We start from the raw sequence: 56516 nt of genomic DNA, 5'->3' as shown, positions 1-56516 counted from the left end.
ATCCACGCGGCGGTCGACGAGATCCGGAGCCGCCACGGCGGCTGGGCGATCGACGCCCTGGCGCTGTCGCTCTCGGCTTCGTTCCTCGCGCGGGCGAGCCTGGAACGGCCCGACGCCTATCGCAGCCTCGCGCTGATCAGCCCGACCGGATTCGACGCGCGGCTCTCCGGGGAAGGGCCGCCGGACGGCCATCGCGGCCGCGAGTGGCTGCGCCGCGTCCTCGACCGCCCTCCCCTGGGGCGACCGCTCTTCGACGCCCTGGTGACGCGGCCGAGCATGCGATTCTTCCTGGGGAAAACCTTCGGCTCGTCCGACATCGACGAGGGGCTGCTCGCATACGATTACGCCTCGGCCCATCAGCCCGGCGCCGAGCACGCCCCATTCTGCTTCATCGCGGGCCACCTGTTCCCCACCGACGCGACGCGCCTCTACGAGCGCCTGCGCCTGCCGGTCTGGATGGTGCACGGCGTGCGCGGCGACTTCGTCGACTACAGGCTCGTGCCGCGGGTCGCCGATCGGCCCAACTGGCGCGTCGAGACACTCCCGACCGGCGCGTTCCCGCATTTCGAGCAGCCGGAGGCGGTCGCGTCCGGCTACGACGCTTTCCTGGCGAGCATCATTCGTCTGCCGGCGGCGCGACCGGCGTGACTCGGTAACGCGGCCACCCGGGGTCGTCGGACAGGCTGATGGGCGTCGGTGGACCCGTCGCGCCCCTGTCCGTAAGAATAGGGTCGCCGCCCGGAGCGGCGTCCGTGTTGGAATCCGATGATCGACCTGACCCTCGAGGCCGCCCGCACCGTCGTCGACACCGCCCTGCGGGAGGCTCGGACCCGCACGCTCAAGCCCCTCGCCGTCGTCGTCTACGATGCCCGCGGCGCGCTCAAGGCGGTCGCGGTCGAGGACGGCACGTCCCTGCGCCGCGCCGAGATCGCGAGCGGTAAGGCCAACGGCGCCCTGGCGCTGGGCCTCGGCTCCCGGGCGATCCACGCGCGGGCGGAGCAGCAGCCCTACTTCGTCGCCGCCGTCACCCACCTTGCCGGCCCCGCCGCCCTCGTGCCGGTGCCGGGCGGCGTGCTGATCCGCTCCGGCGACGGACGTCTCCTCGGCGCGGTCGGCATCTCCGGCGACACCTCCGACAACGACGAGATCTGCGCGGTCGCCGGAATCGAGGCGGCCGGCCTGAAGCCGGACACCGGCGCCTGACCGTGCGCCCGCGCCGGCGCGACTGGTTGGCCGGCGCGATCGCCCTCGCGGCCGTGCGGCCCGCCCGCGCGGCCGACGCACTCTACCGCCGCGGCAACGACGCCGATCCCGAGACCCTGGACCCGCACCGCTCGTCCACGGTCGCGGAGGCGCACATCTTGCGCGACCTCTGCGACGGGCTTCTCACCTACGACAACCGCGGCACGATCATCCCGGGCGCGGCGCGCGCCTGGTCGGTCTCCGAGGACGGAATGAGCCTGCATTTCGACCTGCGCGCCGACGGCCGCTGGTCGAACGGCGAGCCGGTCACCGCGGAGGATTTCGTCTACGCGTTCCGCCGGATGCTCGACCCGGCCACGGCCGCGAAATACGCCGAGATCCTGTTCCCGATCCGCGACGCCGCCGCGGTGAACCGCGGCGAGAAGCCGGCCGACGCCCTCGGCGTCGCCGCGGAGTCGCCGCTCCGACTCGCGATCAGCCTCGAGCAGCCGACGCCCTACATCCTGGAACTCCTGACCCATCAGACCGCCCTGCCGGTCCACCGGGCCTCGGTCGAGCGCTACGGCGACAGCTTCACCCGGCCCGGCAACCTCGTGACCAACGGGCCGTACCGGCTCGCCGACCGCGTGCCGGGCGGCGCCATCACGCTGGAGGCCAACCCGCACCATCCCGATGCGGCGAGCCTCGCGATCCGGCGCGTCGCCTTCCTGCCGACGCCCGACATCGCCGCGTCGGTGCGCCGCTACGCCGCCGGCGAGATCGACTCGCTCTCCGACCTGCCGGTCGACCAGATCGCCGACCTGCGTCGCCGCTTCGGGCCGCAGGTGGTGCTCGGCCCGTCGCTGGGGCTCGCGGCGCTGGTGGTGAACACCCGCAAGGCGCCGTTCTCGGACCGGCGGGTCCGCCGGGCGCTGTCGCTCGTCATCGACCGCGAATACCTCGCCGACGGGCTCAACGGCGGGACCATGAGCCCGGCCTACTCCCTGTGCCCGCAGGGCCTCGACAATTACCGCACGCCCCCCGAGACCGAGGGCCGCCTCGGCCTGCCGATCGACCACGAGGCGGAGGCGCGCCGGCTGCTCGCGGAGGCGGGATTCGGACCGGACCGGCCGCTCACCGTGGAATACCGGTTCAACATCAGCGACAACAACCGCACCATCGCGGTGGCGATCGGCGAGATGTGGCGCGACCTCGGGATCGTGACCCGCTTCGTCTACACGGACGCGAAGACGCATTTCGCCTACCTGCGCGACGGCGGCCACTTCGACGTCGCCCGCTACAGCTGGATCGCCGACTACTCCGATCCGCAGAACTTCCTGTTTCTGCTCCAGAGCGGGAATGACGGCATGAATGCCGGCCATTGGTCGGATGCCGCCTACGACGCCTTGATGACGCGAGCCGCCACCGAGCGCGACCTCACCCGCCGGGCCGGCCTGCTCTACGACGCGGAGGCGATCGCCCTGCGCGAGCTGCCCTGGATCCCGCTGATGCACTACCGCTCGAAGGCGCTGATCGCGCCGCGGCTGCACGGCTACCATCCGAACCTGCGTAACGCCGCGCCGACCCGCTTCATGAGGCTCGACGCGTGATCCGCTTCATCCTGCGCCGCCTCCTCCAGGCGGTGCCGACGCTGCTCGCCGTGGTGACGGTGAGCTTCTTCCTGATGCGGCTCGCCCCGGGCGGACCGTTCGACCTGGAGCGGCCGCTGGCGCCCGCCGCCATGGAGAACCTGCGCCGGGTCTACGGCCTCGACCGGCCGCTGCTCGCGCAGTTCGGGAGCTACCTCGCGGCGCTGGCGCGGGGCGATCTGGGGCCGTCCTTCTCCTTCCGCGACCAGAACGTCCTCGACCTGATCGCTCGGGGCCTGCCGGTCTCCGCGACGCTGGGCGCGCTCGCGCTCGGGCTGGCCACGGTGCTCGGGGTCGGGCTCGGGATCGCGGCGGCGCTCCGTCGCGGCGGATTCGTGGACCGGCTGCTGGGCTTCGGCGCCGCCCTGACCCTCTCGCTGCCGAGCTTCGTGGTCGCGCCCCTGCTCCAGATCGCCTTCGGGCTGACCCTGCGCTGGCTGCCGCTCGGCGGCTGGGGCGACGGCGCCCCGAGCCACCTGATCCTGCCCGTCGTCACGCTGGCCCTGCCGCAGGTCGGCGCGCTCGCCCGGCTCACCCGCGCCTCGCTGGCCGAGGCCCTGCGGACGCAGCCGGTCCGCACCATGCGCAGCCTCGGCCTGCCGCCGGCCCGCGTCACCCGGCACGCTCTGCGCGGGGCGCTGCTGCCGGTTGTGGCCTATCTCGGGCCGCTCGCGGCGGCTTTGCTCACCGGCTCGGTGGTGGTGGAGACCATCTTCGGATTGCCGGGGATCGGCCGCTACTTCGTCGAGGGCGCGCTCAATCGCGACTACACGCTGGTGATGGGCACGGTCCTGCTCGTGGCCGGGCTGGTGATCCTGCTCAACCTCGCCGCCGACCTCGCCTGCGCGTGGCTCGACCCGCGCCTCAGGATGGCGGCGTGACGGCGACCCGATCGGTGCCGGGGCCGGCCCGGCGCGCCGTCCTCCGGTTCGCCCGGGAACGAACCGCCGTGGTGGCGCTCGCCGTGCTGATCCTGATCGCCCTCGCCTGCCTGGTCGGCCCGGGCCTCACCGGCCACGATCCCGAGCGCGCCTATCCGGACCTGCGCCAGCTCCCGGCCGGCCTCACCGCGCAGCCCGACGCCGAGCGTCTCCGGCCGGCGCTCGAGCGTCTGGCCTTCCGGATGCGCGCGCGGCTCGACGCCGTCGAGCGCGACGGCGACACAATGCGGCTCACCCTGGCGTCCGACGCGGGTGTCGATCGGCGCAGCCTCGTCTACCTGCCGCGCTCGGCCCTGTTCGGAACGCCCGTCGTCGTGGACGAGCGGGACGGCGGCCTCGTCGTCGCGGTACCGATCCGGCGCCTCCACTTCCCCCTCGGCACCGACATCCAGGGCCGGGACCTGCTGACCCGCTGCCTCGTCGCCGGCCGGATCTCGCTGGCGATCGGGCTCGCGGCCAGTCTCGTCGCCCTGCTTATCGGCGTCGCCTACGGCGCCACGGCGGGCTTCGTCGGGGGCGCCGTCGATGCCGCGATGATGCGCGGCGTCGACGTGCTGTACGCCCTGCCCTTCGTGTTCTTCGTGATCCTGCTGCTGGTGTTCTTCCGCCCGAGCCTGCTGCTCATGCTGGTGGCGATCGCCGCAGTGGAGTGGCTTGACATGGCCCGGGTCGTGCGCGCCGTGACCCTGTCGCTGCGCGAGCGCGACTTCGTCCGCGCCGCGCGGGCGCTCGGCCTCGGGACGCCGCGCATCCTCCTCCACCACATCGTGCCCAACACCCTCGGCCCGGTGACGGTGACGGCCACGCTGCTGGTGCCACAGGTGATCCTGCTGGAGAGCTTCCTGTCGTTCCTCGGGCTCGGCGTTCAGGAGCCGCAGACCAGCTGGGGCGTCCTGATCGCCGAGGGCGCCCGCTCCATCGAGGCGGCGCCCCACCTGCTCGCGGCCCCGGCCGCCTTCCTGATCGCGACGCTGGTGGCGCTCAACCTGATCGGCGACGGGCTCGCCGACGCGCTGGATCCCCGCGGGGACTGAGCCTGCGGTCGGGCCCGCGCGACGTCAGCCCAGGCGCCGGATCGGGGCGCCGGCGAGCCAGGTCTCGATGTCCTCGACCGCCTGGGTGAAGAAGGTCCGGTAGTTGTTGCGCGAGACGTAGCCGAGATGCGGCAGCGCCAGCACGTTCGGCAGGCGGCGGAACGGGCTGTCGGCCGGCAGCGGCTCGGTCTCGAAGACGTCGAGGCCCGCGCCGGCGATCCATCCCTCTTCCAGCGCCCGCACCAGCGCGGTCTGATCGACGATCGGTGCGCGGGAGGTGTTCACCAGGAAGGCGTCGCGGCGCATGCGGCGCAGCTCGGCCGAACCGAGGAGGCCGCGCGTCCGGTCGCCCAGCACGAGGTGGATCGTGACGACATCGCTCGCCTCCAGCAGCGCCTCCTTCGAGGCCGCCCGCTCGACACCGGCGGCGGAGGCGCGGGCCTCGTCGAGATTCGGGCTCCAGGCCATCACCCGCATGCCGAAGGCGCGCCCGATCTCGGCCACCCGCGTCCCGATCTTGCCGAGGCCGAAAATTCCGAGGGTCGCGCCCGCGAGGTCGGTGCCGATCGTGCTCTGCCAGGGACCGCCCGCGCGCAGGGTCCCGCTCTCCGACGCCACGTGGCGGGCGAGGCCGAGGATCAGCGCCCAGGTCAGCTCCGTCGGCGGCGTCGGGCTCGAATCGGTGCCGCAGACGATAACGTTGCGCGCCTTGGCCGCCGCCAGGTCGATGGCGAGGTTGCGCATGCCGCTGGTGACGAGCAGTTCCAGCCGCGGCAGCCGCTCCAGCAGCGCCGCCGGGAACGGTGTCCGCTCGCGCATGATCACGAGGATCTCGGCCTGCGCGATCCGCGCCACGAGGTCGTCACGGTCCGGGATGTGCTGGCCGATCGCGGAGACGGCGACGCGGTCGGAGAGGCGCGCCCAGTCTGCCAGGGCGAGGGCCGCCTGCTGGTAATCGTCGAGGATCAGGCAGGTGCGCATGGGTGTGGGTAGGCCTCGGTGAGCGGAGCGTCAACGGAGGCCGCGCGACGACGCGCGGCGCCCGGTTCCTAGGCCCCGGCCAGAGCCGCGAACGCCGCCGCGACGCCGGCGGCGCCGGGATCCTGGACGCCGGCGAGGTCCCCGGCCGCCAGGTAACTGGAGCGGCCCGCACCGGCGCGATCCATGCGCGCCGTGGCCTCGGCACCGGCCCGGGCGGCCGCCGCGGCGGCCGCGAGGTCGCCGCTCCTCAGAGCCGCGACGGCGGGGATCAGGGCGTCGAGGAGGGTGCGGTCGCCGGCCTGGGCGCCTCCGTAGCCCTGCACGCGCGCCACGCCCTGCCCGAGCGCCTCGGGCCAGGGGGCGCCGTCCGCGAGGGCCGAGGCCGTCGCGGCGAAGAAGATCGAGCCGAGCACGCCGCTCGATCCACCCACGGCGCGGCCGATCCGCTCGGCCAGCGCCCGGCACAGCGCGGCCGGGTCGGCCTGCGGCAACCGGTCGAGATCGGCCTGGACGGCGCGGGCCGCCCCGGCGAAGGTCGTGCCGGCGTCGCCGTCGCCGACCTTGGCATCGAGGCCGTTGAGGGCATCCTCGGACACGATCAGGGCCTGTGCGACGGTCCGGATCCGCGCGGCTGTGACGGAATCGTGCGACGGCGTGAAGGTCTCGCCCGCGAGCCCCTCGGGCAGCTCTCGCAGGATCGGCGGCTGAATCCGGACGGCCATGGGCCAGGCCGGGACCGGAACAGGCTCCGACAGGGCGCGCTCCAGCGCGTCGTCGAGCGGCAGGACCGACAGCGAGGCGCCGTGCATGTCCAGCGCCGTCATCAGCGGGGCGGGCCCGAGCAGCAGGCGGACGCGCCGACCCAGATCGGTCGCAAGCACCGCCCGGGTGAGGGTCTGCATCTCCAGGGCGGAGGCGGAGCCGAGATTGTTCACGAGCAGCGCCAGCCGGTCGGCACCCGTGACGGCCTGCGCGAGACGCTCGGCCATCATTCGGGCGAGATCGCTGGCCTTCGGCAGGGTGATGCGTTCCGCGCCGGGCTCGCCGTGGATGCCGAGGCCGAGCTCGGCCTGCCCCTCCACCAGCCGCTCGCTGCGCGGCGAGCCGGGGATCGTACAGGTGGAGACGGCGATGCCGAGCGACTTCGCCGCCCCGGCCGCCCGGCGGGCGAGCGCCGCCACGGTCTCGAGCGGTTCTCCGGCCGCCGCGGCGTGACCGGCCACCTTGTGCACGAACAGCGTTCCGGCGACGCCGCGGGGCTGCTTGGCGTCCGGAAGGGCGATGTCGTCGGAGACGATCACGGTCTCGATCCTGTGGCCCAGCGCCCGGGCGCGCTCGGCGGCGAGGCCGAAATTCAGCCGGTCGCCCGCGTAGTTCTTGATGACGAGCAGGCACCCGGCCGGTCCGGTCACCGCCAGGATTCCGGCCAGCACCGCGTCGACGCTCGGCGAGGCGAAGACGTCGCCGCAGACGGCTGCGCTCAGCAGACCCGGCCCGACGAAGCCGGCATGGGCCGGCTCGTGACCGGATCCGCCGCCGGAGACCACTGCGACCGTCCCGGGTTCCGGGACGGCGCGGAGGACGACGCGTATGCCCGGGTCGCCGTCGAGCCGCGCCAGGCGTCCGCCGCTCGCGGCGACGAGGCCGTCGAGGGCATCGTTGACCAGGGTGGAACGGGCGTCGATGAAATGGGCCATGGCGTGACCTTCGATGGGCCGGTCCGCGATTCTCAGCTGGCGGATCCGCGCGCATTGTCCGCGCAATCCGGCCGCACAGGCAACGGCCGTGTTCCGGCGCCCGCGCGCGAACTGGCCGCCGTTACTCCTTCACGGCGCCAGTGAGCGCGGACACGTAGTACTCGACGAAGAACGAGTAGAGGATCACCAGCGGTAGCGAGCCGAGAAGCGCGCCGGCCATCAGCGAGCCCCACTTGTAGACGTCACCGTCCACGAACTCGCTCACCACCGCGATCGGCACCGTCTTGTTCTGCGTCGAGGACAGGAAGGTCAGCGCGTAGATGAATTCGTTCCAGCACAGCGTCAGCGAGAAGATCCCGGCCGAGATCAGCCCCGGGAAGGCGAGCGGCAGGATGATCTTGGTGAGGATCTGCCACCGGCTGGCGCCGTCCATCAGCGCGCATTCCTCCAGCTCGTAGGGAATGGTCTTGAAGTAGCCCATCAGGAGCCAGGTCGAGAACGGGATCAGGATCGTCGGGTAGGCCAGGATCAGGGCGATCGGCGAGTCGAACAGGCCGTAGGCCTGGATGATCGTTGCGAGCGGGATGAACAGGATCGAGGGCGGCACGAGGTAGGCGAGAAAGATCGCCGCTCCGACCCAGCCGGCGCCCCGGTAGCGCACGCGGACGCAGGCATAGGCGGCGAGCACGCTCGCGAACAGCGACAGCACGGTCGCCGCCACCGACACGTACATCGTGTTCCAGAGCCAGCGCGGATACTGCGTCTCGAAGAGGAGCTTGTTGATGTGCTTGAGCGTCGGATCCACGACCCAGAACGGGTTGAACCGCTCCATGTCGATCAGCTGCTCGTCTGGTTTGATGGCGGTGAGCGCCATCCAGTAGAACGGGAACAGCAGCACGGCGAGGATGAGGAGGAGCGGCAGATACGTCGTCACGAGCCGCCGGGGCAGGCGCTCGAGATAGGCCATCCCCTCCGAATTGTCCGTGAGCCCCGCCGGCCGCGCCTCCAACACGGAGTTGAGATGCGGATCGGCGTGGGCGGGCGGTGCGGGCGCGCTCATCGGTCGTTCCCCCCGGACTGCCAAGCCCTGCGCTGCAGGCCGAACCACGAGATGCCGATGGCCGCGAGCAGGAACGGCACCATGGCGGTGGCGATGGCCGCGCCCTCGCCGAGCGTCCCCGAGAGGATGCCGCGCTGATACGAGAGGGTCGCCATCAGGTGCGTGGCGTTCACCGGTCCGCCGCGCGTCATCGCCCAGATCAGCTGGAAGTCGGTGAAGGTGAACAGCACCGAGAAGGTCATCACCACGGCGATGATCGGGGTCAGGAGCGGCAGGGTGATCCGCGAGAAGATCTGCCAGTTGGAGGCGCCGTCGAGCGTCGCGGCCTCGTAGAGCGAGGGCGAGACCGTCTGCAGGCCGGCGAGCAGCGTGATGGCGATGAACGGCACGCCCCGCCAGATGTTGGCGAAGATCACGCAGGCCCGCGCCATGGCGGGCTCGCCGAGGAAGTCGATGTTGCCGTCGATCACCCCGAGATGGCGCAGCGACCAGGAGATGATCGAGAACTGGCTGTCGAAGATCCACCAGAAGGCGATGGCCGACAGCACGGTCGGCACCACGAACGGGATCAGAACGATCGACCGGATGATCGACTTGAACGGCATGTTCTTGTTGAGCAGCAGCGCGAGGTAGAGGCCGACCCCGAACTTCACCACGGACGCCACCGCCGTGTAGAGGCAGGTGTTGAACACCGAGAGCCAGAAGACGTCGTCGTCCCAGAGCCACTCGTAGTTCTCGAGACCGACGAAGACGCCGTCGCGGCCGATCCGCGCGTTGGTGAAGGACAGCCAGATGCCCTTCAGCAGCGGGTAGGCCAGGAACAACCCGAGGATCAACGCCGTCGGCAGCATGAACCAGAACCCCGCCCAGCCGCGGCTCGCGCGCATGCGCTGCCAAGCCGAGCGGGTCGGGATTGCGGCCGGGGCGGGCTGCGTCAGGGCCGTGTGCGCCATGGTCTCGCCTCCGGCGGGTGCGGTCAGGTGTTCCGGAAGATCCGGGTGGCGGCGCGCTCGGCGTTCTTGATGGCGCCCTTCACGTCTTCGCGGCCGGTGCAGTGGGACGCGAACATGTCGACGATCACGAAGTCGGCCAGCACCGCGGCGATGCGCTCGCTCACCGGCGCGAGACCACCGGCAGCCAGGGAGCGGCGACCCGCCTCGGCGAAGACCGCATTCTTCGGGTCGTTCGTCCAGATCGGGTTCTTGGGATAGTTCGACAGCGGCTCGCAGAGGTAGCCCTGCGCCGCCTCCAGCCAGGGATTGTAGTTCGCCGCCTCCATCATGAAGGCGATGAACGCCTTACAGGCGTTGGGCACCTTGGAGTATTTGAAGGCCAGGATCGGGAAGGCGAGCTGGAACTCGGTGGGCTTGCCGGCCGGCCCGATCGGCCACACCGCGTGGTCCATGTCCTCGGCGAGCTTCGGGTTGTCCTTCTTGGCGGCGGCGTAGATCGAGATGCCGTTGTTGGTGAGGTACAGGTCGCCCGCCAGGAATGCCTTGTTGTTCGAAGAGTCGTTCCACGACACTGTGCCGGGCACGAAGGTCTCGTACAGGGATTTCACGTATTCGAGCGCCTTCGCGGTCTCGGGCGAGTTGATCACGATCTTCTCGTTGGCGTCTACGAGGTTGCCGCCGTGGGACCAGAGCGCCCAGTGACACCACGTGTTGCCGTCGCCGGTGGCGTGGCCGAGGGCGAAGCCGGCCGGCGTGTTGTTCTTCTTCAGGCCGCGGCACAGCTCGAGGAAGCCTGCCGTGTCGGTCGGGAACTTGTCGAAACCGGCCTTCTTCATCGCGGAGATGCGGTAGTTCGGATAGCCGCCGTTGAACGCTACGGGGATCGCGATCCACTTGCCCTTGACCTTGCCGTAAGCCTCGGCGGACGGGAACCAGGGGCCGTACTTCTTGGCGAGGGACTCGGCCACATCTTCCAGCGGCAGGCACTTGTCGGGGAACAGGGCGGGGAACGAGAACAGGCCCCAGACCATGTCGGGCCCCTGCCCGGTATTGGCGGCCACCGACGCCTTGGGCTGGATGTCGTCAAAGGATTCGTTGGTCACCGTGACCTTGACGCCGGTCGCCTTGGTGAAGGCGTCGACCATCTTCATGAAAGCTTCGTCCTCGCTCGGCACGAAGCGCTTCCAGCGCAGCAGCGAGAGACTGGCGCCTGGCTCGGGTTTCCACTCGGTGCTCTGCGCCCAGGCCCGGGCGAAGCCCAGGAGGTCGCCGCCGGCGGCGAGGCCGGTCGCGGCGGCGCCTGCGAGGAGGGAACGGCGATCGAGTACGGACATCGTAGGCTACTCCCTCGGTGATCACGGTGTCGGCGGGCGCTCCGCCTCCTGCAGCCGCTCGGGCGCGGGTCAGTTGGCCAAGCGACGGCCGCTCTCGGCGTCGAAGAAATGCACGCGGTTCGGCCGCAGGGAGACGGTCTCACCCGGGCGTTCGCTGACGCGCTCGCGCAGAACGCAGGTGAGATCCTGGCCAACGGCACGCACCGCCAGCATGGTCTCCGAGCCGGTCGGCTCTACGACCACCACCTCGGCGGCGATGCCGTCGGACGCGAGATCGAAATGCTCGGGCCGGATTCCCAGGATAAGGGGCCTGTCCTCGACGCCGGCCGGCGCGCCGGCCAGCGGGATTGTCAGGCCCGTCTCGGTGGCGAAGACGAGGCGCCCGTTCGCCCGGACCTTGCCGGGCACGAAGTTCATGGCGGGTGAGCCGATGAAGCCCGCGACGAACAGGTTGTCGGGCCGGTCGTAGAGTTCGAGGGGCGGCCCGATCTGTTCGACGATCCCGTCATGCATCACAACGATCCGGTCGGCCATGGTCATGGCCTCGATCTGATCGTGTGTGACGTAGATGGTCGTCGTCTTCAGTCGCTGATGGAGTTCCTTGATCTCGGTCCGCATGGCAACGCGCAGCTTGGCGTCGAGGTTCGAGAGCGGCTCGTCGAACAGGAACACCTGCGGGTCGCGGACGATCGCCCGGCCCATGGCGACGCGCTGGCGCTGGCCACCCGAGAGCTGGCGCGGGTAGCGGTCGAGCAGGTGGGTGAGGCCAAGGATCTGCGCGGCCTTGTTGACCCGCAGGTCGATCTCGGATGCGGGAGCCTTCCGGATCCGCATCGAGAAGGCCATGTTCTCGCGGACCGTGAGATGCGGGTAGAGCGCGTAGTTCTGGAACACCATGGCGATGTCCCGCTCCTTGGGCGGAACATCGTTCACCACCCGCTCGCCGATGCGGATCTCGCCGCCGGAAATATTTTCCAGCCCGGCGATCATCCGCAGCAGAGTCGACTTTCCGCAGCCCGATGGGCCGACCAGGATCACGAATTCACCGTCACGGATGTCAACGGAGACACCGTGCAGGACGTTCGTCGATCCGAAAGCCTTGCGAACCTCGCGGATTCCCACCGAGGCCATGCTTCCTCCCGATCAAGGCCACTCTGTCGGTGGCTCTAGAACATCAGTACAAAGGAGGGTGTGCAGGAAAGCAAGCGGGCGCCACGGCGAAGCTGCAGATAATCTTCAATTTGTCAGGCAAACCGTTTCGGAGGGGTGACGGGGCCGGCGCGCTGAAACACGCCGCGGGATTATGCGCAGCCCGGGATGCTATGGGACCGCGATCCCGCGCCGATGCTGGGACGACGAATCGATTGCGCCGCGCGGGGCCGCCTCTGGGGGGACTGCGGGGTCAGAGCAGGGCGCGCCGCGGGCGTAGATTCAGGGGAAGTGAGCGCATGTCGTCATCGGGCCTGACCGCGCGGGAGATCCTGCCCGCCGATGGATGTCGCGGAGCCCTCGTGGGCCGCGTGTGGCGGCCGGACGTGTCCGGCCCGAGCGTCGTGGCGATCCGCGCGAATGCGGCGGGCGCGGCTCAGGTCATCGACGTCACTGCGACGTTTCCCACGGTCAGCGACCTGTGCGAAGCCCGTGATCCCGGACAAGCCCTGCGGAGTGCCGAAGGCGCGGATCTCGGCAGCCTCGATGCGATTCTGGCGAACACGCCGCCCGACGGGCGCGATACCGCAGGGCCATGGCTCCTCGCCCCAGTTGACCTGCAGGCCCTGAAGGCGGCGGGCGTCACCTTCGCCACGTCGATGCTGGAGCGCGTGATCGAGGAGCGTGCCCGCGGCGATCTTGCCGCTGCTGCGGCGATCCGGGCCGAAGTCGAGCGCCTCGTCGGCCGGGACCTGCGCCGGTTGAAGCCCGGTTCGGCCGAGGCCATGGCGCTCAAGGAGGTGCTGGTCGCGCAGGGAGCCTGGAGCCAGTACCTGGAAGTCGGCATCGGCCCGGATGCGGAGATCTTCACCAAGGCTCAGCCGCTCTCGGCGGTTGGCTGCGGGGCGGATGCGGGCCTTCATCCCGACTCGCACTGGAACAATCCGGAGCCCGAGGTGGCGCTCGCCGTCGCCTCGGACCAGCGCATCGTCGGCGCCACGCTCGCCAACGACGTGAATCTCCGCGACTTCGAGGGCCGGTCGGCGCTCCTCCTCGGCAAGGCCAAGGACAACAACGCCTCGTGCGCCCTCGGACCGTTCCTGCGGCTGTTCGACGACACCTTCGGCCTCGACGACGTCCGGCATACCACCGTCACTCTGGAGGTCACCGGCACGGACGGGTTCCGACTGGAGGGCACTTCGCCGCTCGCCGAGATCAGCCGCGACCCGGAGGAATTGGCGGAGGCCCTCATGGGGCGGACCCACAATTACCCGGACGGCGCCCTCCTCCTCCTCGGAACGATGTTCGCGCCGATCCAGGATCGGCACGGGCCCGGCCTCGGCTTCACCCATGCGGATGGCGACAGGGTGGTGGTGGCGAGCCCGGAACTCGGCAGCCTCGTCAACCGCATGCGCCCCTGCGACGCCTGCGAGCCCTGGACGTTCGGTGCCCGGGCGTTGATGCGTAACCTCGCGGCGCGCGGAATTCTGTGACAGAGCGTCGGGCGGAGCGCCGCCCGACGTGGCACCCCGGACACTTTTGAGATGATGCCGATGACCGACGCCGCCTTCCTCGACCGCCTCGCCGCGATCGTCGGACCGTCGGGCCTCGTCACCGGCGACGAGCTGCGCGGGCGCTCGGCCAATTGGACGCGGCCGACCGAGCCCTGCGCCGCCCTGGCACTAGTCCGGCCGCGCGACACCGCCGAGACCAGCGCCGTCATGGCGGCGTGCCACGAAGCCGGTGTCGCAGTCGTTCCTCGTGGCGGCGCCACCGGCCTCGTCGACGGCACCCTCTGCGCGCCGGACGAGATCACCCTCTCCACGGAACGCATGACCGGTATCGACCCTGTGGACCCGCTGGGCATGACGGTGGTGGTCGGCACCGGTGCCACCATCGAGAGCGTTCAGGATGCGGCTTCGGCCGCGGGCCTCTTCTTCCCCCTCGACCTCGGCGCCCGCGGCTCGGCGACGATTGGCGGTGCGATCTCAACCAATGCGGGCGGTTTGCGCGTCCTGCGCTACGGCATGATGCGCGAGATGGTACTCGGACTGGAGGCCGTGCTCGCGGACGGCACCGTGGTCTCGTCCATGCGCCCGCTGATCAAGAACAACACCGGGCTGGATCTGAAACAGCTCTTCGTCGGCACCGAGGGGACGCTGGGCCTCGTCACGCGGGCGGTGCTGCGGCTGCGTCCGGAGCCCGCCGGTTACGCCACCGCGCTGATCGCCTGTCCGGGCGTGGACGACGGCGCGCGGGTGCTGCGCGCGGCGCAGAGTGCCTTCCAGGGGCGCGTGTCGTCGTTCGAGGGGCTTTGGCCGGACTTCTACCGGCTGATGACGGCGCCCGGGCGCGCGACGCCGCCGCTCGGACACGACTATCCGTTCTACGCGATTATCGAGGTCGAGTGCGTCACCGAGGAGGCCGACCGCTTCCTTGGTCTGCTGGAGGGATTGATGGGCGACGGCACCATCCTCGACGCCGCCATCGCCTCGTCGGAGGAGCAGCGTCGGGGCATGTGGCGCATTCGCGACCGCGTGGAGCATCTTAACACCGACGGCATTGAGCGGGCGTTCGATGTCAGCGTGCCGCTGTCCAAGATGGACGGCTACGTCCGCGGGGCGCTCGACCGCCTCGCCGCGATCCCAGGCTGCCGTGCGGTCGTCTACGGCCACATCGGCGACAACAACCTGCACTGGAACACGACCCGCCTCGACGCCTCCGGCAACGCCGCCATTGACGCGGCGATCTACACACCGCTCGCGGAGCTGAACGGCTCCGTCTCGGCGGAGCACGGGATCGGTCTTGAGAAGCGGGGCAAGCTGTCGCTGTCGCGCTCGCCGGAGGAGATCGCTGCGATGCGGCTGGTCAAGCGGGCGCTGGATCCCGACAACCGGTTGAACCCGGGCAAGATCTTCTGAGCTTTCTTGAGGTGGCGATCCGGCTGGCAATCCGCCTGACGCCCCGCGGCGGGCGTGACGCGATCGAGGGTTGGGCCCGCGACGAGAAGGGCCAGTTCTACCTGAAGGCCCGTGTCTCGGCTCCACCGGTGGACGGGACCGCGAACGCGGCGCTGGTGGTGATGATCGCGAAGGCGCTCAAAACCAGCCGCGGCGCGGTCCGGATCGCCTCCGGTGATCAGAGTCGGTTGAAGATCCTGGAGATCGAGGGCGTCGCGCAGGCGGATCTGGAGCGGGTCTTCGGCCAGCCTTGAATGAGGCGCAGTGATCTCGACCGTCTCTGCGTGCTGAGCGAAACAATCCGGGGCGGCATGATCTTCGATGTCGCGCAACACCGGGTTGCTTCGCTCCGCTCGCGCGGATGGACGGGTGCATGAACGTAAGCAGACCTTGGACGATGCGTCCCATCATCGCGACCCATCGTCCATCTTTTACAAGACGGCGCCTCTAGAACGCGACCTTGTCGCCCCCCTTCAGCGCCAGCATCTCGCGCGCCTCGTCGGGCGACGCCACGGACAGGCCCAGCCCCTCGATGATCGAACGGACGCGGCGTACCTGAGCGGCGTTGGTCTCCGCGAGCTTGCCCGGCCCGTCCCAGAGGCTATCCTCCAGACCGACACGGACATTGCCGCCCATCGCGGCCGCCATGGCGGCGATGTTCATCTGATTGCGGCCCGCCCCCAGCACAGACCAGCGGTACTGGTCGCCGAACAGCCGATCGGCAGTGCGCTTCATGTGCATCACGTCGTCCGGATGGGCGCCGATGCCGCCCTGTAGGCCGAACACCGTCTGGATGAACAGCGGCGCCTGCACGAGGCCACGGTCGAAAAAATATTTCAGGTTGTAGAGATGCGCGGTGTCGTAGCACTCGAACTCGAACCGCGTCCCGTTGGGGCCGCACGTGGTGAGGATGTGCTCGATCTGCCCAAATGTGTTGCGGAAGATGATGTCCTTATTGCCGAGGTAGTCGCGCTCCCACTGGTGCTTCAGATCCTTGAAGCGGTCGAGCATTCCGAACAAGCCGAAATTCATCGAGCCGAGATTCAGCGAGGCGACTTCAGGCTGGAAGGTCGCAGCCGGGCGCACCCGCTCCTCGATCGGCATGGTCGGCGCGCCGCCGGTGGTGATATTCACTACGCAGGAGGAGCGCTGCTTGATCACCGGCAGGAACTTGGCGAAGGCCTCCGGCGACTGGTCGGGCTGGCCGTTCTCGGGGTTGCGGGCGTGCAGGTGCACGATGGCGGCGCCCGCCTCGGCGGCGCCGATGGCGGCGTCGGCGATCTCCTCGGGGGTCACTGGGAGATGCGGCGACATGCTGGGCGTGTGGATCGCGCCCGTCACCGCGCAGGTGATGATGACTTTCCGCTGTGAGGCCATGCTCAGTCCTTCTGTGAAGCCTTGTGCGCCCGTAAAGCCGCCAGCCGCGCGTCGCGGCGGTTCATGCGGGCGGGCAGGTCGGCGGGGGCCTGCCAGTTCGCCAGGATCGCCTCGGTGGCCGGCGCCTCGTAAACGCTCGGCGGCGCCGGATCGGCGGCGAGACTCTTGTAGAAGCCCGTGTAGCGCCCGCAGTAATCTGCGATGCCGCCCGGCGCATTCAGCTCAATCGTCTCGAACGGGCCCATGAAGCTCCAGCGCAGGCCGAGCCCGTCCGAGACGGTCTTGTCGAGATCCTGCGGGGTCACGTAGCCCTCGGACGCGAGACGGAACGCTTCCGCCAGCAGGGCGCCCTGCAGCCGGTTGAGGATGAAGCCCTCGATCTCCTTGAGCACGGTGATCGGCACCTGGCCGATACGCTCGTAGATCCCCCTTGCGCGCGATAGGACGTCCGGTGCGGTCCAGGGGGCGCCGGAGATCTCCACCAGCGGGATCAGGTGGGGCGGGTTCACCGGGTGGCCGATCAGGCAACGTGCCCGGCCCGGCAGGCTCTCGGTGAACAGGGAGCAGCGGATCGCCGAGGAGGAGGACGCGATGATCGCGTCTTGCGGCGCCTGGGCGTCGAGTTCTGCGAAGAGGCTTCGTTTCACGTCGAGCCGCTCCGGGCCGTTCTCCTGCACGAAGGTGACGCCGCCTAGGGCGACGGCGAGATTCGGCGCAGCCTTGATGCGGCGCGCGGCGCCCTCCGGATCGGGGCAGAGGCCGTTTTCCGCCAGCGTCCGCAGGCCCTCGGCGCAGAGCGGCACGGCGGCATCGGCGACGCCTTCGGCGGCATCGAACAGGCGCACGTCCCAGCCGGCGCGGGCAAAGATCATCGCCCAGGCCCGGCCGATCAGGCCGGCGCCGACGATCGCGACGCTCTCGGTCATAGCCAAAGCACCTTTCGCCTGAGGTCTTGATCCTCGCGCAGGTGGCGCGATTCTCCCGTCCACTGCACGCTGCCCCGCTCCAGCGCCACGGTGCGGTCGGAGAGCGCCAAAGCGAGGTCGAGGTGGTGATCCACCAGAATGATCGCGATCTCCCGGCGCAGACGGTCGAAGGCCTCGAACAGCTCCTCCGTCACCGCCGGCGACAGGCCTTCGAACGGCTCGTCGAGGAGGAGGAGCCGGGTGTCGCCCGACAGGGCGCGCGCCACCGCCACCATCTGCTGCTCGCCGCCCGAGAGGCGCGCGGCATCGACGTTCCATCGTTCCTTGAGCCGCGGGAAGAACTCCAAGACCTTGTCTTCGTCCCAGTGGATCCCGGCACCGGTGAGCCGCCGCAGTCGGCCGAGGCCGAGATTCTCGGCGACGCTCATGCCTGCGAACAGCGCCCGGCCTTGCGGCACGTAGCCGATGCCGAGACGGGCGATCCGGTCCGGCGACAGACCGGCGATGTTCTTGCCGCCGAGCACGATGCGGCCGGCGGCCGGCGGCGCGGTGCCGATCAAGGTCTTCAGCAGCGTCGACTTGCCGGCGCCGTTGCGGCCGAGCAAGGCCACGACCTCGCCGCGACGCACCCCGAGGTTCACCCCGTTGAGGATGTGCGACTTGCCATAGAAGGTGTCGACATCCTCCATGGCGAGCAGGGACTCGGCCTCAGCGGCACTGGTACGGGGCTTCGCAGCGATCGCCGCAGCGCCGGAGCCCAGATAGACCGCCTGCACGCGGGCGTCGTCCCGGGCGTCGGCGACCGATCCGTCGACGAGCACGGCGCCGTCGGCCATCACGGTGACCCGGTCGGCGAGGCGGAACACGCGGTCGATATCATGCTCCACCAGCAGCACCGGGATATCGGCCGACAGCGCCTTGATCAGGTCGCCGACGCGCTCGCGCTCGGCTGCGGCGAGGCCGGCCAGGGGCTCGTCGAGGAGGAGCACGCGGGGGCGGGTCGCCAGCGCCAGCCCCATATCGAGGAGCCGCTGGCCTCCGTAGGACAGGCTGCCGGCCTCGGCCCGCTCGATGCCGGCGAGGCCGGTCCAGCGCAGCAGTTCGGCGGTGTCGTCTGTGACCTCGCGGATCGAAAGGGCATCCCGCCAGGGGCTGAAATGCGCCGCGTGCCGCGCCTGGACCGCAAGACGGATATTTTCCTCCACCGACAAGCCCGGGAACAGGTTGGTGATCTGGAACGAGCGGCCAAGGCCGGCCCGCGTGATCGCGTGCGGCTCGAGGCCCGCGATCTCGCGCCCGTCGAGGCGGATGCTGCCGCCGCTCGGTCGGAACATCCCGGAGAGCAGGTTGAAAGCCGTGGTCTTGCCGGCGCCGTTCGGACCGATCAGGGCGTGCAGCGTCCGGTCGGCCACCGCGAAGGACACGCCGCGCACCGCCGCCACGGGGCCGAAGCTCTTCCTGATATCGTCGGCGACAAGGACCGGTCCCTCGGTGCGCCCCTCCGCGATGAAGCGTGCCGGGACCCGCCCCGACGCGCCGGCCCGGCGCGCCGACATGGCGGCGCCTTCGGCGGGGACTCTCCGGAAGGGCTTCAGCAGCCGCGCCACGATGCCGACGAGCCCGTCCGGCGAGAAGACGATGAAGGCGACGAAGAGAAGGCCGAAATAGAGCAGCCAGTCGGCCGTGTAGATCGACAGGAACTCGCGGAACAGAATGTAGAACAGGGCGCCGAGCGCCGGCCCGAGGAACGAGCGCATCCCGCCGATCACCACCATGGCGAGCAATTCGCCCGAGAACGCGATGGAGATCGGGTCGGCCGATGTGAAGCGATGGCTGTAGGCGGAGAGCGCGCCGGCGAGCCCGGTGATCGTCGCCGAGATCACGAAGGCCGCGAGCTTGTAGCGGTTGGTGGCGTAGCCCAGGAAGCCGGCGCGCTGCTCGTTCTCGCGGATGGCCACGAGCACACTACCCATCGGCGAGCGGCGGAAGCGCCACAACCCGACCAGCACAACGAAGGCGATGCCTGACACCGCGGCGTAGTAGGCGCCCGGCTCCTGAAGCGTCGCCCAGCGGTGCAGGTTGCCGATGCCGTTCTCGCCGCCGGTCAGGTCGGTCCAGCGGAACGCGATGGCGTAAAGCATCGCCGTGAAGGCCAGCGTCAACAGCGAGAAGTAGACGCCCCGTCGCCGAAGGATCAGCCCGCCGGCCACCACGGCCGCGAGCGCGCTGATCGCCAGCGCGCCGATCAGCGGCAGCGCCATGTCGCCCGGGAACAGCCGGGTCTGGAGGATCGCCACCGCGTAGGCGCCGATGCCGAACCACGCGCCGTGCCCGAACGAGGTCAGGCCGGTCCAGCCGACCAGGATGTTGAGACCCAGCACGGCCAGGGCGAAGATCACCACGTCGGTGGCGGTGATCAGTGTCAGGCCGATCGCGTCGAGAGCGAAGGGCAGGACGATGAGGGCGGCCAGAGCCGCCCAGAGCTGGCGGCTCTCGCGCAGGATCAGGCCGCGCTGCGGCAGGGCGAGCGGCAGCGGCTCGGCGGTTCCGGACATGGGACGCTCTCCGCTCACTCGAACCGGGCGATGTGCTCGCCGAACAGGCCGCGCGGGCGCAGCATCAGGACCAGCACCATGAGGGCGTAGACGGCCGCCTCCGTGGCCGGCGGATAGGCGTAGGCGGTCAGGCCCCGGACGACGCCCACGATCAGCGCGGCGAACACCACACCCCAGAAGGACCCGAGGCCGCCGATCACCACCACCACGAAGGCGAAGGTGAGGATCTCGGCACCCATAGCCGGATGGACACCGGTCACCGGCGCCATCATGGTCCCGGCGAGGGCGGCGAGCCCGACCGCGATCGTCACAACCGCGGTCATGTAGGGCCGGAGCGAGATCCCCAGTGCCGCGACCATGTCGGGGTTCTGCACGCCGGCCCGGACCACGCGGCCGAAGCTCGTGCGGGTCAGGAGTAGCCACAGGCACGCGACGCAGGCCAGCGCCACCACCAGGATCGAGAGCCGATAGCGCGAGTAGATCAGGTCGCCGATGAAGACTTGCCCGCGCAGCCACGGCGGGATTCCGAACGGCACAGGCGCCGCCCCGAAGGCCATCCGCAGCGCCTGCTCGGCTACCATGGCGAGCCCGAAGGTGAGCAGCAATGCGAGCGTCGGGTCGCCCCGGTAGAAGCGCCGCAGCAGGAAGCGCTCGATGAGGAGGCCGAGCACGCCGACTACCAGGGGTGAGGCGACCAGCGCGCCGCCGAAGCCAATTGTTGGCGTCAGCAGCACCGTCAGGTAGGCGCCGATCGCGTAGAACGCGCCGTGAGCGAGATTCACGATCCCGCCCAGGCTGAAGATCAGCGACAGGCCGAGAGCGATCAGCAGGTATTGGACGCCGATCAGCAGGCCGTTGAGCACCTGCTCCAGGATAAAGACGAGCTGCATCGCCGCCTCACACCGGGAACGTGCAGGCGTTCTCTTCGCGCGTCGTGGCGAGCACTTCCAGGCTCTCATCGGGACCGGGCAGCGGCCCGGTCGAGGAGAAGATGTCGTAGGGATTCTTGACCTGATCGGCCGGCAGGGCCGTGATCGCGAACATCTCCTGCATCAGCTCGTGGTCCCAGGGGCGGAAATAGCCCTCACGGACCTTGGCGATGTCGAACTTGGCGCCGGATTCCAGGTGCTCCACGACCTTGATCGACTCGGTCGTCTTCAGCTCGTTCATGGATTGGGCGACGATCTTCATCGCCGTATAGTCACCCCAGCCCTGGTTCTCCGGCGGCTTCTTGTACTTGGCCTTGAAGGCCGCCACGAACTTCTTGGCCGAGGGCGAGTCGATCTGGTGATGCCAGATCACCGGCCACGTGCCGAGGAAGTTGCCGGGCCCCGCGCCCCAGGCGAGCGCCGTGTCGAAGCCGAACCCGGCGACGGGGAAAGGCAGCCCGAACTCACTGAACTGCTTGAGGAAGTTGGTGATCTGCGCTCCCGCAAGATTGCAGATTACGAGGTCCGGCTTAGCTTGGCGAAGCTTCAACAGGAACGGCGAGAAATCCGTGAGTTCGGTCGGGATCAGATCTTCGCCCACCAGGGTCGCGTCGTGCGCAGCGAAGTACTTCTTCGCCTGCTTCAGCAGGTCGTGGCCGAAGGCGTAGTCGGCGGTGAGCGCGTAGACCTTCCGGCCCTTGATCAGCCCGCGATCGAGAAGGGCCCGTCCGCAGGCGCGCACCATCATGGTGTTCTGCGCTTCGACGTGGAACATGAAGCGCTTGCAATCGGACCCGCGCAGGGCGTCCGAATTGGCTCCGGTGTTGATGAACAGGACCTTTTCGCGCTGCGCCACCTGGCTGATGGCCAGCGCAGAGGCCGAATTGATCTCGCCGACGAGGCAGGCGACGCGGTCGCGCTGGATCATGCGTTCGGCCTTGGCCGACGCGGTCTGCGGGTTGACGCTGTCCTCGGACAGCAACTCGACCTTCCGTCCCGCGATGCCGCCGGTGGCATTGATTTCCTCGATGGCCAGTTGAGCCGCCTGCATGGCGAACTCGCCGAGCGGACCGAGGAAGCCCGTGCGCGGCGTCAGATGGCCGATGCGGATCACATCCGACTGCCCCTGCGAAAGGGCCGGGCTGGCCAAAGCCGGCGCGAGCAGCGCGGCACCACCGGCTCTCAGAAGGCTGCGGCGAGAAAGGGAATCCCCAAACCGGTCCGTCATCGTTCCGCTCCCGTACGTTTCCTCAAGCCGGGTTGTTGTCACGGGCTCTGGCGGCCCTCACCCAAACTGTGATCACAGATCACTAGCGCGATAGTGCCAGTTCCGTCTAGTGTCGGCATATGAATTCCACCTCAGCCCTGGCTGAACTGCCCCAGCTCGAACGGCGGACCCTGTCCGAAACGGTCTACGAGGCTCTGGCAGACCTCCTTGCTTCCGGGCGGTTGGCACCGGGCGACCGCCTTTCCCTGCGCCAGAGCGCGGCGGCACTGGGCGTCTCGGTGATGCCGGTCCGCGAGGCGGTCAGCCGCCTTGCAGCGGACGGCGTGTTGGAAGTGGCCCCGAACCGGGTGATCCGGGTACCGGTCATGAGTGCGGCCGCCTTCCGCGCATTGGCCGAGACCCGCATCGCGGTGGAGGGGATTGCGGTCGCCCGTGCCGCCGAGCGTCGGACGGCCGAGGAGCTTGCGACGATCCGGCGTGCCGAGGCGGCATTCCGGGCGGAGGCCGAGGCGACGAAACCAGACAGGACCCGCGCCGTTCAGCTCAATCGCGACCTGCATTTCGCGATCTATGGCGCCTGCGGCCTCGGTCCACTGCAGGAGATCATCGCCCGACTCTGGCTGAAGGCCGGTCCGGTCATCAACCTGGACCTGCGCGTCCATCCGGAGCGGCTGCTCCAGGGTTTCGCGCTGCGGCGACACGCTGAGGCTCTGGCGGCCATTGAGGATCGCGATGCCGCCGCCGCCGCTGCCGCCATCGCGGCGGACATTCGCGAGGCCGCCGAGTTCATCATGGACCGCGGTGGTTTGCGGGACACTCAGGAAGAGGATTGAGCATGGAGCTAGGGATTGCCGGCCTGCGTGTTCTGGTGACGGCGGGCGCCGCCGGGATCGGCCGCGGCATCGTCGAGGCCTTCCTTGAGGAAGGCGCGCGAGTTTTCGCCTGCGACGTCGACGCCGAGGTCTTGGCAGGATTGCCGGCTTCAGTCGGCCGCTGCCGGACCGACGTCGCCGACCGCGACGCGGTCGCCGCGATGATGGACCAAGCCGTCGAGTTCCTGGGCGGCCTCGACGTGCTGGTTAACAATGCCGGTATCGCCGGCCCGACCGGCCGCGTCGAGGAGATCGCTCCCGAGGACTGGGACCGGTGCCTCACCGTGTGCTTGACCAGCCAGTTCAACTGCGCGCGCTTGGCGGTCCCGTTTCTGCGCCAGAGTGCGAATGCCTCGATCGTCAATCTGTCCTCGGCTGCCGGCAAGTTCGGCTTCGCTCTCCGCAGTCCCTACGCGGCGGCCAAATGGGGCGTCATCGGCTTCACCAAGTCGCTCGCCATCGAACTCGGCGGGGCCGGCATTCGGGTAAACGCAATCCTGCCGGGTCTCGTGGCGGGCGACCGTCAGCGGCGGGTGCTCGAATCAAAGGCTCAACAGCAGGGCACGAGCTTCGCCGAAATGGAGGCACGCGCCTTCTCGTTCGTCTCGGTCAAGGAATATGTCACCGCCCGGCAACTCGCCGACCAGATCCTGCTGCTCTGCTCGTCCCGCGGCCGGACGATCTCGGGCCAAGCGATCTCCATCGACGGTGACACGCGGATGCTGTCCTGACATCAATCCGACGCGGGAGATGCTGCGGTCTGAACCGCGGCAGAGTAGGTTTCGGGCCCGGTTCTACCGGACTCAGAGCGGTGATGAGATCGGGACGCGCAGGTTGCCGAGGCTCCTGTTTCGATGACGCCCCGAGCATGTGAGGAAGCGACCATGAGCGATCAACGCCGGATGACGCCTGCCGACCTGCGCTCGAAGGCGTGGTTCGATAACCCGCACAATCCGGGCATGACTGCGCTCTACCTCGAGCGCTATCTGAACTACGGGCTGACCCCGGAGGAACTGCGCTCGGGCAAGCCGCTGATCGGGATCGCTCAGACGGGCTCCGACCTGTCGCCCTGCAATCGCCATCATCTGGAACTCGCCAAGCGCGTGCGCGAAGGCATCACGGCCGCCGGCGGCGTTGCGTTCGAGTTTCCGTGCCATCCGATCCAGGAGACCGGCAAGCGGCCCACCGCCTCCCTCGACCGCAACCTCGCCTACCTGTCGCTGGTGGAGGTTCTGTACGGCTATCCGCTCGACGGCGTCGTGTTGCTCACGGGCTGCGACAAGACCATGCCAGCCTGTCTTATGGCCGCCGCGACCGTGAACATCCCCGCAATCTCGCTAAACGTCGGGCCGATGCTGAACGGCTACTTCCAGAAGGAGCTGACCGGGTCCGGGACGATCGTCTGGAAGACCCGCGAGCGCCACGCGGCCGGCGATATCGACTATCAGCAGTTCATGGACATCGTCGGCTCCTCGGCGCCCTCCACGGGCCATTGCAACACGATGGGCACGGCCTCAACGATGAACGCGCTCGCCGAGGCGCTCGGGCTCGCGCTGCCCGGCTCGTCGGCGATTCCCGCCCCCTACCGTGAGCGCGGACAAGCGGCCTACGCCACCGGCCAGCGGATCGTGGAGATGGTCTGGGAGGACCTGAAGCCTTCCGACCTCCTAACCCGGGAAGCCTTCGAGAACGCCATCGTCGCCAACGCCGCGATCGGCGGCTCGACCAACGCACCGATCCACATCAACGCCATCGCCAAGCATATCGGCGTGCCGCTGACCTGCGACGACTGGGAGCGCGTCGGGTTCGAGATCCCGCTCCTGGTGGACATGCAGCCCGCCGGCCGCTGGCTCGGGGAGGAATATTTCCGCGCGGGCGGGCTCCCGGCGGTCTTCGCCGAGCTGATCGAGGCCGGAAAGGTCCACGAGGGCGCGCTGACCTGCAACGGACGGACCGTCGGCGAGAACTACCGTGGGCGGCACAGCTGGAACCGCGACGTGATCCGCGCCTACGGCGCGCCGCTGATGGAGCGCGCGGGCTTCCTGAATCTCAAGGGGAGCCTGTTCGACTCGGCGATCATGAAGACCTGCGTGATCTCCGAGGAGTTCGCCGCCCGCTACTTGCGCAATCCGAACGACCCGATGGCCTTCGAGGGGCGCGTCGTCGTGTTCGACGGGCCGGAGGATTACCACACGCGGATCGACGACCCGGCCCTCGACATCGACGAGACCACCATCCTGATCATGCGGGGGGCCGGTCCGATCGGCTATCCCGGCGCCGCCGAGGTGGTGAACATGCAGCCGCCCGGCGTGCTGATCCGGCGCGGCGTCACGTCCCTGCCCTGCATCGGCGATGGCCGGCAATCCGGCACCTCCGGGACGCCCGCCATCCTGAACGCCTCGCCCGAGGCGGCGGCCGGTGGCGGGCTCGCCCTTTTGCAGACCGGCGATCGGATCCGCGTCGACCTCAACCGCCGGAGCGCCGACATCCTGCTCCCGGCCGAGGAACTCGGCCGCCGGCGCGCGGATCTGGCGACGCGGGGCGGCTACCCGTACCCGGCGACGCAGACGCCCTGGCAGGAGATCTACCGCGATCAGGTCGACCAGCTCGACCAGGGCATGGTGCTCAAGGGCGCGGTGAAGTTCCAGAAGGTCGCGCAGGCGTCCGGCGTGCCGCGGGACAACCACTGAGGCCCGCCAGCGGGGGTCGCCAGTTACGCCTGCCTTGCGCGGCGGAGGCGGTGCCGACGTGTGCCGGTCCTGCCGCGGAGTTGAATCGGGCCGCGCGCTACGCGAGGATCGCGGCGGCCCCACCGGCCGAGCGGCCGCGCAGGGCGTCGCGGGCCCGTTCCCCAGCGTGACATCGCTGCCGGTTTGCTCCGCAGTGAATTTTGAATACATTTCCCGGCGGGTGGGCGCGTCCCATCCCGGGAGGGATCGATCGTGACGGAAGCGAGGGCGGGTACCCCGGCGCCGCGTGCCGCGGCGCGCCTGGATGCCGGATTGCCGCGCAGGCTGGCGGAGCAGCTCCAGGGTGAGGCGCGTTTCGACGCGTTCACGCGCGGACGCTACAGCACGGACGCGTCGATCTACCAGATCATGCCGGCCGGCGTCGTGCTGCCGCGCTCCGCCGCCGACATCGCCGCGACCCTGCGCATCGCCGCCGAGCACGGCGCTCCGGTCATCCTGCGCGGCGGCGGGACCTCACAGAACGGCCAGCCGATCGGGTCGGGCCTCGTGGTCGACTGCTCCCGGTACTTCAACGGCGTCCTGGCCTACGACCCGGAGGCCGGCACGATCACGGTCGAGCCCGGCCTAGTGCTGGAGCGGCTGAACGCCCGGGTGAAGGCCGACGGCTGGTTCTTCCCGGTCGAACCCTCCACCGCGACCCGCTGCACTATCGGCGGCATGGCCGGCAACAATTCGTGCGGGGCTCGCTCCCTGCGCTACGGCAAGATGAGCGACAACGTCCTCGCGGTCGAGGCGCTGTTCCACGACGGCGAGGCCTTCGGCTTCGGCCTGACCGGCAACGCTCATTCGGGCGTGAACGGGTCGGACCGGGCCTCCGCGCTGGCGGCGCGCATGCGCAATCTCGCAGAGGACCATCGCGCCGAGATCGACGCGCGCTACCCGAAGGTTCAGCGTCGCGTCGGCGGCTACAATCTCGACGCCCTGATCGAGGCCCAGCCGAACCTCGCGCACCTGCTCGTCGGGTCCGAGGGCACGCTGGCCGCGACCACCGCGGTGACGCTGAAGCTCTCGCGCCTGCCGACTCACCGGGTGATGGGCGTGTGCCATTTCCCGTCGTTCCGGGCCGCCATGGAGACGACGCGGCACATCGTCGGCCTGGACCCGGTGGCGGTCGAGCTGGTCGACAACAACGTCCTCGTGCTCGGGGCCGACATCCCGCTGTTCCGCACGACGCTCGCCGACATCACGAAGGGCAAGCCGAACTGCCTGCTGCTGACCGAGTTCGCCGGCGACGATCTCGCGGCCCTCCGGCGCGACCTGAAGCGCCTCGAGGCCTGCATGGCCGATCACGGCTTCCCGGACGCCGTCGTGGAGGTCGTCGAGCCCGCCCGCCAGAAATCGGTCTGGGAGGTCCGCGAGGCCTGCCTCAACATCATGATGTCGATGAAGGGCGACGCAAAGCCGGTCTCCTTCATCGAGGATTGCGCCGTCCCGCTGGAGCACCTCGCCGATTACACCGACGCAGTGACGGAGGTCTTCACCAAGCACGGCACCCGCGGCACGTGGTACGCACACGCCTCGGTCGGGTGCCTGCATGTCCGCCCGATCCTGGACATGAAGCAGGCCGGCGATGTCCGCCGGATGCGGGCGATCGCGGAGGAGACCTCCGAACTCGTGCGCCGCTACAAGGGCTCGTATTCCGGGGAGCACGGCGACGGCATCTCCCGCTCGGAATTCGTGGAGCCGCTCTTCGGCGCCACCCTCACGCGCGCCTTCGAGACGGTGAAGGACGCGTTCGACCCGGACAACCGTCTCAACCCCGGCAAGATCGTGCGGGCGCCGAGATTCGACGACCGCAGCCTGTTCCGGTTCAAGCCGGATTACGCCGTGTCGGCGCCGATAAAGACCGCCCTCGACTGGTCGGACTGGGGCGGCTTCGGCCCCGCCGTCGAGATGTGCAACAACAACGGCACCTGCCGGAAGCTCGTCGGCGGCGCCATGTGCCCCTCCTACCGGGCGACCGGGGAGGAGCAGCACCTGACCCGCGGCCGCGCCAATTCCCTGCGGCTCGCCATCTCGGGTCAGCTCGGCAAGGACGCCTTCACCAGCCCGGAGATGAAGCGCACCCTCGATCTCTGCGTCTCCTGCAAGGCCTGCCGCCGGGAATGTCCGACCGGCGTCGACATGGCCAAGATGAAGATCGAGTTCCTGCACCACTACCACGCCCGCCACGGGCTGCCCCTGCGGGAGCGCCTCATCGCCACGATGCCGCTTTATGCCGGGGCCGCCGCGAAGCTGGCGCCGCTCCTCAATCTGCGGGACCGGTACCCGGCCCTCGCGGCCCTGTCGGAGCGGCTCGCCGGCCTCTCGGCCAAGCGCTCGCTGCCGCGCTGGCGCCGACCCTGGAGCGAGCAGGGCGAGCCCGCCCACGCACAGGACGTCGCCGGGGATTTCCGCGACGTGATCCTGTTCGGCGACACCTTCAACCGCGCCTTCGAACGGGAGAATCTTGAGGCGGCCGAGCGCGTCCTGCAGGCCGCAGGCTACCGGCTGCACCGGGTCTACCCGTCTCGCGGCCGGCGCCCCCTCTGCTGCGGCCGGACCTGGCTCTCCGCCGGCCAGACCGACCGGGCGCGTCAGGAGGCGCGCCGCACCCTGGACGCGCTGCTGCCCTTCCTCCGCGCGGGTGCCCGCGTGGTCGGCCTGGAACCCTCCTGTCTGCTGACCTTCCGGGACGAATTCGCCGCGCTGCTGCCGGGCGCCGACTCGGCGCTGCTGGCCAAGCAGTCGTTCCTGTTCGAGGAGTTGCTGGCGTCCGACCTGACGGCAGGCCGGATCGCTCTGCCCTTCGCCGATCAGGGCGGCCGCGTCGCGCATCTGCACGGCCACTGTCACCAGAAATCCTTCGGCGTGATGGGTTCGGTCGAGACGGTGCTCCGGGCGGTGCCGGGGCTCGACCTGCGGGTCATCGAGTCGAGCTGCTGCGGGATGGCGGGCGCCTTCGGCTACCGGCCGGAATCGATCGAGACGTCCTTCGCAATGGCGGAGCTGTCGCTGTTCCCGGCCCTGCGCGCCGCCGGACCCGACGACCTCGTGGTGGCCGACGGGACGAGCTGCCGCCACCAGATCCATGACGGATTGGGCCTCCGGGCAGAACATGTGGCTCGCGTGCTGGATCGAGCCCTCGTGCCTCGACACTCCATTGCCGGGCACCTACACATAGACCACAGGTCGCACTGATCTGGCGTGTGTCGGGGGACCATGAATAAGATCGAGCCCGGGATCGGCATCAGCCGCCGCTACCTCCACGACGAGGTCGCCGACCGGATGCGCGAGCTGATCCGTTCCGGTGAAATGGAGCCGAAGACCCGGATCAACGAGAGCGAACTGACGGAGCGTTTCGGGATCTCGCGGACGCCGCTTCGTGAGGCGATCAAGATCCTGGCTACGGAAGGGCTGCTCGAACTGCTCCCGAACCGCGGGGCGCGCGTCGCCAGCATCTCGGAAGGCGAACTCGAGGAGATGATGGAGGTGATCGCCGGCCTCGAGGCGACCGCCGGGGAACTTGCCTGCCGCACGATCACCGATGCCGAGATCGACGCTCTGGTCGTCGATCACGACGCGATGGTGGCGGCCTGGAAGGCCGGCGACGAGGCCGGCTATTTCAGTCACAACCGGCGGATCCACGAAGGGATCATGGCGGCCAGCCGCAACACGATCCTGGCGAACATCTACGAGAGCCTGTCCGGCCGGATCCAGCGGTCTCGCTATTCCGCGCACCAGACCCCGGAGCAATGGACCCGGGCCGTATCGGAGCACGAGCGCATGATCGAGCTCCTGCGCGCCCGCGACGGTGCCGCTCTGGCTGTGCTGATGCGCGAGCACATCCGCGGGAAGAAGCCGGTGATCGCCGCCAATTACGGTGCCGTGGAGATCGCCTGACCGCTCAACCCATTTCCGGTTGAGTCCTCAGAGCATTGCGGTCGTCTGCATCTTCAGGCGCGTCGCGGAGCCACGCCGTGCAAGATGCAATCGGGATGCAAGGCGCCGCTGGACGACGCGCCGCGCCCAATGAAGGCGCTGCCGGCGGCACTCGGGCCCGGCATCGGCCCGCCTTTCCGGTCCTTGCGAATCAGTCGCGACGCGACGGGCGTGCGAGGCGCGTCGGCAGCGAGGTCTTTCACCAGCCTTGATTGAGCAGGGCCGGCCGCCCAACCGCAGGTCGAGTTGGCCGGATCATCGAAGCAATGCAACCTGAGCGCGGTTCGGAACCTGGTGGCCGGTCGACGGCGCCAGCCTGTCCGGACCCTGACGGGTGGGCGCATCCGTCCAGCACGGCCGGATCGCGCGGACTCAGGCCGCGCTGGGTGCCCGCAGGCCGGCCACCAAGTCCGTGAAGCGGTCGCCCTGGACGATGACGTGGCTGCGCAGGGCGTCGGCGGCCCCGATTTCGTCGCCCGCGATGATGGCACCGACGATCGCCTCGTGCTCGGCGAGGGATTGCGGCAGGCGCTGGCGTACCCGCAGCTGCAGCCGGCGATACGGGGCGAGGCGGCGATGGAGCGACAGGGCCTGTTCCGCCAGGAAGGTGTTGCGGCTCGCCCGGTAGACCACCGTGTGGAACACGTAATTCTCGGCGTAATACGCCTCGGCATCCTCGGTCGCGAGGGCCGTACGGCAGCCCTCGAGAGCGGCGCGCAGCGCCGCCGCGTCCTCGGCGACGAGGCGGCGTGCGGCGAGGCGGCCGCACGCCGCCTCGATTTCCGCCATCGTCTCGAACATGGCCAGCAGCAGGTGCGGCTCGGGCGCGCTGACGATCGCCCCGCGCCGGGGCTTCGTCTGCACGAGGCCGGTGACGGCGAGCTGGAGCAGCGCTTCGCGGATCGGCGTGCGCGAGACCCCGAACCGGGCCGCGAGCTGGTTCTCGTCGAGCCGCGACCCCAGGGCGAGTTCGCCCGAGACGATCTCGTCCTCGATCCGCTGCCGAAGCCGCTGCGCGTGGCTCATGCTCCTGCTTCCTCCCCCGATGATCGGGCTGCGCGTCGCCCCGCCCATTGAGGCCGGCGGATGTTCGACGCACGCGAACATTATGCTGGAGCATTGACAAAATATACAAGCCGGTCTTCCATGCATACAACGAAGCGCGGCACTATTGCAGCGCACAAAACTCTGCCGCTTTGTTTGCGGCGCGGGAGAGATCCATGACGCCAACTCGTCGCTCATTGATCGCGGCCACGCTCGCGGCACCGGCGGTCCTGCGGTTCGGGCTGGGTACGGCCCAGGCGGCCACGACGCTGAAGCTCTCGCATCAGTTCCCGGGGGGCACCATCGACGAGGGCGATTTCCGCGACCGCATGTGCCGGAAGTTCGCCAAGATGGTCGGCGAGCGTTCGAAGGGCGCGCTGGACGTCCAAGTCTATCCCGGCTCCTCGCTGATGAAGACGAACGCCCAGTTCGGCGCGATGCGCAAGGGCGCCCTCGACATGTCGCTCTACCCGAGCCCCTACGCGGGCGGCGAGGTGCCGGAACTCAATATCGGGCTGATGCCCGCGCTGGTGACTTCCTATGCCCAGGCCGTGGCCTGGAAGGCGGCGCCGGTCGGTCGCAAGCTCTCCGAGATCCTCGATTCCAAGGGGATCGTGCTGGTCTCGTGGGTCTGGCAGGCCGGCGGTGTCGCGAGCCGCGAGCGCCCGCTCCTCTCCCCGGCCGACGCCAAGGGCATGAAGGTCCGCGGCGGCTCGCGCGAGATGGACATGATGATGAAGGAGGCCGGCGCAGCCACCCTCTCCATCCCGTCGAACGAATCGTACGCTGCGATGCAGACCGGGGCCTGCGACGCGGTGATCACCTCGTCCACCAGCCTGATCTCCTTCCGCCTGGAGGAGCTGTCCAAGGCCCTGACTTCGGGCCGCGAGCGCTCGTACTGGTTCATGCTCGAGCCGATCATGATGTCGAAGATCGTGTTTTCGGGGCTGCCGAAGGATCAGCAGGACCTGATCATGGCGGTCGGAACCGAGCTGGAGGCCTTCGGTCAGGCCGGCGCCAAGGAGGATGATACCCGCGTCGAGGAGATCTTCTCCAAGGCCGGCGCCAAGGTCGTCCAGGTCGACGAGAAATCCCTCGGCCAGTGGCGGGACCTCGCCCGCAACACGGCCTGGAAGGACTATGCCGGCAAGAACGCGAATTGCGCGGAGCTGCTCAAGCTCGCGGAGCAGGTCGCGTGAGCCACGGCTTCGACGCGGCCACGGCCGCCCCGGAGGCGCGGGGCGCGGACGAGCCGCGCCTGCCCGGCCTTCTCGGTGCCTTCGATCGGGCGATGCGCCTGCTGAACCGGGTCATCCTCGGTGTGGGCGGCCTCTGCCTCGTGGCCGCCTGCCTCGTGCTGACGCACAGTGTCGTCGTGCGCTACCTCTTGAAGGAGCCGACGGAGTGGCAGGACGAGATGGCGGTGTTCCTGATCATCGGGGCCACCTTCCTGTCGGCAGCCGGCGTGCAGGCCAAGCGCGGCCATGTGGCGATCGAGGCGCTGACCGGCCTCCTCCCGCCGGCCGCCAACCGGGTGCGGCTGCTGCTGGCCGACATCATCAGCCTCGCCTTCTGCCTGTTCTTCGCCTGGAAGAGCTGGTCGCTCGACCACGAGGCCTGGGTCGACGGGCAGGTCTCGCAATCGACCTGGGGGCCGCCCCTCTGGATCCCCTACACGCTGATGTCGGTGGGCATGAGCCTGCTGTGCCTGCAATTCGTCCTGCAGATCGCGGAGGCCCTCGCCTACGGGCCGCGGGCCGCCGGCTGGGCGCATCCCAAGATCGGGCTCGGGGCCGATCTCAATCGCGACATGCACGCGGCTCCCGAAGTTGCGCCGCGGGGACCGGATCCGATGGGGCAGACCGTTTCCGCGAAGGTTGAACGATGAGCACGGCCGCGATCGGCTTCCTGTACGCGGGCGCGACCCTGGGCGCGATGCTCTCCGGCATCCCCATCGCCTTCGCCCTCGGCTTCGTGGCGCTCGCCTTCATGGTGGCGTTCATGCCCGGCGCCTCGCTCGATACGGTGGCGCAGAATGTCTACGAGGAGATGGCCTCGATCACCCTGCTGTCGATCCCGCTCTTCATCCTGAAGGGCGCGGCCATCGGCCGGTCCAAGGCCGGGCAGGATCTCTACTCGGCCATGCACGCCTGGATGCACCGCATCCCCGGCGGCCTCGGCATCGCCAACGTGTTCGCCTGCGCGCTGTTCGCCGCCATGGCGGGCTCGAGCCCGGCCACCTGCTCGGCGATCGGCTCGGCCGGCATCCCGGAGATGCGCAAGCGCGGCTACTCGCCGGGCTTCGCCGCCGGGATCATCGCGGCCGGTGGGACCCTCGGCATCCTGCTGCCGCCCTCGATCACCATGATCCTCTACGCGGTGGCGGCCGAGCAATCGCTCGGACGCCTGTTCCTGGCCGGCATCGGACCCGGGCTGCTGCTCGTGAGCCTGTTCGCGGCTTGGTCGATCGTGCGCTTCCGCTCGGAATTCGCCGCGGCGAAGGCCGTGATGGAGCGCGGCGGCCCGGCCTCGCCGATCCTCGCCGACGACCAGTACAGCATGGCGCAGCGCTTCTCGACGCTGCCGCGGGTCCTGCCCTTCGTGATCCTGCTCACCGGCGTGATGGTGGCGCTCTACGGCGGCTACGCCACGCCCTCCGAGACCGCCGGCCTCGGCGGCCTGATGGCCCTCGCCCTGATCGCCGCGATCTACGGCGTCTGGCGCTTCCGCGACGTCACGCCGATCCTGACCGCGACCCTGCGGGAATCCACCATGCTGATGCTGATCATCGGCATGTCGCTGCTCTACGCCTACGTGATGAGCTACCTGCACATCTCGCAATCGGCCGCCGCCGCGATCGTCGCGATGCAGCTCTCGCCCTGGCTGCTGCTGGTGACCATCCTGGCGCTGGTGATCGCCCTCGGCTTCTTCCTGCCGCCGGTCTCGATCATCCTCATGACGGCGCCGATCATCCTGCCGCCGCTGAAGGCCGCCGGCTTCGACCTCGTCTGGTTCGGCGTCGTGATGACCATCACCATGGAGATGGGCCTGATCCACCCGCCGGTGGGCCTGAACATCTTCGTCATCAAGAACATCGCCCCGGACATCCCGCTCTCGGACATCATCTGGGGCACCCTGCCCTTCGTGATCCTGATGGCGGTGGCGATCCTGATCCTGTGCCTGGTACCGGGCATCGCCCTGTGGCTTCCCGACCTGCTGCTGGCGACGACGCGGTAGGCGGTCTCACTTCGACACGGCATGGCAGGCCCTTCTCCGCCCGGAGGAGGGCCTGTCGCGTGATGGGCCGGGGGTGCGGGAGCGCCGCGTCCTGCGCAGTCGCGGCCCGCGTCGATGCGCTGGCCCGCGCGTCCGGAGACGCCTATGGCAGCGCGCCACCCTGCACGGCCCTGATCTGAGTTTCGGAACGAACCATGAGCCTCGCCTCCGTGCGCGCCTTCTTCGCCGAGAAGGCGCCCGATATCGCCGTCATCGTGCTGGAGACCAGCACCGCGACTGTCGCGGAGGCGGCCGCGGGTCACGGCGTTGCCCCGGCGCAGATCGCCAAGACCCTCTCGATCCGCGTCGGCGAGCAGGTCGCCCTCGTCGTAACCCGCGGCGACGCGCGGCTCGACAACAGGAAGGCCAAGGCTGCCTTCGGCGGCAAGGTGCGGATGCTCGATCTCGCCGATGTCGAGGCACGCACCGGCCATCCGGTCGGCGGGGTCTGCCCCTTCGGCCTGCCGACGCCGCTGCCCGTCTATTGCGACGTCTCGCTCCGGGCGTTCGACGAGGTCGTGCCGGCGGCGGGCAGCACCCACAGCTCCGTGCGCATCGCGCCGGCGCGCATGGCCGAGCTGACGGGCGCCGCCTGGGTCGATGTCTGCGCGGTGGCGGACTGAGCGCCGCCCTCAGCGTCCCACCCAGTTGGGCGGACGCTTGCCGAGGAAGGCCTCCATGCCCTCGCGGAAGTCCTGGCTCATGTAGCACATGAGGATCAGGTCATCGCCGGGTTGCGGCGCGCCGTCAGTGGCCGCCTCCTCCTCGGCGAGGCGCCGCAGCCCCTCCTTGGTCGCCTGCATAGTCAACGGCGCGTGATTGGCCAGCAGCTGCGCGAGGCCATCCACCCGCTCGGTGAGCGCATCGCGATCGTCCACCACCTCGCCGACGAGCCCGATGGCGAGCGCCTCCTCGGCGCCGACGAGGCGCGCGGTGAAGATGATATCCTTCACCCGCGCCGGACCGATCAGACCGGAGAGCCGCTTGAGATTGCCCTGACTCAGGCAATTGCCGAGGGTGCGGGCGATCGGGAAGCCGAAACGGGCGTCGCGCGTGGCGACGCGCAGATCGCAGGCGGCCGCAATGGCCGCGCCGCCACCCGTGCAGGCCCCCGCAATCGCCGCGATGGTCGGAACCCGCAGCCGCTCCAGGGAGCCAAGAACCTTGTCCATGAAGCGCTCGTAGCCCAGCGCATCCTCGGCGGTGCTGAAGCTGCGGAACTGCGCGATGTCGGTGCCGGCCGCGAACGCCTTTTCGCCGGCACCGGTGATGATCAGTGCCTTCACGGCCGGGTTCTCGGCGATCGCCTCGCAGCAGGTGATCAGGCCCTGATACATCGCGAAGGTCAGCGCATTGCGGGCCTGCGGGCGATTGAGGACGATGCGGGCGATACCCGCCTCATCGGTCGTGAACAGCAACTCGTCGGTGGCGGGCGTGGCGCTCATGCGCGGATTCTCCGTGTGCCGGCTCAGGCCGCGGTCTCGCGGACCACGCCGCGCGCGATCAGCGCGTCGATTTCGGCCGGCGCATACCCGGCCTCCGCCAGGATCGCCCGTGAATGCTCGCCGAGCAACGGGGCCGGCCCGTGGACGCGCCCAGGCGTCTTTGAGAACTTCACCGGCAGGCCGAGGGTCTTCATGCGGCCGACCCGCGGGTGATCGACCTCGACCACCATCTCGCGGGCGAGCGTCTGCGGGTCCCGGTGCATGGCGTTGACGTCGAGGACCGGTCCGGCCGGGACGCCGCCGGCTTCGAGCCGCGCGAGCCATTCGGCCGAGCTGTGCGCCCGGAAGACCGGTGCAAGGGTCGCGGCGAGTTCGTGCCGGTTGGCCATCCGGTCGCGATTCATGGCGAAGCGCGGGTCATCGGCGAGACTGTCGGCTCCGATCGCCTTCAGCAGGCGCAGCCAGTTGGTCTGGTTGGCCGCGCCGATGGTGATCCAGCCGTCGGCGGTCTCGAACGCCTCGTAGGGTGCGTTCAGCGGATGGGCCGAGCCCATCGGCCCCGGCGCGACCCCGGTCGCCATGGCGATGGCCGATTGCCAGTAGGTATGGGTGATGCCCGCCTCGAACAGCGACGTGTCGACGGCCTGGCCCCGCCCCGTCCGGAGCCGGTTCGAATAGGCCGCCAGAACGCCCATGGCGGCCAGGATGCCGGCGGTGATGTCGGTGACCGGAGGCCCGCACTTCATCGGCGGCCGCCCCGGACCTTCGCCGGTGACCGACATGAGCCCGCTCATGCCCTGCGCGACGAGGTCGAATCCGGCCCGGTCGGCATAGGGCCCGGTGCGGCCGAAGCCGGACAGCGAGCAGTAGACGAGTTCGGGAAACTCCTCCCGCAACGTGTCGTAGCCGATCCCGAGGCGCTCCATCGTACCGCCGCGGTAATTCTCGATCAGCGCGTCCGCCCCCTTGAGCAGGCGGCGCAGGACCGCGACGCCGTCCGGGTCCTTCAGGTCGAGGCTGATGCCGCGCTTGCCCCGGTTCATCATCATGTAGGCGGCGCTCTCGCCCTCCAGGGCGGGCGGGACGGTGCGACGGGTGTCGTCGCCCTCCATCTTCTCGACCTTGATCACCTCCGCGCCCATGTCGGCGAGCATCAGCCCGCAGACCGGCCCGGCCATGATGTGCGCCAGCTCGATCACCCGCATCCCCGCGAGGGGACCGGACCGCTTCATCGCATCCGCCATCGGGCGCTACTCCCCGGCCGCCACGGTGGCGACGGGGCCGACCGGCGGTATGGCGGGATCCACGAATTCCCGCTCGGGATGCATCGTGAAGGCCAGCCCTGCGCCGAGCAGGCACAGGCCGACCGAGCCGACGAAGGGCAGCGTCCAGCTTCCGGTCAGGTCGACGATGACGCCGAAGACGATCGGTGACACGATCGCCGCCACGGCCGATCCGGTATTCATCAGGCCGCTGGCGGTGCCGGCATATTTCGGCGCGATGTCCATCGGCACGGACCAGATCGGGCCGATCACCAGCTCGGCGAAGAAGAAGCCGGAGGACAGGAGCAGCGCCACCAGCGTCAGGTCCCGCGTCATGAACACGCCGGCGAGGCTCGCGGCGGCGCCGAGGAACCCGACCACGATCACCGACAGGCGGGCGAGCTTCACGTTGCCGGTCCGATGCAGGATGGAGTCGCTGAGCAGGCCGCCGACCGTGTCGCCGACGACGCCGGCGAAGAACACGCCCGAGGCGAAGAGCGCCGAGTTCTTCAGATCCAGGCTGTAGTTCTCCTTGAAGAAGCTCGGCAGCCATCCGAGGAACAGCCACAGCGTCCAGCCGTAGCAGAAATACGTGATCGTGACCGGCAGCATCCGGCGGGTCAGGGCGCCCCACGGCACGCTCTGCTTCGCGCCGACCTTGCGGGGCGGCGGCAGCGTGTCGAGTTCCGCCTGGGTGATCGTCGGGTGCTCGGACGGGTCGTCGCGGAAATACAGCCACCAGATCACGACCCAGACGAAGCTCACCGCCCCCAGGATCACGAAGCTGCTGCGCCAGCCGAAATGGTAGATCAGGAAGGCGACGATCGGCGGCGCCACCGCGTTGCCGAGGCGCGCGAAGGCGTGGGTGATGCCCTGCGCGAAGCCGCGGCGCCCGGGCGCCGTCCAGTTCTGCATGGCGCGCGTCGCGGTCGGGAAGGTCGCGCCCTCGCCGAAGCCGAGCAGGACCCGGGCCAGGAACAGGCTCACCAAGCCGCCGACCATGCCGGTCAGGATCGTCGCCGCGGCCCAGATGAAACCGCAGGCGAGGAGCGTGCGCCGCGCGCCGAACTTGTCGCCGACAGACCCGCCGATCACCTGGAAGATCGCGTATGGATACGCGAAGGCCGACAGGATCAGACCGAAGTCGGTCTTCGACATGCCGAAATCGCGCATGATCTCTGCGCCGGCCGTGGCGATGTTCACCCGGTCCAGATAGGTGATGAAATACATCACGCAGAGCAGGCCGAGCACGCCGTTCGTGGCGCTGATACGCTTCGCCATCGCCCATTCCTCCCTCAAGGGCGCCGCCGCTCGCGGTCGCCGGGCACCTCGGCCTCGCGGCCGGGCGCTCTCTCGTAATGCATTATTCAAACGCGTCACGAGACAGAAGGCAACCGCCGACCCGCACCCGGCGCGCGAATTCATCCCGATCGCTGCAACTAAAAACGGGAACCGCGCGGGTTCCCGTTCTAACTCCATCCCGGCCGGGAGGCGATGCGAGACCGTCAGACCGTTGCCGGACGCAGCTGGGCCTCGGCGGTGGCCTCGGGCGCGGTGCCGAGCGCCTTGCCGCGCGGTCCGACCCAGCTCCCGACCCATCTGCGCTGCCAGAGGGCGAGGCAGCCGAGCACCACCGCCGTGAAGGCGGCGTAGCCGACGAAGCCCAGCGAGAACGAGCCGGTATACTGCTTGGACAGGCCCATGACGTTCGGCAGGATGGCGCCGCCCAGCGCCCCGATCTCGCCGATCATCGAGCCGGCCACGGCGGTGTTGCTGGGCCAGCGCAGCGGCACGAGCTGGAACAGCGCGCCGTTGCCCGCGCCGAGCGCCGCGAAGCACAGCATGAAGAGGAGCGTCGTCAGCGCCAGCGACGGGGTTGCCGTCAGCGACAGCAACGTCGCGATGGCGGCGAGCAGCACCACCGACAGGACCGCGATTCCGCCCATCCGGTCGGCGAAATAGCCGCCGACGATCCGGATGCCCGAGCCCATGAAGGCCGCCAGCATGGTCAGGCGCCCGGCCTCGACCTTCGTCACCGCGAACTGCTCGTAGAAGAAGGTGGGCAGGAAGTTCGACAGGCCGATGAAGCCGCCGAAGGTGATGACGTAGATCAGCGAGAACGCCCAGCCGTCCTTCGTGAACAGGCAGGAGACGTGCTCCTTGAACGACTGGTGCTCGCAATCCGGCGGCTCCTTGGCGAGCACGATCATGATCGCGAGGGGCAACAGCATGACGACGCCCGCGAAGGCGTAGGTGGTCTGCCACCCATAGGCCTGCGCGAGCGGCGGGGCGAAGAGCACCGCCAGCACGGTCCCGGAATTGCCGGCCCCCGCGATGCCCATCGCCAGCCCCTTGTGCTCCGGCGGAAACCAGCCCGAGCCGAGCGACAGCGCGACGCCGAAGGACGCACCCGCGATGCCGAGCAGGACGCCCATGGCCAGCACGTCGTTGTAGGAGGACACAAAGAGATAGCCGTAGGCCATCGCCAGCATGATCACGCTCATCTCGGTGATCGCGGCGTTCTTGCGGCCGATATACTGGGCCAGAACGCCGAGCGGGAAGCGCATCAGCGCTCCGGCGAGGATCGGCAGCGAGATCATGAAGCCGGTCTGGGCCGGCGTGAGCTTGAAGGTCTCGGTGATGAACGGACCCATGGCGCCGTTCAGCACCCAGATGGCGAAGCAGAAATCGAAGTAGAGGAATGCCGCGAACAGCGTCGGGGGGTGACCCGACTTCATCACCGTTTTGAAGCTGGCCATAGCTGGTGCTCGTCGTAAGTGGGCGAACCGCCACGCGGTCGCTCATGCCGGAGATCCGGACTCACACCGTCCGCTGTTGGAGCGCCGTTGCTCCGCCGCCGCAGCAAGCGCGGCTGATCGGGCAATGCAGCAAGTGTGCCAGAGCGGTCGCGGCTCGACGCGCGCTATGCATGGCGCGCAGGAAGCGCGGGGCCGATCAGGGCACGGCCGAGTCGTTGCCCCTCATCGAGGCAGGGCTGCCGAGTAAACGGGCGGCGGGTCGGCGCCCTCACGGATCGGTGAGCGGCGCGACCGAGACGATTGCTGCATGCGGGACACACAGGCCCGGAGAAAGAACCCGCAAGACCCTGTAAGTTGCCTCCGATGTCGTTCGGCAACTTGGCGCTTAAGCGCGACTTTTGCTAAGTCCCGGACTGAGCTGCGCCGCACCTTCGTGCAGGCCCGCTCGCGCGCCGCGGCCAGCCCTGGCGTCGCCTCCCGAGGAATTTCGAACCATGTCCGCCGCCCCGATCCGCCGCCTATTCCTGGCTGGCTTCACCGTCCTCGCCCTCACCTCAACCGCTCACGCCCAGGGCCGCGGCCCGGTCGGCGAAGCCGGCATCGACGGGTTCGGCGATGACGGGCAGCTCTACCAGGATCAGAACGGCGCGCTCTACGTGCGTCGCGGCGGCCGCTACCTGCCCTATACCGGCCGCACCGACTTCGTCCGCCCTGCGCCCTCCGCCCCGGCCGCGCAGGCACCGGTCGCGCCTCCGGCGCCGGCGGCCAATCTGGAGACGGACCCGACGGTTCCGGGTCGACCGGGCGGCACCCCTCCGGCCGAAGGCCTGTCGCCCCTGGAGGCTGCCAAGGCCAAGGCCGTGCTGCGCACGCCCGACAACGAGCCGATCGACTACGCGAAGATCTACGGGCCCATCACGGACGACGTGTTTCCGGTCCAGGCGTTCAATTACAAGAAGATGAACCCCGCGTTCCTCCGCCAGGAGATCGCCTATCACGGCCCCTACGAGCCGGGGACGATCATCGTCGATCCGCGGGCCCACCAGCTGACCCTGGTCGAGTCGAACGGTCGGGCCCGCCGCTATGGCGTCGGCGTCGGCAAGCAGGGCTTCTCGTGGTCGGGCACCGCGACGGTCAATTCCAAGCAGGCCTGGCCGGATTGGTACCCGCCGAAGGAGATGATCGCCCGCAGCCCGAAGCTCGCCAGCGAAGTCGACAAGCTGCAGAGCGGCCTCGGCGTCGCCGGCGGCCTGCGCAACCCCCTCGGCGCCCGCGCCATGTACCTCTGGCAGGGCAACAAGGACACGCTGTTCCGCATCCACGGGACGCTGGAGCCCTTCTCCATCGGCAAGAGCGTGTCGTCGGGCTGCATCCGGATGATCAATCAGGACGCGATCGACCTGTTCAGCCGCGTCAATGTCGGCAGCAAGGTGGTGGTGCTGAACTGAATCCACGCTGGATCGGTGGCGGCAACGCCGCCGGTCCGGGACCGGCGGCTGGATTGCCGCCTCAGGTCAGCCCGCGGCGGTGCTCGCCGAGGATGCGCCGGACCGTGCCGGCCTCGGAGCGGTAGACCAGCGTCTCGGTTTGGATCCGGTCCGGCCGGAAGCGGACGCCGCGCAGGAGCGCCCCGTCCGTGATCCCGGTGGCGGCCACGATAACGTCGCCGCTCGCGAGGTCGGTCAGATCGTATTTCCGGTCCAGATTCTCGATGCCCATCTCGGCGGCCCGGCGCCGCCGGTCCGGGGTGTCGAGGATCAGGCGTCCCTGCATCTGGCCCCCGATGCAGCGCATCGCTGCGGCCGCCAGCACGCCCTCGGGCGCCGCGCCGGTCCCGAGATACAGGTCGATGCCGGTCTCCTCGGGGCTCGCGGTGAAGATGATTCCGGCGATGTCGCCATCCGAGATCAGGCGCACCGCCGCGCCGGCCGCCCGCACCTCGGCCACGAGGGCCGCGTGGCGCGGCCGGTCGAGGATCAACGCGGTGATCTGCTTCGGCTCGACCCCCTTGGCGCGGGCCAGCGCCACGATGTTGTCGGTCGGGCTGGCATCGAGATCGACCAGACCGGGCGGGTAGCCGGGCCCGATGGCGATCTTCTGCATGTAGACGTCGGGCGCGGCGAGGAGCGAACCGCGCTCCGCCATCGCCATGACGGCAATCGCCCCGGGCATGTCCTTGGCGCAGAGGGTCGTTCCCTCCAGCGGATCCACCGCGATATCGACCTCCGGTCCCTCGCCGAGACCGAGCTGTTCGCCGATGAACAGCATCGGCGCCTGATCGCGCTCCCCTTCCCCGATCACCACCGTGCCGCGAATGGGCAGGCCGTTGAGCTCGTCGCGCATCGCGTCGACCGCCGCTTGGTCGGCGGCCTTCTCGTCGCCCTGACCGCGCAATCGCGCGGCGGCGATGGCGGCGCGCTCCGTCACACGGGCCAGTTCGAGGGCGAGCGTGCGCGGGACGCCGCGCGATGCCGGCTTGGGGGCCTCAGCCATGGTTTCCTGCCTTTGTCCGGGCCCGATCTTGAGGTCGGATCCCAGCTGGACGCCGTCGGGTGACGGCCGTCCAGCCTATACCCCCGTTCACCAACGCCCACTATCCTGCATCAAGGCGACGTGGCGCGCTGCGGAACATGCACTGCTATTCGCGTTCGATCCGGATGACCTGCGGCGGCTCCGCCAGCAAGCCGTCGGCGCCGATCGCGTCGAGGGCGTCCCGAATATTGCCCTCGGTGGCCGCGTAGGTGATCAGCACCAGCGGCACGGGACGGCCTGAGCGGCCGCGCGGGTCGGTCTCGGCCCCCTCCGTCCGACGTTGCAGGATGCTCTCGAGGGAAATCGCGCGTTCGGCCATCCGCTGGGCCACGCCCGCCGCGACGCCGGGGCGATCATGGACGGTGAGGCGGATGTAATAGCCGCCCTCGTGGCGCTGCATCTCCACGCGCTCGCTGGCGCGCATCGCGCTGGCCGGGATGCCGAAGGTCGGGCGGATCACGCCGCGCGCCACGTCGGCGATGTCGGCCACCACCGCGGAAGCCGTGGCCTCGCCACCGGCCCCGGGCCCGATCAGCGTCAGCTCGCCCACCGCGTCCGCATCGATCGTCACGGCGTTGGTCACGCCCATGACCTGGGCGATCGCCGAGGATTTCGGCACCATCGTCGGGTGTACCCGCTGCTCGATCCCGGCCTCGGCCGCCTGGGCGACGCCGAGCAGCTTGATCCGGTAACCGAGTTCGTCCGCCATGCGCAGATCGAGGGGCTGCACCCGCGAGATGCCCTCAACCGACACGCCCTCGGCGTCGACGGCCGTGCCGAAGGCGAGGCTGGTCAGGATCGCGAGCTTGTGGGCGGTGTCGAAGCCCTCGACGTCGAAGGTCGGATCGGCCTCGGCGTAGCCCAGGGCCTGCGCATCCTTGAGGCAGGCCTCGAAGGTCAGGCCCTCGCGCTCCATGCGGCTGAGGATGTAGTTGCAGGTGCCGTTGAGGATTCCGTAGACGCGGGAAACGGTGTTGCCCGGTAGGCCCTCGCGCAGGGTCTTGATCACCGGGATCCCGCCGGCCACCGCCGCCTCGAAGGCGAGTGCGACGCCCTTCGCCTCGGCACGCGCGGCCAGGGCGGCACCGTGGCGGGCAAGAAGCGCCTTGTTGGCGGTCACGACCGGCTTGCCGGCCTCGAGCGCCGCCTCGACCACCGCCTTCGCCGGCCCCTCGGCGCCGCCGATCAACTCGACCACGCAATCCACGGATCCGGACCGCGCCAGCGCCACCGGATCGTCGAACCATTCGATGCCGGCAAGGTCGAGGCCGCGGTCGCGCCCGCGGTCGCGCGACGAGACAGCGGTGACGCGCAGGTCAAGGCCGCCCGCGGTGAACGCGGCGCGGCGACGCTCGACCATCCGGACCACGGATGCACCGACGGTTCCGAGTCCCGCGATCCCGAGGCGAAAGCTCACTGTCATGACCCCTTCCGTGCCCAGGCGGCCGCGATGGTCCGGGCGCCCGATGCGGCGCACTTCTGCAAGAATTCGGCTTGGCCCGCAAGGAAACCGCCCAGGATCGCGGGACGGCTCATCCGGCTGTTTCGCGGTGCCGGATCGCAGTCGCCACCAGACCGTAGAGGACGGCCGCGTTGAGCACGTGCCAGAGCGGGTGCGTGCCGGCCGGCAGAAGCGCGCAGGCCGCTTGATCGACCGTCCGGGCCGCGAGCGAGATCAGGAAGAGCACACCGATGCCGAGGAGCCGCCGCCCGGTCCCGACGAAGCGCTCCTCCGGCCGGCGCGTCGCCGCCCATGCGACGCCAAACAGCGCGATGACGGCCGGGAGATAGTCGATCGAGCCGTTGCTCAGCCGCGCGATATCGAAGCCGGTGAGCCCGTCGAGGAGGGGTGTCAGGGCGAGGCCGAAGAGCGCGAAGCCCCCGACCGCCGCCGCGACCCGGACCGGAGCGAGCCGCAGGAACCGGTGCAAAGCCAGCGCGAGATACGCGTAGATGAACAGGGCGATCGGAATCACGTCTGCCAGCATCGACCAGTAGACCGCCAGGGTGTGGAACAGGAACGAGCCGACGCCCACCACCGCGATCAGGGCCGACAAGCTCAGGCAGGCCCGATCCGGGGGCTCGGAGACGGAAGCGCGTCGCGCGGCTGCCGCGGCGGCCACCAGGAAGGCTGCGTTGGACAACGCATTCGCCGGCTCGGCCCAGAATTGCGGACCGCCCCGCTCGCAATAGGATCTCACCGGCTCAAACCAGTCCATCCACCGACCCTAGATGCTCGTCCTTGCGCCGGGATGCCCTTGTCAGCACGGCGCGAAGCGGGGATGACGGCCCGGCGGCGACCGGAAGCGAGGCGATGCGGATCACGACCTGGAACGTCAATTCGATCAAGCAGCGGCTCCCGCACCTCCTCGGCTTCCTGGAGGACGCGCGACCCGATGTGGTCTGCCTTCAGGAACTCAAATGCCAGGACGAGGCCTTCCCGCGGGCCGACATCGAGGCGGCCGGCTATGCGGTCGAGACGCTGGGCCAGAAAGCCTATAATGGCGTCGCCCTGCTGGTCCGGGCCCCGCTCGCCATGAGCGAGATCCGGCGCGGGCTTCCGGGCGACGCGGCGGACGAGCAGGCCCGCTACATCGAGGCCCTGATCTCCGGCCCGGAGACGCACCCGGTGCGCGTGGCATCGATCTACCTGCCGAACGGCAACCCGGTGGACAGCCCGAAATACCCGTACAAGCTCGCCTTCATGGAGCGGCTTCGGCTCCATGCCCGCGCCCTCCTCCAGGACGAGATCGCGGTGGTGCTGGCGGGCGACTACAACGTCATCCCGGAGGCCGCCGACGTGGCCGATCCGGAGGCGTGGCGCTCCGACGCCCTGTTCCTCGGGACAAGCCGGGCCGCGTTCCGGGCCATCCTCGCCGAGGGCTACACCGACGCGCTGCGTGCCTGCGACCCCCGCGACGGGCTCTACACCTTCTGGGATTATCAGGCCGGGTCCTGGCAGCGGAACGCCGGAATCCGCATCGATCACCTCCTGCTCTCGCCGCACGCCAGCGACCGTCTGGTCTCGGCCTCGGTGCAGAAGCATCTGCGCGGACTCGACAAGCCGTCGGACCATGTGCCTGTGACGGCGGAACTGGCGGCCGGGTAGAGCCGCCCTCAGGGGGGAGAGACCATGGTCATCTATGGGAGCAGCATCTCGCCGTACGTGCGGAAGGTCCTCGTCGCGCTCTACGAGAAGGATATCGCCTTCGAGCACCGGCCCGTCGGGTTTCACGCGGCGGATCCGGGCTTCCAGGCCGCGAGCCCGATGGGGAAGATCCCCGCGATGGAGGAGGCCGGCTATCGCCTCGCCGATTCGAGCGCGATCCTCGACTATCTGGAGCGGCGGCATCCGGAGCCTGCACTGGTGCCGGAGGATGCCCAGGACGCCGCCCGCGCCCGCTGGTTCGACAAGTTCGGGGAGTGCGAACTGACCCGGCAGGGGCTGGTGCCGTTCGTCGAGCGGTTCCTCAAGCCCCGCCTGTTCAAGGTGGAGGGCGACGAGGCGCTGGCGCAGCGGACCGTCGACACGAAGCTGCCGCCTCTGTTCGACTATCTGGAGACGCAGATCGACGGGCCCTATCTCGTCGCCTGTCAATTCAGCATCGCCGACATCGCCGTGGCGGCGCCGTTCCACAATCTCCGGCTCGCCAAGGTCACGGTCGACGCCGCGCGTTGGCCGAAGCTCGCCGATTGGGTGACGGCGACGCTGGAACGGCCATCCTTCGCCGCGGCGATCGCCGCGGCGAAGAGCTGAGCTCAGCGCCGCTTGCGGATCGAGCCCACCGTCTGGAGCTGGGTCTGCGCCTCGGCGCGGTCGTCCTCGCTCGCGGCAGCCCAGTTCTTCTCGTAGAGCGCCACGATCCAGTCGTCCTTGCGGCTTTCGGCCCCTTCCCGCGCGAGGGAGAGCCACATCAGGCCCCTCACGCGCTGGATCGGGATGCCGCCGAGGCCGTTGACCAGCATGTCGCCGAGCAGCGCCTGGGCCGGATGGTGGCCCTTCTCCGCGGCGAGATTGAACCAGCGCGCGGCCTGCCGCGGATCGGCCTCGACGCCGGTGCCGTCGAGGTAGAGCCGGGCGAGATTGTACTGCGCGTTGGGGTCGCCGTAATAGGACGCCGCATAGTTGAACATGTCGTAGGCGCGCTCGGGATTGGGGCGCACGTAGGTGCCCTTGATCCCCTCCAGGAAGTAGGTGCCCAGGGCCGTGAAGGCGCTGCCCAGAACCGCCGAGTTCTGCGGATCGGGCCCGTCATCGGTGCTGGCATCGGCGATCCGGGAGAAGAACTCGAACGCCTTCAGGTCGTCGTGGGGCACGCCGTCGCCGTCGGCGTACATCCGGCCGAGCTTCCACAGAGCCAAGGCGTGGCCCTGGCCGGCCGCATATTCGAGGGCGCGGGCGGCGCCCTGCTTGTCGCCGGCATTGTACTCCCGCATGCCGGCCCGGAGCGCGTCCTTGGCCGAGCGGTAGCTCTTGTCGGCCACCGGCACCTGGACGGGCGTGCGGACATTCGCGTCGAGCGCGCGCGACGTGTCGGCCGGCAGCGCGAGCAGAACGAGCGCCCAGGCCGCGACGGCGATCCGGCCTGCCGACCGGAACCGACCGGGATCGGCCCCGGCCGGCGTCCCGCGCCGGCTGAGGTCAGTCCTAGACGTCCGCATAGCTCTGCGTCTCCTTGGCACCTCCCGGATGGGTGACGGCGCCGTAAAGGGCCGGTCCGACGCCCTGCGCGTATTTCCAGAGATAGCCCGACGTCGCGGTGTTCGGCCGCGCCGTCCAGGCCTTCCGCCGCTCGGCCAATTCCGCGTCCGACAGGGCGACGCTGAGCGTGCCCTGGATCGCGTCGAGGGTGATGACGTCGCCGTCGCGGAGCAGCCCGATCGGGCCGCCCACGGCCGCCTCGGGCCCGACATGCCCGACGCAGAAGCCGCGGGTCGCGCCGGAGAAGCGCCCGTCGGTGATGAGCGCGACCTTGTCGCCCATGCCCTGGCCGTAGAGGGCAGCGGTGGTGGACAGCATCTCGCGCATCCCGGGGCCGCCGCGCGGGCCCTCGTAGCGGATGACCAGAACTTCGCCTTCCTTGTAGGTGCGCGACTGCACGGCCTCGAAGCAGGCCTCCTCGCCGTCGAACACGCGGGCCGGGCCGGTGAAGACCTGCTTGTCCGCGGGCATGCCCGCGACCTTCACGATCGCGCCCTCGGGGGCGAGATTGCCCTTGAGGCCGACGACGCCGCCCGTGGGGGTGATCGGCTTGTTGGCCGGGTAGACCACGTCCTGGTCCGGGTTCCAGGTCACCCGGTCCATGTTCTCCGCGATGGTCCGGCCGGTCACCGTCATGCAGTCGCCGTGCATGAAGCCGTGGTCGAGGAGCGTCTTCATCAGCAGCGGGATGCCGCCGACCTCGAACATGTCCTTGGCGACGTAGCGCCCGCCCGGCTTCAGGTCGGCGATGTAGGGTGTCCGCCGGAAGATCTCGGCGACGTCGAACAGCGTGAACTCGATGCCGCATTCATGCGCGATCGCCGGCAGATGCAGCGCCGCATTGGTCGAGCCGCCGGACGCGGCTACCACGGTGGCGGCATTCTCCAGCGCCTTGCGGGTGACGATGTCGCGCGGGCGGATCTGCTTGCCCAGCAACTCCATGACCTTCTCGCCGGCAGTGGCGCAGAACTTGTCGCGGATCTCGTAGGGCGCCGGGGCGCCGGCCGAATAGGGCAGCGCGAGGCCGATGGCCTCGGAGACGGTCGCCATGGTGTTGGCGGTGAACTGCGCGCCGCAGGCGCCGGCCGACGGGCAGGCGACCTGCTCCAGCTCATCGAGATCCTCGAGGCTCATGTCGCCGACCGCGACCTTGCCGACAGCCTCGAACAGGTCCTGGACGGTCACCGGCTTGCCGCGGAACGAGCCCGGCAGGATCGAGCCGCCATAGATGAAGATCGACGGCACATTGAGGCGCACCATCGCCATCATCATCCCGGGCAGCGACTTGTCGCAGCCGGCGAGGCCCACCAGGGCATCATAGGCATGGCCGCGCATGGTCAGCTCGACCGAATCGGCGATGACCTCGCGCGAGGGCAGCGACGCGCGCATGCCGCCATGGCCCATGGCGATGCCGTCGGTGACCGTGATGGTGCAGAACTCGCGCGGGGTCCCGCTGGCGGCGGCGACACCCTTCTTCACCGCCTGCGCCTGGCGCATCAGCGAGATGTTGCAGGGCGCCGCTTCGTTCCAGCAGGAGGCGACACCCACCAGCGGCTGATGGATCTGCTCACGGGTGAGGCCCATGGCATAGAGATAGGAGCGGTGCGGGGCGCGGTCGGGCCCCTCCGTGACGTGGCGGCTCGGCAGCTTCGACTTGTCGCTCAAACGCGTCACCATGACTTCAGACCAAGCCTACGCACAGCCGATCCCGAGAGTGCGTCGAACCGCGGCGCGTCGCCATTCGCGAAGCGCCGGGCAATCCGTCCGCGTGCTCGGGAAGACCTCGTTTCCGAACGGTAAATCGTTGTCGAAATTGCCGTTTACCGCGGATCTTGAGGTGGGCCCGGACTATGGCGGGATCGCGGCGTTTACGGGCAGGTCTCGGGGCGGAGCAGGGATCGTTTTACGGTGTTGCGACCCCGCCACAGCCACGCTTATGGCGATTTCGGCCCCGGCGATAAGGTAAAGGACATTCGCGTCCGTGCCGCCGGCTGTTTCGCCCGGACGCAACTTGTCTTCAGTCCAGGGAACGATCTGTGCGGCGAAAATCGGCCCCCGGCCGCGATCCGGTCTCGAGGACATGTGGCCATCACTTCCACAAGGCAGAGGCCGCGCCGAAAATAATTCGTCAGGATCGGGGAACGACCCTGCGCGTGGCGTACGAGACCGCGCCGGATCACGGCTCTGCTTCATAATCTCTGAACGCGTCGTCGCGCGGAGACGCAGCGAAGGGCGTCCGGTTTTGACGAAGAGGCCGTGTTGAAACAGTCCAGGCGCGTGCCCCTGCCGCCGCGCGGGTCGGGCGCCACGCGGACTGCAATCTCGCGGTCCGGATCGGGAGAATCCCACGATCTCCCTTCCGCAGGGATGCATCGCCACCGCATCACCCCGCCGTGCCCGGGACGCGCAGCCTGGCCGTTCGGGTCCGGCCTCGCCTCCGGCGCATCGGAACAGTTGCCCGTCATGGGGCGCCGAACGTATCGCGGAAACGAAACGTCCCACATCGTCGGCTCTCGGCTCTTCGGGGGACCGGGCTATGCGGGCCTTACCAGAGGCCAACCCGACGATTGCGAGCCCATCGAGCGTCTGCGGGGATCACAGGATCAGCGGATGGTGCGATCCAGGGCGGGGGCGTTCACGCTGCTCCGGCATGCGGCGCCGGGATCTCGGTCGAGATCGCGTCCACGGTGCGCGGCATCGGGCTGCCCTGCCCATCCGCGCGCTGGATCCGCACCTGCTGATTTACCGGCTGCATGTTGCCGAAGGGCGTCGAGAAGGCGATCTCGGCGGCGTCGCGGCCGACGCCGATCCGGACCAACCCGTCGAGATCAGCCTGCCGGGTGGCGTCGAACAGCCACCAGCGTCCGTCGAGATAGGCTTCGAACACCGCGTGGAAGTCGCTCGGGACGAGGCCGTGGGCGTAGCAGCTCACGAACCGGGCCGGAATGCCGAGCGCCCGGCAGAAGGCCGCGCCGATATGCGCGAAGTCGCGGCACACGCCGGCGCGCTTCAGCAGCGACTCGTCGGCGGTGGTCTCGCCGTCGCTGGTGCCGGGCTGGTAGGCAATGTGGTCGTGGATCCAGTTGCAGATCTGGTTCACGCGGGCATAGCCCTTGGGGAGCGCGCCGAACTCGGCCAGCGCGAACGGCGTCAGCCGGTCGGAGGATACGAACCGGCTCGGCAGCAGGAAGGGCAGGATGTCGAGGGGCAATTGCCCGATCGGCGTCTCGTTGATGGTCTCCGGGTCGGCCCTGTGCACCGTCAGGTCGACCTCGGCATTGTATTCCAGCGCGAACTGACCCGTCGGCACATTGACCGCGAGATAGCGGTTCTGGAGATCGGGGGTGGTGTAGCGGTCGCGCTTCAGATCCGGCGTGAGGACCAGGCTTTCGCTCAGGATCTCGACGCTCTTCAGCTTCGCCACCTCCAGATTGAAAATGAAGGTGGTGTCCGACAGGATGTTGTAGGACAGGCTGCAACCGAGAGTGTAGCGCATCGGATCTCCTCGCCGGATAACGGCCCATCCGCCATCCAAGCAAGGGGCGCGCCTGATCGCCGGTTCCGGATCAGGCGCTTCGCGGCAGCATAAGCACCGTCAGCGAGCGCACCCCCTGCGCGCCGTGGATCAGGACGCCCTCGATGTCGGCGGTGGCCGACGGCCCGGTGTGCAGCACCGCGTAGGCCGAGCGGCCGAATTCCGGCCGGCGATAGGCCGCCTGGACGTTCGGCACGATATCGGCCGGGTCGAGCAGCACGACGAGGTGCTGCGCCAGATAGGCGACCGCGTTGACGATCAGCTGACCTTCCGTGAACAGAACCGAGCCCGTCTCGGCGATGCCGAAGACTGCGCGGACCAGAGCCACGTCCACATCCTCGACCTCCTGCGGATAGCGCACGCTCCGCAGGTCACGGTTGCCGGTCAGTTCGGGAACCGCCGAGGCGATCACCGTTGCGGCGTCGAGCCTCTCGCGCACCCCGGCGAAGACGTCGTCGGTCCCGGGCTCCGCGACGCGGCCGCCCATGCGCTTCAGCCGCTCGCCGAACTCGGCCACGAGGTCGTCGCCGACGAGCGGCGTGAACAGCGGGACCTCCGGCAGCGGGAAGTCGCCGGTCGGCCGGTTCCGGCGGATGCCGGTCAGGATCGCGTCGCGGGCGCTCATCGACCCGTGTCCTTCATGCGGTTCTGCTTGTACCAGGCATGGAAGGTCTGGCGTGGCGCCTCCGGCATCTCGCGCTTCTTACCCCAGGTGTTGAGCGGGTTGTAGACCGCGAAGCGCGGCAGGACCTTGAGGGCGGAATCCGCCGCACCGATCGCGGCCCGGTAGGCAGCCGGGCGCGACAGGACCGCGCCCGCGGCCTTCATCATGCCCTGCTTGAGCGCCGGGATCTGGTGCTCCTCGACCAGTACCTTGCGCCACGCGAAGATCTGCTCGTGGATGTTGATCTTCACTGGGCAGACGTTGGTACACGAGCCGTTCATCGTCGAAGAGAACGGCAGCGTCGAGTATTTCCGCTTGTTGAAGGTGGGATCGATGATCAGCCCGATCGGCCCGGAATAGGTCGCTCCGTAGGAGAGACCGCCCGAGCGCCGGTAGACCGGGCAGGTGTTCATGCAGGCGCCGCAGCGGATGCATTTCAGGGAGGTCCAGAACTCCTCCATGCCGAGCCGTTCCGAGCGGCCATTGTCGACCAGCACCATGTGCATTTCCGTGCCCTTGCGGGGCGCGCGGAAATGCGACGTGTACTGGGTGATCGGCGAGCCGAGCGCCGAGCGCGACAGCAGGCGAATGAAGACGCCGAGATGCTCGACCTTCGGGATGATCTTCTCGATGCCGATGGAGTGGATCTGCAGCGGCGGCACGTTGCCGGAGAGATCCGCATTGCCCTCGTTGGTGCAGGTGACGACCGAGCCGGTCTCCGCAATGGCGAAGTTGCACCCGGTCATGCCGGCATCCGCCTTCAGGATGTAGGGCCGCGTCGTCTCCCGCTGGCTCTCGGCGAGGTAATGGGCGTCGTCGTTGTCGGGGTCGGTGCCGAGCGTCTTGGCGAAGACCTCGGCCACGTCCATCCGGGTCTTGTGGACGGCGGGGGCGACGACGTGGCTGGGCTCCTCGTTGTCGAGCTGCTGGATTCGCTCACCTAGATCCGTCTCGATGACCTCGATGCCGTTGGCCGCCATGTGGTGGCGGAAGCCGCATTCCTCGGTGAGCATCGACTTCGACTTCACCAGCGTCTTGGCGCCGTGGCTCCGCAGGATCTCCAGCACGATGCGGTTGTGGTCGGCGCCGTCCTTAGCCCAGTGAACGTGCACGCCATTCGCCTTCGCGGCCGCCTCGAACTGCTCGAGGTAGCGGTCGAGGTGGCTGAGCGTGTGCGTCTTGATCTGCGAGGCGAGTTCCCGCAGTTCCTCCCATTCGGGTATCCCGTGGGCGGAGGCGTCGCGCTTCTTGCGCAGGTCCCACAGGCGCTCGTCATGGGCCGCTTGGTGAAGCGGCGCGGCGAGGAAGCGCTCGGCGGCCTCGGCCTGGTTGATCGGGCGGTCGCCCCGGGTCTTCGCCCCGCGGGGCTGCGGCTCGCGGACCTTCGGCGCCCGGATCGGCTTGGAGGCGGCCTCTGCGTGCTGGAGGCGGCCGCCGTCCTGGGAGCGCTCGCTCTCGTCGCTGCGGGCGCGGACTTCCGGATGGATGACGCCTTCGCGCTCGCGGGGATTGAGGTCCTCGACGCTCATGCGGCGGCTCCGTTCAGCACCTGCGCGATGTGGATGTATTTGAGCGGCAGGCCCAGGCGCTCGGCGCAGCCCTTCTGGTGCATCAGGCAGGAGGAATCCGCCGAGACGACGTATTCGGCCCCCGCCCGGTTCTGATCCGCGACCTTGTCGTAGCCCATCTTGGCCGAGACCGCGGGCTCGAACACCGAGAAGGTGCCGCCGAAGCCGCAGCACTCGTCCGGCCGCGCGAGATCGACGAGCTCAACCCCTTTCACGAGGCGCAGCAGGTCGAGGGGCTTCGAGTAATAGGGCTTCACCAACTCCGTGGGCCGCGCATGATGGATGCCGCGCAGGGCATTGCAGTTGGTGTGATAGGCGACCTTGTGGGGGAAATTTGCCCAGGGCAGCGCCTCGACCTTCAGAACGTCGTGCAGGAACTCGACCAGCTCGTAGGTGCTGGCGCGGACGTGGCGCACCGCATCGGTCTGGGGTATCGCGGTCAGATGCTCGCGCACCTGATGAACGCAGGAGCCTGACGGCGCCACGACGTAGTCGAAGCCGGAAAAGTTCTTGACGAACAGCGCCTCGGTCGCGGCCGCCTCGGCGTGACAGCCGGTGTTGGTCATGGGCTGGCCGCAGCAGGTCTGATCGAACGGATACTCCACCGTGCAGCCCAGACGCTCGAGCAGCTCGAGGGTGGCGATCCCGACCTCCGGCTCGAAGGCGTCGACGTAGCACGGCACGAACAGGCCGACCCGCATGGTTCGACAACTCCCTGGATCACCCGCGCGCGCGGCCTGGAACGGTTCAAGACTGACGGGGTCTACCGGATGGGGCAGGCCTTGGCGAGGTCGCGCGCTGCGGCACCGTGCCCGCTGTAACGCGACACCGCGCGAAGACCGTTCGCGCCTCCGCTTCGTGCTGAATCCGCACACATCCGGCTCATCGGCGCCTGCACCGCAGCGCGGCCTCCGGCAGCCCCTGCGCGAAGCCGGGGAGTTTTCCTGGGAAGCCGAGCCGCACGCTTGATTTCCGACGCCCCAGAGTCGAAGGACGTCTGGAAGCGTTCCGAAGAGATCATCACCATGGAAGAACTGCTCGCCCGCGTCACCGCACGCACGGGGCTCGACGCCGCGACCGCTCAGACCGCCATCGGGCACATCCTCGCCTTCCTGCAGAAGGAAGGGCCGGAGGCCGAGGTCGGTCAGCTGCTGGCCGCGCTCCCGGGCTCCGAGGCTCTGATTGCCGAGTCGAATGCCGGCGAGAGCGGCGGTGGCGGCCTCATGGGCATGCTCGGCGGCATGATGGGCGGCGGCGGCGTGATGGCGCTGGGCCAGAAGCTGATGTCGGCCGGCGTGCCGATGGGTCAGATGCAGCCCCTCGGCCAGGAGCTGTTCGCCTTCGGCCGTGAGAAAGTCGGCGAGGACGCGATGGGTCCGATCATCGGCTCGATCCCGGGGCTGAACCAGTTCGTCTGACCCGCAATCCGTGTGCGCGGCCGCACTGCATTCGGGTGTCGCCTGGACGAAGGTAAAAAAGAGGTTTCGGAGCGAAAGCTTGACGGAACCTGTCCACGCGATCCCCGTTATTGGGGATGTGGTCCGGATCGACGCCTTTGGCAGTGTCCGGTACCACACTCAAGCAGGCCGGCCATGCCCGTCTTCGAATCCAAGAACCTGGACAGCGCGTTCGAAGGGCAAGCGCTGCTCGCTGCGATCCTTCATCCGACCCGCGCAGCGCAGACCCGCGCGCTGAGGCACGGGCGCAGGCGTGCCGAGCGCGCCGCCGCGCTGGCTGACCCGATGACGATCGAGCCGCGATTCCCGATCGCGCCCGGCGAGCTGGCGCCGACCGGCTTCACGAGCCGCTGAGAGGAGCGCGTCGCGCGCCCGCCTACCAGGGCTGCGGCGTGACCAGCCCCTGGCGCGTCACCACCACCCATTCCCGCCCGTGCCGCTCGACGCCTTCCACGCGTCCGACCCCCGGCAGGATGTCGCCGGGCGCCACCTCCACCAGGCGGCGGCGGCGGTTCTCGAGGATCGCCGTCCCCTCGTAGACGTCCCGCAGGGCCCAGCCGTCGATGACCGGCGGCTTGTCGGTGGCGGCCGGTTTCGGCTTGGCCTCGCTCACCTTGGCGTCCGCCACCTTGACCTCGGGCTTCGCCTCGACGCTGCGCGGGGCCTCGCCGATGCTTCCCGTCTGGGTCGGCTCGACCTTGGCGGCAACCGGAACGGCAGCCGCCCGGCGCTCGAGCTGCGCGGCGAGGCCGGCAAGCCGGGCGTTGTGGTCGCGCTCGACCTGTTCGAGGCGCTCACCGAGGGCCCCGGTCTTGGCGTTGAGGTTCTTGTCGACCTGCGCGAGCCGGTCACCGAGGGCGCTCGTGCGGGTGGCAGCCTCCTTCCGGGCGGCGTCGGTCGAGGCGCGCAGGTCGGCCAGGACGGTGTGGAGCTGCGCGATGTCGGTGGCGAGCCGCACGGTCTCGGTCCGGCCGGCATCGAGCGTCGTTTCGAGGGCCGCGATCGCGTCAGGCCGTACGGCGCCCGGGCGGGAGAGCGCCATCACACCCCCGCCCAGCAGAGCGCCGATGGCCAGGGCCGCGCCCGGAATCGCGAGCCGCTGCGGATCGAGGCGCGGCAGGAACGGACGCGCGAAGCCCTTCAAAGGGAGGGACCAAGCGGCCTCGGTCGCCGCCGGCAGGGCGTCCGCCTTGCCGGTGACCGCCGCCTTGAGCAGTTCGGCCGGCGAGACGCCCTGAGAAACGGCCTGCTTCGCCTCGATCTTCGTCATCGCCCCGAACTCCGCATGCGGCCTCACGCTGCAAGCGTTCGTTAAGGACGTTTGTTTACGAAACCCTTACCGCACGATCGCCGCTCAGGCTGCCAGGCCGCGCTTCTTCAGGAGCGGCGCGATGCTGGGCAGGCGCCCGCGGAAGGCCGTGTAGGCCTCACGCGGATCGCGCAGGTTGCCGGCGCCGTACACGAAGGTCCGCAGGCGCTTTGCCGTCTCCGGATCGAAGATGTCGCCCGCCTCACGGAACGCATCGAACGCGTCCGCGTCGAGGACTTCCGACCAGAGATAGCTGTAGTACCCGGCCGCGTAACCGTCCCCCGAGAAGATGTGGGCGAAATGCGGCGTCCGGTGCCGCATGCTGATCTCGGCCGGCATGCTGATGCGCCGCAGGGCCTCGGCCTCGAAGGCCGGGACGTCGAGCCCGCCCTCCCCCTCCGCCGAGAGGTGCAGGGTCATGTCGACGATCGCGGAGGCGGTGTACTCGACCGTGGCGAAACCCTGGTTGAAGGTCCGCGCGGCGAGCAGCTTCTTCAGCAGGGCGTCCGGCATGGGCTCGCCGGTCCGGTGATGGCGCGCATGGGCGCGCAGGACCTCCGGCTGCTCGAGCCAATGCTCGTAGAGCTGCGACGGCAGTTCGACGAAGTCGCGCGACACCGCCGTGCCGGACAGGATCGGGTAGGTCACGTCCGACAGCAGCCCGTGCAGGGCGTGGCCGAATTCGTGGAACAGGGTGCGGGCATCGTCGAAGGACAGCAGCGTGCTCTCGCCGTCCGGTGCCTTAGCGAAGTTCATCACGTTGACGATGATCGGCGTGATCGGACCGTTCAGGCGCTCCTGCGAGCGGAAGGCGCTCATCCAGGCGCCGGAGCGCTTCGACGCACGGGCGAAGTAATCCCCGAGGAAGAGGCCGACCTCGGACCCGTCGGGGTTGCCGACCCGCCAGACCCGGACGTCCGGATGGTAGCGCGGGACGTCGGCCAGTTCCGTGAAGGTCAGACCGAACAGCCGGGAGGCCGTGTCGAACGCCGCCTGGATCATGCGCTCGAGGGGCAGGTACGCCTTGATCTCACTCTCGTCGAGGTCGTGCTCGGCGCGCCGCACCTTCTCGGCATAGTGCCGCCAATCGTGCGCCTGGAGGGCGAAGTTGTGCCCCTCGGCCTGGACCATCGCCTGGAGCCGGTCCCGCTCCTCGGCCGCCCGCGCATGGGCCGGCGTCCAGACGTCGCGCAGCAACCCGGTCGCCGCGTCGGGGCTCGCCGCCATCGTGTCGTCGAGGGCGAAATGGGCGAAGCTCTCGAATCCGAGCAGCCGCGCCCGCTCGGCGCGCAGACGGATGATCTCGGCGATGATCGCGCGGTTGTCGGTCTCGCCGCCGTTCTCGCCGCGCCGCGTCCAGGCCGCGTAGGCGCGCTCGCGCAGGTCGCGCCGGGTCGAGAAGACCAGGAAGGGCTCGATCAGAGAGCGCGACAGGGTGATGACATGACCGTCGAGGCCGCGCTCC

49 protein-coding genes (2 of these 49 only partly in view) are annotated in these 56516 nt (G+C 69.3%); 22 read left to right on the top strand and 27 right to left on the bottom strand.

The features are described from left to right. From BLT59_RS18650 to BLT59_RS18630, 5 genes are all read left to right on the top strand, one after another. Positions 1 to 648, top strand: the 3' portion of a protein-coding gene (locus BLT59_RS18650) for an alpha/beta fold hydrolase (RefSeq protein WP_091783556.1). The gene continues 381 nt to the left of window position 1, outside the view; only the last 648 of its 1029 coding nucleotides appear in the window; its start codon lies beyond the left edge, outside the window; its stop codon occupies positions 646 to 648. A gap of 117 nt (positions 649 to 765) precedes the next feature. Next, positions 766 to 1203 (top strand): GlcG/HbpS family heme-binding protein, encoded by a 438-nt coding sequence (locus BLT59_RS18645; protein WP_091783553.1) that lies wholly within the window; start codon positions 766 to 768, stop codon positions 1201 to 1203. A gap of 2 nt (positions 1204 to 1205) precedes the next feature. After that, positions 1206 to 2792, top strand: a complete 1587-nt coding sequence (locus tag BLT59_RS18640; RefSeq protein WP_091783551.1) for a peptide ABC transporter substrate-binding protein — start codon at positions 1206 to 1208, stop codon at positions 2790 to 2792. Next, positions 2789 to 3712, top strand: a complete 924-nt coding sequence (locus BLT59_RS18635) for an ABC transporter permease (RefSeq protein WP_091783547.1) — start codon at positions 2789 to 2791, stop codon at positions 3710 to 3712. Before BLT59_RS18640 ends, BLT59_RS18635 begins: the two co-directional genes overlap by 4 nt. After that, positions 3709 to 4806, top strand: a complete 1098-nt coding sequence (locus BLT59_RS18630) for an ABC transporter permease (protein ID WP_244514048.1) — start codon at positions 3709 to 3711, stop codon at positions 4804 to 4806. Before BLT59_RS18635 ends, BLT59_RS18630 begins: the two co-directional genes overlap by 4 nt. Before the next feature lie 24 nt (positions 4807 to 4830). Here BLT59_RS18630 and BLT59_RS18625 read toward each other — a convergent pair whose 3' ends face one another. The 6 genes from BLT59_RS18625 to ugpC all read right to left on the bottom strand — a co-directional run bounded on the left by BLT59_RS18625 (position 4831) and on the right by ugpC (position 11962). Further along, positions 4831 to 5787 carry a D-2-hydroxyacid dehydrogenase family protein gene (locus BLT59_RS18625; RefSeq protein ID WP_175544058.1) on the bottom strand — a complete coding sequence of 319 codons (957 nt, stop codon included), beginning with the start codon at positions 5785 to 5787 and terminating at the stop codon, positions 4831 to 4833. A gap of 68 nt (positions 5788 to 5855) precedes the next feature. Beyond that, positions 5856 to 7484 (bottom strand): dihydroxyacetone kinase subunit DhaK, encoded by a 1629-nt coding sequence (locus BLT59_RS18620; protein WP_091783544.1) that lies wholly within the window; start codon positions 7482 to 7484, stop codon positions 5856 to 5858. A gap of 121 nt (positions 7485 to 7605) precedes the next feature. After that, positions 7606 to 8451, bottom strand: coding sequence for a carbohydrate ABC transporter permease (locus BLT59_RS18615; protein WP_234082978.1), 846 nt, complete (start codon positions 8449 to 8451; stop codon positions 7606 to 7608). Between the two features lie 89 nt (positions 8452 to 8540). Further along, entirely contained in the window at positions 8541 to 9497 is a 957-nt protein-coding gene (locus BLT59_RS18610) for a carbohydrate ABC transporter permease (RefSeq protein ID WP_091783542.1), read from the bottom strand. A gap of 23 nt (positions 9498 to 9520) precedes the next feature. After that, positions 9521 to 10831 carry an ABC transporter substrate-binding protein gene (locus BLT59_RS18605; RefSeq protein WP_091783539.1) on the bottom strand — a complete coding sequence of 437 codons (1311 nt, stop codon included), beginning with the start codon at positions 10829 to 10831 and terminating at the stop codon, positions 9521 to 9523. 69 nt (positions 10832 to 10900) lie between these two features. Further along, positions 10901 to 11962 (bottom strand): ABC transporter ATP-binding protein, encoded by a 1062-nt coding sequence (gene ugpC / locus BLT59_RS18600; protein WP_091783536.1) that lies wholly within the window; start codon positions 11960 to 11962, stop codon positions 10901 to 10903. Between the two features lie 317 nt (positions 11963 to 12279). On the opposite strand from ugpC, the gene BLT59_RS18595 reads away from it, so the two are divergent. Genes BLT59_RS18595 through BLT59_RS18585 form a run of 3 tightly spaced genes read left to right on the top strand, consistent with a single transcriptional unit; the run spans position 12280 to position 15194 of the window. Then, positions 12280 to 13473: a fumarylacetoacetate hydrolase family protein gene (locus BLT59_RS18595; protein ID WP_091783533.1), complete on the top strand. Its 1194-nt coding sequence runs from the start codon at positions 12280 to 12282 to the stop codon at positions 13471 to 13473. Between the two features lie 51 nt (positions 13474 to 13524). Next, entirely contained in the window at positions 13525 to 14901 is a 1377-nt protein-coding gene (locus BLT59_RS18590; protein WP_091783530.1) for an FAD-binding oxidoreductase, read from the top strand. Positions 14902 to 14912: 11 nt separating this feature from the next. After that, positions 14913 to 15194 carry a DUF167 family protein gene (locus BLT59_RS18585; RefSeq protein WP_091783527.1) on the top strand — a complete coding sequence of 94 codons (282 nt, stop codon included), beginning with the start codon at positions 14913 to 14915 and terminating at the stop codon, positions 15192 to 15194. Positions 15195 to 15387: 193 nt separating this feature from the next. Here BLT59_RS18585 and BLT59_RS18580 read toward each other — a convergent pair whose 3' ends face one another. Genes BLT59_RS18580 through BLT59_RS18560 form a run of 5 tightly spaced genes read right to left on the bottom strand, consistent with a single transcriptional unit; the run spans position 15388 to position 21955 of the window. Next, entirely contained in the window at positions 15388 to 16317 is a 930-nt protein-coding gene (locus tag BLT59_RS18580; protein ID WP_091783524.1) for a 3,5-dioxohexanoate:acetyl-CoA acetone transferase, read from the bottom strand. 2 nt (positions 16318 to 16319) lie between these two features. Continuing rightward, the gene (locus BLT59_RS18575) at positions 16320 to 17243 is read right to left on the bottom strand and encodes a 3-hydroxyacyl-CoA dehydrogenase (protein ID WP_091783522.1); all 924 of its coding nucleotides are present in this window, start codon (positions 17241 to 17243) and stop codon (positions 16320 to 16322) included. Next, entirely contained in the window at positions 17240 to 19798 is a 2559-nt protein-coding gene (locus tag BLT59_RS18570; protein ID WP_091783520.1) for a branched-chain amino acid ABC transporter ATP-binding protein/permease, read from the bottom strand. The genes BLT59_RS18575 and BLT59_RS18570 overlap by 4 nt, the downstream gene beginning before the upstream one ends. Before the next feature lie 14 nt (positions 19799 to 19812). Then, positions 19813 to 20688 carry a branched-chain amino acid ABC transporter permease gene (locus BLT59_RS18565; protein WP_091783518.1) on the bottom strand — a complete coding sequence of 292 codons (876 nt, stop codon included), beginning with the start codon at positions 20686 to 20688 and terminating at the stop codon, positions 19813 to 19815. Positions 20689 to 20695: 7 nt separating this feature from the next. Continuing rightward, a complete protein-coding gene (locus BLT59_RS18560; protein WP_091783516.1) occupies positions 20696 to 21955 on the bottom strand; it encodes an ABC transporter substrate-binding protein in 1260 nt (419 codons plus the stop codon). A 119-nt stretch (positions 21956 to 22074) separates the two neighbouring features. On the opposite strand from BLT59_RS18560, the gene BLT59_RS18555 reads away from it, so the two are divergent. From BLT59_RS18555 to BLT59_RS18535, 5 genes are all read left to right on the top strand, one after another. After that, entirely contained in the window at positions 22075 to 22788 is a 714-nt protein-coding gene (locus tag BLT59_RS18555; RefSeq protein WP_091783514.1) for a GntR family transcriptional regulator, read from the top strand. Positions 22789 to 22790: 2 nt separating this feature from the next. Further along, a complete protein-coding gene (locus BLT59_RS18550) occupies positions 22791 to 23558 on the top strand; it encodes an SDR family oxidoreductase (protein WP_091783512.1) in 768 nt (255 codons plus the stop codon). Between the two features lie 153 nt (positions 23559 to 23711). After that, positions 23712 to 25517, top strand: a complete 1806-nt coding sequence (locus BLT59_RS18545; RefSeq protein ID WP_091783510.1) for an IlvD/Edd family dehydratase — start codon at positions 23712 to 23714, stop codon at positions 25515 to 25517. Between the two features lie 252 nt (positions 25518 to 25769). Further along, positions 25770 to 28757 (top strand): FAD-binding and (Fe-S)-binding domain-containing protein, encoded by a 2988-nt coding sequence (locus tag BLT59_RS18540; RefSeq protein WP_091783506.1) that lies wholly within the window; start codon positions 25770 to 25772, stop codon positions 28755 to 28757. Between the two features lie 21 nt (positions 28758 to 28778). Next, the gene (locus BLT59_RS18535) at positions 28779 to 29459 is read left to right on the top strand and encodes a GntR family transcriptional regulator (RefSeq protein WP_091783502.1); all 681 of its coding nucleotides are present in this window, start codon (positions 28779 to 28781) and stop codon (positions 29457 to 29459) included. Positions 29460 to 29870: 411 nt separating this feature from the next. On the opposite strand, the gene BLT59_RS18530 is transcribed toward BLT59_RS18535, so the two are convergent. After that, on the bottom strand, positions 29871 to 30524 hold the full coding sequence (locus BLT59_RS18530; RefSeq protein WP_091783499.1) for a GntR family transcriptional regulator: 654 nt from the start codon (positions 30522 to 30524) through the stop codon (positions 29871 to 29873). Positions 30525 to 30718: 194 nt separating this feature from the next. Between BLT59_RS18530 and dctP the strand changes: the two genes are divergently transcribed. The 4 genes from dctP (at position 30719) to BLT59_RS18510 (ending at position 34441) form a co-directional block, all read left to right on the top strand. Continuing rightward, positions 30719 to 31741: a TRAP transporter substrate-binding protein DctP gene (gene dctP, locus BLT59_RS18525; protein WP_091783496.1), complete on the top strand. Its 1023-nt coding sequence runs from the start codon at positions 30719 to 30721 to the stop codon at positions 31739 to 31741. Continuing rightward, positions 31738 to 32430: a TRAP transporter small permease gene (locus BLT59_RS18520; protein WP_091783493.1), complete on the top strand. Its 693-nt coding sequence runs from the start codon at positions 31738 to 31740 to the stop codon at positions 32428 to 32430. The genes dctP and BLT59_RS18520 overlap by 4 nt, the downstream gene beginning before the upstream one ends. Beyond that, positions 32427 to 33779 (top strand): TRAP transporter large permease, encoded by a 1353-nt coding sequence (locus tag BLT59_RS18515; protein WP_091783490.1) that lies wholly within the window; start codon positions 32427 to 32429, stop codon positions 33777 to 33779. The genes BLT59_RS18520 and BLT59_RS18515 overlap by 4 nt, the downstream gene beginning before the upstream one ends. 194 nt (positions 33780 to 33973) lie before the next feature. Further along, entirely contained in the window at positions 33974 to 34441 is a 468-nt protein-coding gene (locus BLT59_RS18510; RefSeq protein WP_091783487.1) for a YbaK/EbsC family protein, read from the top strand. Between the two features lie 9 nt (positions 34442 to 34450). Here the strand turns inward: BLT59_RS18510 and BLT59_RS18505 are convergent, their stop codons facing one another. From BLT59_RS18505 to BLT59_RS18490, 4 genes are all read right to left on the bottom strand, one after another. Beyond that, on the bottom strand, positions 34451 to 35263 hold the full coding sequence (locus BLT59_RS18505; RefSeq protein WP_091783484.1) for an enoyl-CoA hydratase/isomerase family protein: 813 nt from the start codon (positions 35261 to 35263) through the stop codon (positions 34451 to 34453). A gap of 23 nt (positions 35264 to 35286) precedes the next feature. Continuing rightward, positions 35287 to 36507 carry a CaiB/BaiF CoA transferase family protein gene (locus BLT59_RS18500; RefSeq protein ID WP_091783481.1) on the bottom strand — a complete coding sequence of 407 codons (1221 nt, stop codon included), beginning with the start codon at positions 36505 to 36507 and terminating at the stop codon, positions 35287 to 35289. 6 nt (positions 36508 to 36513) lie between these two features. After that, positions 36514 to 37806: an MFS transporter gene (locus tag BLT59_RS18495; RefSeq protein ID WP_091783478.1), complete on the bottom strand. Its 1293-nt coding sequence runs from the start codon at positions 37804 to 37806 to the stop codon at positions 36514 to 36516. A gap of 224 nt (positions 37807 to 38030) precedes the next feature. Then, positions 38031 to 39284 (bottom strand): nitrate/nitrite transporter, encoded by a 1254-nt coding sequence (locus tag BLT59_RS18490; RefSeq protein ID WP_091783475.1) that lies wholly within the window; start codon positions 39282 to 39284, stop codon positions 38031 to 38033. 494 nt (positions 39285 to 39778) lie between these two features. On the opposite strand from BLT59_RS18490, the gene BLT59_RS18485 reads away from it, so the two are divergent. Further along, positions 39779 to 40732 (top strand): L,D-transpeptidase, encoded by a 954-nt coding sequence (locus BLT59_RS18485; protein ID WP_175544057.1) that lies wholly within the window; start codon positions 39779 to 39781, stop codon positions 40730 to 40732. A 61-nt stretch (positions 40733 to 40793) separates the two neighbouring features. Here the strand turns inward: BLT59_RS18485 and glpX are convergent, their stop codons facing one another. The 3 genes from glpX to BLT59_RS18470 form a co-directional block, all read right to left on the bottom strand. Beyond that, positions 40794 to 41777, bottom strand: a complete 984-nt coding sequence (gene glpX, locus BLT59_RS18480; RefSeq protein ID WP_091783472.1) for a class II fructose-bisphosphatase — start codon at positions 41775 to 41777, stop codon at positions 40794 to 40796. 145 nt (positions 41778 to 41922) lie between these two features. Further along, entirely contained in the window at positions 41923 to 43239 is a 1317-nt protein-coding gene (locus tag BLT59_RS18475; RefSeq protein ID WP_091783469.1) for a homoserine dehydrogenase, read from the bottom strand. 109 nt (positions 43240 to 43348) lie between these two features. Beyond that, a complete protein-coding gene (locus BLT59_RS18470; RefSeq protein ID WP_091783466.1) occupies positions 43349 to 44035 on the bottom strand; it encodes a ceramidase domain-containing protein in 687 nt (228 codons plus the stop codon). A 95-nt stretch (positions 44036 to 44130) separates the two neighbouring features. Here BLT59_RS18470 and xth point away from each other — a divergent pair, with 95 nt between their 5' ends. Next, entirely contained in the window at positions 44131 to 44925 is a 795-nt protein-coding gene (gene xth / locus BLT59_RS18465) for an exodeoxyribonuclease III (protein WP_091783463.1), read from the top strand. Positions 44926 to 44949: 24 nt separating this feature from the next. Next, positions 44950 to 45573: a glutathione S-transferase family protein gene (locus BLT59_RS18460; protein ID WP_091783459.1), complete on the top strand. Its 624-nt coding sequence runs from the start codon at positions 44950 to 44952 to the stop codon at positions 45571 to 45573. 2 nt (positions 45574 to 45575) lie between these two features. On the opposite strand, the gene BLT59_RS18455 is transcribed toward BLT59_RS18460, so the two are convergent. The 6 genes from BLT59_RS18455 to BLT59_RS18430 all read right to left on the bottom strand — a co-directional run bounded on the left by BLT59_RS18455 (position 45576) and on the right by BLT59_RS18430 (position 52986). Beyond that, positions 45576 to 46478, bottom strand: coding sequence for a tetratricopeptide repeat protein (locus BLT59_RS18455; RefSeq protein WP_091783455.1), 903 nt, complete (start codon positions 46476 to 46478; stop codon positions 45576 to 45578). Then, the gene (gene ilvD / locus BLT59_RS18450) at positions 46465 to 48195 is read right to left on the bottom strand and encodes a dihydroxy-acid dehydratase (RefSeq protein ID WP_091783452.1); all 1731 of its coding nucleotides are present in this window, start codon (positions 48193 to 48195) and stop codon (positions 46465 to 46467) included. The genes BLT59_RS18455 and ilvD overlap by 14 nt, the downstream gene beginning before the upstream one ends. Positions 48196 to 49153: 958 nt before the next feature. Beyond that, the gene (locus tag BLT59_RS18445; RefSeq protein ID WP_091783449.1) at positions 49154 to 50014 is read right to left on the bottom strand and encodes a transglutaminase-like domain-containing protein; all 861 of its coding nucleotides are present in this window, start codon (positions 50012 to 50014) and stop codon (positions 49154 to 49156) included. A 70-nt stretch (positions 50015 to 50084) separates the two neighbouring features. Beyond that, positions 50085 to 50678, bottom strand: coding sequence for a LutC/YkgG family protein (locus tag BLT59_RS18440; protein ID WP_091783446.1), 594 nt, complete (start codon positions 50676 to 50678; stop codon positions 50085 to 50087). Beyond that, a complete protein-coding gene (locus tag BLT59_RS18435) occupies positions 50675 to 52246 on the bottom strand; it encodes a lactate utilization protein B (RefSeq protein WP_091783444.1) in 1572 nt (523 codons plus the stop codon). The genes BLT59_RS18440 and BLT59_RS18435 overlap by 4 nt, the downstream gene beginning before the upstream one ends. Then, positions 52243 to 52986 carry a (Fe-S)-binding protein gene (locus tag BLT59_RS18430; RefSeq protein ID WP_091783439.1) on the bottom strand — a complete coding sequence of 248 codons (744 nt, stop codon included), beginning with the start codon at positions 52984 to 52986 and terminating at the stop codon, positions 52243 to 52245. The genes BLT59_RS18435 and BLT59_RS18430 overlap by 4 nt, the downstream gene beginning before the upstream one ends. 324 nt (positions 52987 to 53310) lie before the next feature. Between BLT59_RS18430 and BLT59_RS18425 the strand changes: the two genes are divergently transcribed. Both BLT59_RS18425 and BLT59_RS18420 read left to right on the top strand, forming a co-directional pair. Next, complete coding sequence (locus tag BLT59_RS18425; RefSeq protein ID WP_091783692.1) at positions 53311 to 53703, top strand: DUF2267 domain-containing protein; 393 nt, start codon at positions 53311 to 53313, stop codon at positions 53701 to 53703. 174 nt (positions 53704 to 53877) lie between these two features. Then, the gene (locus BLT59_RS18420; protein ID WP_091783435.1) at positions 53878 to 54096 is read left to right on the top strand and encodes a hypothetical protein; all 219 of its coding nucleotides are present in this window, start codon (positions 53878 to 53880) and stop codon (positions 54094 to 54096) included. Positions 54097 to 54118: 22 nt separating this feature from the next. Here BLT59_RS18420 and BLT59_RS18415 read toward each other — a convergent pair whose 3' ends face one another. Both BLT59_RS18415 and BLT59_RS18410 read right to left on the bottom strand, forming a co-directional pair. After that, positions 54119 to 55012: a hypothetical protein gene (locus tag BLT59_RS18415; RefSeq protein WP_091783429.1), complete on the bottom strand. Its 894-nt coding sequence runs from the start codon at positions 55010 to 55012 to the stop codon at positions 54119 to 54121. Between the two features lie 84 nt (positions 55013 to 55096). Then, positions 55097 to 56516, bottom strand: the 3' portion of a protein-coding gene (locus tag BLT59_RS18410) for a M3 family metallopeptidase (RefSeq protein ID WP_091783426.1). Its footprint extends 650 nt past the window's final position; 1420 of the gene's 2070 nt are visible here — the last part of the coding sequence; the start codon falls outside the window, past its right edge; its stop codon occupies positions 55097 to 55099.

Origin of the sequence: Methylobacterium sp. UNC378MF (genome assembly GCF_900103195.1) — a bacterium.
Taxonomy (GTDB): Bacteria; Pseudomonadota; Alphaproteobacteria; order Rhizobiales; family Beijerinckiaceae; genus Methylobacterium.
The sequence above is the reverse complement of the archived record's forward strand: the minus strand, read 5'-3'. Positions and strand labels throughout refer to the sequence as shown.

Coding starts and splice junctions, on each gene's coding strand:
- BLT59_RS18645 (WP_091783553.1), top strand. CDS start 766: ATGATCGACCTGACCCTCGAGGCCGCCCGCACCGTCGTCGACACCGCC.
- BLT59_RS18625 (WP_175544058.1), bottom strand. CDS start 5,787: ATGCGCACCTGCCTGATCCTCGACGATTACCAGCAGGCGGCCCTCGCC.
- BLT59_RS18620 (WP_091783544.1), bottom strand. CDS start 7,484: ATGGCCCATTTCATCGACGCCCGTTCCACCCTGGTCAACGATGCCCTC.
- BLT59_RS18615 (WP_234082978.1), bottom strand. CDS start 8,451: ATGGCCTATCTCGAGCGCCTGCCCCGGCGGCTCGTGACGACGTATCTG.
- BLT59_RS18610 (WP_091783542.1), bottom strand. CDS start 9,497: ATGGCGCACACGGCCCTGACGCAGCCCGCCCCGGCCGCAATCCCGACC.
- BLT59_RS18605 (WP_091783539.1), bottom strand. CDS start 10,831: ATGTCCGTACTCGATCGCCGTTCCCTCCTCGCAGGCGCCGCCGCGACC.
- ugpC (WP_091783536.1), bottom strand. CDS start 11,962: ATGGCCTCGGTGGGAATCCGCGAGGTTCGCAAGGCTTTCGGATCGACG.
- BLT59_RS18595 (WP_091783533.1), top strand. CDS start 12,280: ATGTCGTCATCGGGCCTGACCGCGCGGGAGATCCTGCCCGCCGATGGA.
- BLT59_RS18590 (WP_091783530.1), top strand. CDS start 13,525: ATGATGCCGATGACCGACGCCGCCTTCCTCGACCGCCTCGCCGCGATC.
- BLT59_RS18580 (WP_091783524.1), bottom strand. CDS start 16,317: ATGGCCTCACAGCGGAAAGTCATCATCACCTGCGCGGTGACGGGCGCG.
- BLT59_RS18575 (WP_091783522.1), bottom strand. CDS start 17,243: ATGACCGAGAGCGTCGCGATCGTCGGCGCCGGCCTGATCGGCCGGGCC.
- BLT59_RS18570 (WP_091783520.1), bottom strand. CDS start 19,798: ATGTCCGGAACCGCCGAGCCGCTGCCGCTCGCCCTGCCGCAGCGCGGC.
- BLT59_RS18565 (WP_091783518.1), bottom strand. CDS start 20,688: ATGCAGCTCGTCTTTATCCTGGAGCAGGTGCTCAACGGCCTGCTGATC.
- BLT59_RS18560 (WP_091783516.1), bottom strand. CDS start 21,955: ATGACGGACCGGTTTGGGGATTCCCTTTCTCGCCGCAGCCTTCTGAGA.
- BLT59_RS18555 (WP_091783514.1), top strand. CDS start 22,075: ATGAATTCCACCTCAGCCCTGGCTGAACTGCCCCAGCTCGAACGGCGG.
- BLT59_RS18550 (WP_091783512.1), top strand. CDS start 22,791: ATGGAGCTAGGGATTGCCGGCCTGCGTGTTCTGGTGACGGCGGGCGCC.
- BLT59_RS18545 (WP_091783510.1), top strand. CDS start 23,712: ATGAGCGATCAACGCCGGATGACGCCTGCCGACCTGCGCTCGAAGGCG.
- BLT59_RS18535 (WP_091783502.1), top strand. CDS start 28,779: ATGAATAAGATCGAGCCCGGGATCGGCATCAGCCGCCGCTACCTCCAC.
- BLT59_RS18530 (WP_091783499.1), bottom strand. CDS start 30,524: ATGAGCCACGCGCAGCGGCTTCGGCAGCGGATCGAGGACGAGATCGTC.
- dctP (WP_091783496.1), top strand. CDS start 30,719: ATGACGCCAACTCGTCGCTCATTGATCGCGGCCACGCTCGCGGCACCG.
- BLT59_RS18515 (WP_091783490.1), top strand. CDS start 32,427: ATGAGCACGGCCGCGATCGGCTTCCTGTACGCGGGCGCGACCCTGGGC.
- BLT59_RS18510 (WP_091783487.1), top strand. CDS start 33,974: ATGAGCCTCGCCTCCGTGCGCGCCTTCTTCGCCGAGAAGGCGCCCGAT.
- BLT59_RS18505 (WP_091783484.1), bottom strand. CDS start 35,263: ATGAGCGCCACGCCCGCCACCGACGAGTTGCTGTTCACGACCGATGAG.
- BLT59_RS18500 (WP_091783481.1), bottom strand. CDS start 36,507: ATGGCGGATGCGATGAAGCGGTCCGGTCCCCTCGCGGGGATGCGGGTG.
- BLT59_RS18495 (WP_091783478.1), bottom strand. CDS start 37,806: ATGGCGAAGCGTATCAGCGCCACGAACGGCGTGCTCGGCCTGCTCTGC.
- BLT59_RS18490 (WP_091783475.1), bottom strand. CDS start 39,284: ATGGCCAGCTTCAAAACGGTGATGAAGTCGGGTCACCCCCCGACGCTG.
- BLT59_RS18485 (WP_175544057.1), top strand. CDS start 39,779: ATGTCCGCCGCCCCGATCCGCCGCCTATTCCTGGCTGGCTTCACCGTC.
- glpX (WP_091783472.1), bottom strand. CDS start 41,777: ATGGCTGAGGCCCCCAAGCCGGCATCGCGCGGCGTCCCGCGCACGCTC.
- BLT59_RS18475 (WP_091783469.1), bottom strand. CDS start 43,239: ATGACAGTGAGCTTTCGCCTCGGGATCGCGGGACTCGGAACCGTCGGT.
- BLT59_RS18470 (WP_091783466.1), bottom strand. CDS start 44,035: ATGGACTGGTTTGAGCCGGTGAGATCCTATTGCGAGCGGGGCGGTCCG.
- xth (WP_091783463.1), top strand. CDS start 44,131: ATGCGGATCACGACCTGGAACGTCAATTCGATCAAGCAGCGGCTCCCG.
- BLT59_RS18460 (WP_091783459.1), top strand. CDS start 44,950: ATGGTCATCTATGGGAGCAGCATCTCGCCGTACGTGCGGAAGGTCCTC.
- BLT59_RS18455 (WP_091783455.1), bottom strand. CDS start 46,478: ATGCGGACGTCTAGGACTGACCTCAGCCGGCGCGGGACGCCGGCCGGG.
- ilvD (WP_091783452.1), bottom strand. CDS start 48,195: ATGGTGACGCGTTTGAGCGACAAGTCGAAGCTGCCGAGCCGCCACGTC.
- BLT59_RS18445 (WP_091783449.1), bottom strand. CDS start 50,014: ATGCGCTACACTCTCGGTTGCAGCCTGTCCTACAACATCCTGTCGGAC.
- BLT59_RS18440 (WP_091783446.1), bottom strand. CDS start 50,678: ATGAGCGCCCGCGACGCGATCCTGACCGGCATCCGCCGGAACCGGCCG.
- BLT59_RS18435 (WP_091783444.1), bottom strand. CDS start 52,246: ATGAGCGTCGAGGACCTCAATCCCCGCGAGCGCGAAGGCGTCATCCAT.
- BLT59_RS18430 (WP_091783439.1), bottom strand. CDS start 52,986: ATGCGGGTCGGCCTGTTCGTGCCGTGCTACGTCGACGCCTTCGAGCCG.
- BLT59_RS18425 (WP_091783692.1), top strand. CDS start 53,311: ATGGAAGAACTGCTCGCCCGCGTCACCGCACGCACGGGGCTCGACGCC.
- BLT59_RS18420 (WP_091783435.1), top strand. CDS start 53,878: ATGCCCGTCTTCGAATCCAAGAACCTGGACAGCGCGTTCGAAGGGCAA.
- BLT59_RS18415 (WP_091783429.1), bottom strand. CDS start 55,012: ATGACGAAGATCGAGGCGAAGCAGGCCGTTTCTCAGGGCGTCTCGCCG.